The sequence below is a fragment of the Maribacter chungangensis genome, assembly GCF_042676845.1.
Taxonomy (GTDB): Bacteria; Bacteroidota; Bacteroidia; order Flavobacteriales; family Flavobacteriaceae; genus Maribacter; species Maribacter chungangensis.
Window position 1 is genome coordinate 1 of the sequence record NZ_JBHTHY010000008.1, and the last position, 57,671, is coordinate 57,671.

Consider the following 57,671-nt stretch of genomic DNA (forward strand, 5'->3'; position numbering starts at 1 on the left):
ATGCCGATGGCGACGGCTATGCGGTATCGCCTACAGTGGAAAGCTGCAACAGTCCCGGAACGGGCTATACAAAAACAGTACTCCCAACAACGGATTGCGACGATACCGATGCCGAAGTATTCGAAGTCTCCACATGGTACTTGGATGCGGATGGGGACGGCTATGCGGTATTGCCTACAGTGGAAAGCTGCAACAGTCCCGGAACGGGCTACACCAAAACAATACTCCCAACAACGGATTGCGACGATACCGATGCCGAAGTATTCGAAGTCTCCACATGGTACTTGGATGCGGATGGGGACGGCTATGCGGTATTGCCTACAGTGGAAAGCTGTAACAGTCCCGGAACGGGCTACACCAAAACAATACTCCCAACAACGGATTGCGACGACACCGATGCCGAAGTATTCGAAGTCTCCACATGGTACTTGGATGCGGATGGGGACGGCTATGCGGTATTGCCTACAGTGGAAAGCTGCAACAGTCCCGGAACGGGCTACACCAAAACAATACTCCCAACAACGGATTGCGACGACACCGATGCCGAAGTATTCGAAGTCTCCACATGGTACTTGGATGCGGATGGGGACGGCTATGCGGTATCGCCTACAGTGGAAAGTTGCAACAGTCCCGGAACGGGCTATACAAAAACAGTACTCCCAACAACGGATTGCGACGATACCGATGCCGCGATCTTTGAAATCTCCACATGGTACTTGGATGCCGATGGGGACGGCTATGCGGTATTGCCTACAGTGGAAAGCTGCAACAGTCCCGGAACAGGCTATACAAAAACAGTACTCCCAACAACGGATTGCGACGATACCGATGCTGAACTAAACCCAGAAACCTTATGGCACCTTGATGCCGATGAAGATGGTATGGAAGATTCTACTGAATTCATTATATCATGTGAAAACCCAGGTGAAGGCTATACTAACGCTACACTTCTACCTTTTTCTAATATTACGGAAATTAAAATGTACCCTAACCCTACCTCGGACCTGATAACCATCAATTTTGGCAAACTGCTTGATCAGATCAATATCAGTCTCGTCAACTCTTCAGGGCAGTTAATCAGAACAAAATCTTTTATAAACAGACAAACAATTCAACTTAATATCACCACCTTGGCCTCTGGCTTATATTACGTTGCCATTAGTAGCGAGGACAAAATCATCGGATATCAAAAAATCAGTAAAAACTGATAAAATTCTTTAGTTAATAAATTTTGATAACCGTTTATCGATTCCATTAATTAACTCACCCCAAAATTCTATTTTTACCTCTGTACTGTTATAAATTCTACTTTAGACTTGTAACCTTACCTTACACGCTTTTAATTAACCATAGGCGAAATTTTCATGAAACAATACCACGATCTACTAAAACATGTGTTGGCAGAAGGCAACCAAAAAGGTGACAGAACGGGAACGGGAACCAAAAGTGTTTTTGGCTACCAAATGCGATTTGACCTCAGCGAAGGTTTTCCTATGGTAACCACCAAAAAACTACATTTAAAGTCCATCATCCATGAACTGTTATGGTTTTTGAAAGGGGATACCAATATAGAATACCTTAAGGAAAACGGCGTACGCATCTGGAACGAATGGGCCGATGAAAACGGAGATCTTGGCCCTGTTTACGGAAAGCAATGGCGCAATTGGAACGATGACGAGATAGACCAGATCAAAGAGGTCATACATGCGCTGAAGACCAACCCGAACAGCAGAAGAATGTTGGTATCCGCGTGGAACCCAAGTGTATTGCCGGACACTTCCAAATCCTTTTCAGAAAATGTAGCGAACAATAAAGCGGCATTACCGCCATGCCATGCCTTTTTTCAGTTTTATGTGGCAGAAGGCAAATTAAGTTGTCAGCTGTACCAACGTAGTGCAGATATCTTTTTAGGCGTACCGTTCAACATTGCATCCTATGCCTTGTTTACCATGATGATGGCACAAGTTTGTGGTTATGGGGCCGGAGATTTTATACATACGTTCGGGGATGCACACATCTACAGCAACCACATGGAACAAGTAGAGCTTCAATTATCAAGGGATTTAAGGCCTTTGCCTAAAATGCACATTAATCCGGAGGTAAAAGATATTTTTGACTTTAAGTTTGAAGATTTCACCTTAACGGATTATAACCCACACCCTCATATTAAAGGAGCTGTGGCGGTTTAATCGACAAATAAACTATTCAGTTAGATAGATAAAAAAAGCCCAAACATGCGTTTGGGCCTTTTCCTCTTAAACTAAACTCACTAACAAATAAAATTCTTTTTCATAGCAATTCCTAGTCTCCCACCCGGGTAACCATGATGAAATTGGAAAGGTCAAAGAAACCACTTAGGCCACTTGTATTTTGTCCGGCGACCAAGCCAGTAATACCATCCTCATAGGTTAAGTGCCAGATATAGCAAACACCGATTCCGGCGCCATCAAAATCTACGCCTTCAACAGCCGCTAACGTAGGCGGAAGTCCTAAAATATTCCCGGCGTCATCCGTAATCACATAGGTTTGATTTGTACCGTTCAGATTTGCTTCATCCAATTGCACACCGCTAACCATATCTGGCGTACCATCCATTGTAAATGTATATGGACCTCCGGATAGGGTTCCTGCATCCAGGGCATTCCTTGTTACGGTTATGGAATTGGACAGGGCAAAAAATCCGTCAAGATTACCGGCATTGCCACCGGCCTCCAAGCCTACTATTCCGTCTTGGTAAGTGATGTGCCAAATTAAGCAAACACCAGCCCCGGCGCCATCAAAATCCACCCCTTTCGCAGCTTCTAAGGTTGGTGGAAGGCCAAGGATATTCAAATCCGCATCGGTAATGACGAAGCCGGTATTGCTTCCGTTGACCATACTATCGTCCAAGGCAAGTCCGCTTGCCATATCCGGCGTACCGTCTACCGTAAACTCATAAGGCCCTCCGGACAAGACACCTGCATTTAACCCATTTCTGGTAACGGTTATGGAATTGGACAGGGCAAAAAATCCGTCAAGATTACCGGCATTGCCACCGGCCTCCAAGCCTACTATTCCGTCTTGGTAAGTGATGTGCCAAATTAAGCAAACACCAGCCCCGGCGCCATCAAAATCCACCCCTTTCGCAGCTTCTAAGGTTGGCGGCAGGCCAAGGATATTCAAATCCGCATCGGTAATTACGAAACCGGTATTGCTTCCGTTGACCATACTATCGTCCAAGGCAAGTCCGCTTGCCATATCCGGAATACCGTCTACCGTAAACTCATAAGGCCCTCCGGATAAAAGACCGGCATTAAGTCCATTACGTTGTACTTCTACAGGATTGGATAAACTAAAACTTCCCATAAGGCCATCTAGATTGCCACCAGCCTCCAGACCATTTATATCTCCAGAATAGGTAAGGTGGTATATAAAAAAGGTGCCCACTCCTGCGCCATCAAAATCTACACCTTCCACGGCAGCCAAAGTTGGTGGCAAACCTAATATATTCCTAGCATCGTCCGTAATCACAAAAGACTGTGTTTCCCCGTTCAAGGCCGTATCGTCCAAGGTAATTCCCGTGACCATATCCGGGTTGCCATCTATCAAAAACTCGAAAGGACCACCTGCCAACGTACCGGCACTTAAGCCGTCCCGTACCACCACAATAAAGTTGGACAAGGCAAAAATACCTGCTAAATTATCCAAATTCGCTCCCGATTCCAGTCCGGCCAGCCCCTCCTCGTAGGTAATATGATAAATGTAGCAAGATCCGACACCTGCACCATCAAAGTCTACACCTTCCACTGCAGCCAAGGTAGGTGGTAAACCTAATATATTCTTGGCGTCATCCGTAATGACGTAGTTTTGGAAACTTCCGGTCAATGCACCGGCATTTAAACTAAGGCCGCTGACCATATCCGGTTGGCCATCTACCGCAAAGGAAAAAGGGCCACCGGAAAGTGTTCCTGCGTTAAGCGTCAAAGGAGTTGTATCCGTGTCATCGTCTTCACAACTCCAAAAAATTGCTGTTACCAGAAACAGCATCATAATTGTTTTTAAATTGTTCATTGTTCTATGTATTTTGATTCGATACAAAGAAACCATGAGGCTGTAACAGAAGTATCACGTAAAAATCATATTTTATAATTATCTCATTTTCAATTATTTATAAATTATTTTATTTTCTTAGTGTCAGAATTAGCACTTTTCTACGACTCTATCCTAACGGATGACCACCATCAATTCCCCAAACTGTGAACTTTCCGTGATAATTAACCCTTTATTTCGTAGTATATGAGAACAGTTTTGATAATTGAAGATGATCCGGAAATCGTTCACTTGCTGGAAATTCATCTTACGGACCTAGAATGCAAGGTGCATACCGCATTAAGAGGTGACGTTGGTCTTGCCAAAGCTATTGAATTAGTTCCCGACCTTATTATTTTGGACATTATGCTCCCGGGCATGGACGGCATTGCGGTTTGTCAGAAAATTAGGGCTCACAATATTAAGTCGCCCATTATCATGCTTACGGCAAAGGCCGAGGAAATTGATAAAGTTTTGGGACTGGAAGTAGGTGCAGACGATTACCTTACCAAACCGTTTAGCGTGCGAGAATTTATAGCCCGCGTAAAAGCCATATTTCGCAGGGAAGAAATGGCCAAGACAGCCAAAAAAGAACGCAGCGATAAAAATGCAAATCAATTCGGAGACCTATCCATAGATATAGACATGCGCAAGGTTTTGGTAAACGGGGCCAAGGTGGAACTCTCGCCAAAGGAATTTGAACTCTTGGTGCTACTCTCGTCCAATCCTGGAAAAAGTTACGACCGCGCCAAATTATTGAACCTCATTTGGGGCTATGAGTTCAAGGGCTACGAACATACCGTTAACTCCCATATCAACAGGCTTAGGGCAAAAATAGAACCCGACATGAGCCATCCTACCTATATTCTAACTACCTGGGGCGTTGGTTACAAATTCAATGAAGAACTATGAGAACAACAATACTATCCAACAAACTCATACGAAAATTAGTTCTCTCCTTTCTTGCTATTCTTGTGCTGGCGGGTTTAGGCTATACGATAGCTACCATATACCTTTCCAACAACTATTTTCAGGAAACCACCCAGAGGCTGCATGCCAACCTGGCACAAGACCTGATAGATGAAAAGTTTGTGGACCAAAGTCCCATAGATAGCACGGGGACCATTAACAAGGCATTATTTGGGGACATCATGCACGATATGATGGCCGTGAACAGGGCCATAGAAGTATATCTTTTGGATTTGAACGGCAGGGTGCAGTACTCCGTAGTCTTGGACCATGATGCACCGGAAACCAATGAGAAAATCATAAATACCGACCCTATTGAACGTTTTATAGCGGCCAAGGGCAGGGGTTACTTTCTTGGCGATGATCCAAAAAACGTTGAAAACCAACAAGTATTTTCGGTGGCCAAATTCAAAAAGGGTACTTCAGAAGGCTACATTTACATCATTTTGGCCGGACAGGATTATCTGAATACCCGTGATCTACTCTTTGGCAGCTACGCCCTAAAAATAGGCCTTGGCACCTTATTGGTCACCTTACTTTTTGCCGCTGTTCTAGGAATACTATCCGTTTGGTATTTAACAAAAAACTTAAGGGAATTGGTGTTTGCCGCAAAGCGCTTTGAACAAGGGGATTTAAATTACCGAATCGAAAATGCGGAAAAAAGTGACTTGGCCGGTGTAACGACCACCTTCAACCAAATGGCGGATACCATTCTTTCCGATATGCAAAAAATTAAATCGCTGGAAAAACTACGGCAGGAACTCATAGCCAACATCTCCCACGATTTACGAACACCCTTGGCCATTATTCAAGGCTATATAGAAACCTTACAGATGAAGGATGCCCAATTAACGGGAACACAACGGTCCGATTATCTTAAAACCATTAGTTCTAGCGGCGATAAACTTGCCAAGCTCATTGCTCAACTTTTTGAGTACTCCAAGTTGGAGGCCAATCAAATTGAGCCGCAAAAAGAACCTTTCCTCATTAGCGAGCTTGCCAATGACGTGCATAGAAACTACCAGGTACTGGCCAAACAGAAAAATATTTCATTAACGTTAGAAATGCAGCAGGGAGCCCCTTTGGTATTTGCCGATATTTCTTTAGTAGAACGTGCCGTACAAAACCTGATGGACAATGCCCTCAAGTTTACCCCGGAAAACGGCGAAGTTATTGTGCGCATCCTACCCAAAAAAGATAGTGTTGAAATTACGATAAAGGATTCAGGTCCAGGTATTCAATCGGAAAATCAGGCTTTGATCTTTGAGCGTTACCGACAAACGAAGACCGGACAACAAAAGGAAGGTGCAGGACTTGGATTGGCCATTGTCAAAAAAATTATGGAGCTACATAATTCTAGCATTAAAGTACTTAGCAAGCCCAATGAAGGAACCGCTTTTGTTTTTAACCTACCTATTTATAACGTAGCGTAGCACCCACATAAAAGCGAAGATTATTCCTTATCTTTAAAAGAAAATTGCGTTCATGACCCTTACCGATTCCCTTTTGGATTTCTTTATCGAAACCCGCGCACATACAGAGAACTTGTGCAAACCTTTAGAAATAGAGGATTATGTAGTGCAGCCGATAATAGATGTGTCCCCGCCTAAATGGCATTTAGGCCACACGACCTGGTTCTTTGAGGAATTCATCCTTAAAAAATACAAGCCGGACTATACGGTTTTTAATGAAGATTTCTCCTTTGTCTTCAATAGTTACTATGAGACCGTTGGCCAACGGGTTGTGCGTGCAGACCGGGGCAACTTATCCAGACCATCGGTAAGTGAGGTGTATGCATACAGACAACACGTTACCGAGGCCATAAAGGCATTGGTGGCATCCGTAGAAAACAAGGAATTGGATACAGTGTTGGAAATTGGCATTCACCATGAGAAACAACACCAGGAATTATTGTTAACGGATATCAAGTACATCTTGGGAAACAATCCGTTACTGCCCACGTATTCCAACAGCATCAAAGAGCACCAAGCTGCCACTACCCAGCAGGAATGGCTCACCGTACACGAGGGTGTTTACGACATAGGGCATAACAGTAGCGATTTCTGCTACGACAATGAATTGGGGCGCCATAAGTTCTATTTACATGACTACGCCATCTCCAACACCTTGGTCACCAATGCCGCTTTCTTTGCCTTCATAGCAGCTGGCGGCTACCAAACATTTGATTTATGGCATGCCGAGGGCTGGGATTGGGTAAAACGAGAGCAAATCTCAGCGCCCTTGTATTGGCATAAGGTTGATGGTGTTTGGCACCATTACACCCTAAACGGACTCCAAAAAATAGACCCGAACACCCCTGTAACGCATATTTCCTATTTTGAGGCCTTTGCCTTTGCGCAATGGAAAGGTAGCAGGCTACCCACGGAATTTGAATGGGAAGCCGCCCAACATTTATTTTCTTGGGGCCAACGTTGGGAATGGACGGAAAGTGCCTACCTGCCCTACCCCAACTACAAAAAGGCCGATGGTGCCCTGGGAGAGTATAACGGTAAATTTATGGTCAATCAAAAAGTACTGCGCGGGAGCTCGGTTGCGACCCCAAATAAACACGCACGGCCTACCTACCGCAACTTTTTTCAAACAAATTTAAGATGGCAGTTTACCGGACTACGGTTGGCCAAATAATTACGACTCATCCTATATGCCTAAAAATTTAGCTCAAAAGTTGGACACTCCGTTCCAAAGAGAAGTATATGAAGGCCTTACCGCCTATCCTAAGTACATATCTTCCAAGTATATCTATGATAAAGCTGGCGACAAGCTGTTTCAGGATATCATGAACATGCCAGAGTACTATCTGACCGATACGGAATTCGGCATCCTGGAAACCCATAAGGAGCAACTTGCCCGGCTATTTGCCAATGGCAAAAATCCTTTTCATTTGATAGAGATGGGGGCCGGTGATGGCAAAAAGACAAAGATTCTTTTGCGTCATTTTACGGACAAAAACCTCAACTTTACGTTCCGGCCGATCGACATAAGTCAGAATGCACTGGATTCTTTGCAATCAAATTTAAAACAGGAAATTCCCGACGTACAGACCGAGCCGCTACAGGGCACTTATTTTGAAACGCTTAGGAAATTGAATTTTTCTACGGACGAACATAAAGTAATCCTTTTCCTAGGTTCCAACATAGGCAATCTGTTGCATGAAAAAGCGATTGAATTCCTATCCCAAATACAGGAGTATATGCAGCCAAAGGATTTATTGTTCATTGGTTTTGACCAGAAAAAGAATCCACAGACTATCTTGGATGCCTACAACGACCCTAACGGAATTACAGAACGGTTCAATAAAAATCTACTCGTGCGCATCAATAGGGAACTTGAGGCTAATTTTAAGCTGGACAGTTTTACACATTGGGAGGTATATGATCCGGAGAGCGGTACCGCCAAAAGCTATTTGGTAGCCACCTCCCCACAGAAAGTCCGCATAGAAAAGCTAGATCTGGACATCACTTTTGAGGCATGGGAAACCATTCATACGGAAATATCGCAAAAATATGATGACAAAACCGTGCATTGGTTGGCGGAACAATCGGGCTTGAAAGTTTTGAAGGCCTTTAGCGACCAAGAGGACTATTACAAGAATTATCTATTTACAACATCAGTTTAAAAAACATCATCTATGAAAGCAATTTGGAACGATACGGTAATCGCGGAGAGCAATGAAACGGTAGTCGTAGAAAACAACCACTATTTTCCGGCGGAAAGTATTAAAAAAGAATATTTTAAATCGAGTGATACACACACCTCCTGCCCGTGGAAAGGCAAAGCGTCCTATTACTCTTTAGAGGTAGACGGAAAACAGAATCCGGATGCGGCCTGGTACTACCCGGAAGTAAGTGAACTGGCCAAAGGAATTAAAGGTCGTGTCGCTTTCTGGAAAGGGGTATCCGTAGTGGAGTAATACCAGTTCTCTTTTTAAGACCAGCCAAAGAAATTGAATTGTTTTTTGTCCTCCGAAAAAGAAAAACCGGGTTTAGCAGGGTTATGGCCGATTATTATTTTGAAGTAGGGCGTAAAAAGAAACAATGTATCGGATGATTTTCAATTGGGAAATGGTATAATACCAATTTAAGTTTTGAATGTCGTATTGAAAATTTGATTTTTTTTTCTCAGTTTAGGAATGAAATCTATGCATAGCATTAGCTATGGTCCTATTTTATGACGACAAATGAGTAAAAAAGAAACTTGTTTTATGCCACATCTAGAATTTAAATTGGTATTCAGCATTGAAAACACTAGAAAACAAAAGAGGCCTTTTAACTAATTAGAAGCGTCTTTGCGAGGTACAAAGCAATCCGTAATCGATAGGATTATCGACAAACAGATTACTTCTTCCGAATACTCGGAACCGTAATGACGTCTACTTGTATTTGTTAAAAAACCTCCTAGATTTATTAAAAGCTGACTACAGCTCTAGAACGGCGTTCTCAGAACCTGCATAGTCGTTCCATTGGTAACGATCCGCTTCTGTCTCGTTAACAAACTCTCCATCTACGATATATTTGAACTCGTAGCTATTTTCCTTAGGAAGATCAAAAGTTCCTTTGAACGTTCCGTTTTTTAATTTCTTCAGGGTACTGCCCTTAGGGTTCCAGTTGTTGAAATCTCCTACTACGGCTACTTTTTTTGCCTCTTGCGCAGGAACAGTAAAAGTTACCTTGCAAACTGGTTTTGTCTTTAAAAATTGTTTTGCGATTGCCATGATGCTTGTTTTTAGAATATACGGCAAAACTACCATATTAAGTTGCTCATTCACAATGATTAATATCAGTTTTATCAATTTATCAAAAATACCGTTCTATTTGCTAAAAGACTAAAAATTAGTCCTTTGAAAATTGCAGGAAATGGATTACTATCTTATTATTTCTAAGATTTTTACAATGGTATCTATCTCCTTTTGTGTGTTATAAAAATGAAAACTCAAACGAATACCGTTTCCCCGCTGCGCGCAGACCACATTGTGCTCCAGTAATCGGTGAAACAAAGCGTCATCACCCTTGATATTAAAGATGGTGCTATGGGTCTTGCGAGCCACAATATCCTGCCTCAAAAGTCCCCGTTCTCCAAACTCCTTCTTCGCTTTTTCGGATAGCATGCGATTGTGTTCCGTAATGGCATCCATTCCAATTCGGCTCAGGAAGTCCATGGAAAATTTTAAACTTCCAAAATTGAGACAGGAGAGATGCCCTGGCTCAAACCTTTTGGCAAAACGAATGCTATCCTTCTTGTCTAAATCGCCATCAGCGGCATTAAATCCCGTAGTACGTACAGAAAAACGCTCTTGCACGGTATCAGAAAACAGCATAAACCCATTGCCATAACCGGCCAACAACCATTTGTAGGCACTCGCACCAAGCACATCGATACCGGAAGCTTCAAAATCAAAGATCATGGTACCGCAGAACTGGGTTCCATCGGCTATGACTATCAGATTGGGATGCTTCTTTTTGAGTTCCTTTAGAAAATTAAGGTCAATTAAAAAGCCATCTAACCATTGTACCAAGCTCAGGGCCAATACTTCAATATTCTTCGCTACAATAGTTTCTTGAATGAGTTGCTCTATAGCTACGTCCCTTTTCAGATAAGAAATATCAAAATTCCTGTTTTCGAAAGACCAATTAAGCGAGGGGTAATCATGATCCAACAACAAGACTTTGGTTTTCGGAGCTAATCCTTCTAAAAGAAAATTGAGTCCGGTCGAAAAATTGGAGACCAGTGCAACATTTTCCCGTTTACAATTAAAAAATTGCCCCACGGTAGTTCGGGTATCCGATAAAACAGTAAGGCTCTCGGTACGCATTTCACTCCCGTGCAATAACATATCCAAATCATGTTCCTGTCGCCAATCCACGAGCGAATCGTACATAGGGCCATATACCGCGGTATTGGCATAAATCCCTTTTCTAGTTACCGGAAATTGCTTTCTGATCTTTTCCATCTGCTATTTATAGGTATAATGTCCAATTATTTTATATTGAAACAACACATCTTCCAGCACCTGTCCGGCACCAATATTATGTACGATAAGGTTGCGTTTTACGCCCCCTGTTTTTTTATCCGTTACGATGCCTATATGATAGAGTCCCCTGCCCAAATCCCAACACACGATATCCCCTGCCACATAATCGCTGGCACTCTCCGTTATCTTTTTTACCTCGCCGTGCCGCTCAAAAAAGGTCATTAGATTGGGTACCCTACGATGGTCTATGTTCCTATCGGTGCGGGACAGCGCCCAATTTTTGGGGTATAAATGAAAGTTGGCTCTCATATCCTCATGGACCTCTTTTTGTAGGTCGATATCCATTTTTCGGTACGCGCGAATAACCACATCCGTACAAACGCCCTTATCACTGGGCACATCGCCGTTCGGGTAAGGGATGGAAAAATAGCTGCCGTCATAGGTTACCTGTTGCTTGGTAAGCTCCAAGGCCGCATCCGATAACAAAACAGGAGTTGGCGTTTGGGCAAAACAGAAGGTGCTAAAAACCAAAAGAATACCATAAACCAAATGGCGTATTTCCTTTTTAAACTTCATTTTCTATTGTAAGATAAATCACCGTTCGGGAATAAATATCGCGCTTTAATTTAAAAGTAACGCCACCTAAAATCCCATTTAGCGTATCTTTAACCTAAGCATAAAAATAGCAAAATACCCGTGGCATCCTTTTTGCCGATGTATTTTGATAATTAAACATTATTCAAGTGAATACCATTACCATGATAGCCGCAGCGGCGCAAAACAATGCTCTAGGAAGAAACAATGACCTCTTATGGCACCTGCCGGACGATTTTAAGCGTTTTAAAAAATTGACCATTGGCCATAAAATCATTATGGGCCGCAAGACCTTTGAAAGTTTTCCAAAACCATTGCCAAAGCGCACCCATATCATCATCACTAGGGATACCGCCTATACCGTTCCCTATGATGATTGCGTTGTTGTACATTCCTTGGAAGATGCGTTGCAACTGGTTTCAGATGAGGATGCATTTATCATTGGCGGGGGAGAGATTTATAAGCAAGGTGAAGTTTTTGCCGATGTTATTGAACTTACTCGCGTACATGGCACTTTTGAGGCAGATACCTTTTTTCCCGAAATAGATTCCGATCGCTGGGCGCTGATTGCAGAGGAACACCACCCCAAGGACGAAAAACATCACTATGCGTTTACGTATTTGACCTATACGAGAATCGGAAAACCCCTAAAAATCTAAATAGTCAACCGTTTTTGTGGCGGCCACCTCCGACACAAAGTGCTGCAATAATGCTACATCCGTATTCGTTAAAAATTGATGTGACCCGTCTCCGTTATCCAAAGTGTTCAACAGTCCGTCCCTTTTCAGCACGGCCTTGGTCTGTCTTGCCACCGCCTCTCCGGAATCTATAATGGTAACCCCGGATGGCAATATTTCTTTCAACAAGGGAATTAAATAAGGGTAATGCGTACAGCCCAACACCAGGTAGTCTATTCCCTTTTCCAACATAGGCTTCAGATAGCCCTGCAATAGTTCCCGTGTTTCGGCCGTGTGCAATTTCCCGCTTTCTATCAATGCTACAAGCCCCTTTCCCTGCTGTTCTATAATTTCGCTATTTTTCGCATGATCTTTTGCCGTACTGTGGAACAGGCTACTGGTCAAGGTACCCTTTGTCGCCAATACCCCTATAGTCTTGGAAGCGGACTGCAAAGCAGCAGGTTTTATTGCGGGTTCGATCCCTATAAAAGGAACATCGTAGGTTTTTCGCAAATAGCCTATAGCGTTTGTGGTTGCTGTATTGCAGGCCACCACAATGAGCTTGCAATTTTGTTGCAACAGGTACTCCGTATTCTTTATGGATAGTTGAAGAATAGTTTCTTTGGTCTTCTCGCCATAAGGTGCGTTTTTACCATCGGCCAAATATATGGTGCGCTCTTGGGGCAATAATTCCTGGATTTCTTTCCAGATGGAAGTCCCTCCTACTCCGGAATCAAAAATACCTATTGGACGTGCGCTCATGCTTTGGTCTACTCTAACACTTCAGAAATTGGTGTTCCCGTGCTGCCACTTGGAAACGAAATACCCAACAAGGCAGAAATAGTAGGGGCGATATCCGGAATTTCTGTACGTTCTACCGTACTTCCTTTTTTAATTCCTTTTCCAAAGAACAACAAAGGTGCATGTGTATCATAAATCTGAGGCGACCCATGGGTGGAACCCGTTGTGCTATATCGTATAAAACCGGGTTTCAACACCAACAGCACATCACCGGAGCGTTTTTGATTGTAACCATTTTGAAGTATATAGGGAATTCCCCTGGTATATTCGTTTTGCCACATTTGATGGCCGGTATATACCCGGTCTATAAAGTCATACCCCAAATATTCCTTGGCGATCTCCTCCTGTACGCTTTTCACGTCCAGATCTAAGTTTTTAATAATCTTGTGGTCCAAGAAAATCTGTAGGTTGGAAAAATTCTTTACAATATCCTCCGTGCCGTATTTGTACTTTAAGAACTCGGAAAATTTGGTTTTAACGGTACCGTAATCTACATATCCCGCAGGTATTTTCATATCCTTTAGATACGTAGGAACCTCAATGGCCGCATGGTCCGCACTTAAGAACACCGTGTATTCCCCTTCGCCTACGTTCTTATCCAAGGCTTTAAACAATCGCTCTAAATCTACATCCAATCGCAGGTAGGTATCCTGTATTTCCTTGGAGTTTACTCCGAAGTTATGTCCCACATAATCGGTACTGGAGAAACTGATCGCCAAAAAATCGGTATCCTCGTCCTTTCCCAATTCTTCCTTAACCAAGGCTTCAATGGCAAAATCAGCGGTAATACTGTTTCCATAAGGTGTGCCCTTTATCATATCAAAATTACCGTTCTTATCCAGCAGGGCCGTTGTATTATGCGGAAATGTCGATGTTAGTTCGTCGTCCCATAAGCCTTCGTACTGGTTATCGTCTACACCACTTTCGGTGTAGGTATTGATATCCCTCAAGGTGGTCCAAGCCTTTTTATACGATTGCGCGGCACCTGAACTATTAAAATCATTTACCCAAGCAGGTAAGGCATCCATGTAATAGCTACTGGTGATCCAGTTTCCTTCATCGGCTCCATGAAACCAGTAAGCAGCGTTTGCAGTATGCCCACCGGGAAGTACCGCTCCCCTATCCTTTAGGGCAATGGCAATGGTCTTTCCTCTCATCTGTGTATGCAGGCGTAACTCGTCCGTTACGGTAGTCACCGTCATCCGGTGCGGCGACATTTGTCCGGCATCACTTTTCGTACCAACAGAGGCATAAGAATCGTCTCCGGCACAATAGACAGAGGTATCATTTTCCTTATCGTACCAATTATTACCGATTACACCATGGGTTTCGGGCGCAGCACCCGTATACACTGAGGCATGGCCAGGGCCAGTACTTGTTGGCGCATAGTTAAAATGGTTGTTCTTACAGTTAAAACCTTCATTGATCATACGTTTAAACCCGCCTTCACCATAATGGGAGTAAAAACGCGTGAGGTAATCGTAACGCATTTGGTCTACAACAATACCCACCACTAACTTTGGTTTCACTCTCACATGGGTTTCATCTTCGACTTTTGATTTTTTTTGTCCACTAAGGGTCAAAACAGAAAACAATCCTATAAAAAGGACGGGAAGGACTAAACAACGGTTATGGCTCATACTTTTTTGTTTAAAGGATAAAAATAAATAAAATATCCCTTAACAGAGGAAATAATATCTCCCTGAAGCTAAGTATTATCTCGGTACTTGGCGGTGTAATAGATTTATTTCATTTAGATGGGAAAAACCAAAGCCCTTACCCGAAAGCCAAGATTGGGTCGTACTTCATTGCCCCTACGGATCGGGCGCTAAAAACGATAGGCACGACCCATTACATTCCTTCCCTACCCTCGTCGGATGCAAGAGAAACTATTAATCGAAAAAACAAGCAGAGGAGTCTACAGGGAATTATTTGGATTCAAGGACAAATCCAAGCCATTATTGTTACTTTTACACCAAGAAATCTAATTTAGTACATGAACTATTTAGCGTCTATTGGCAGCTATGCCATTATGGTAAAGGAAGTTTTTAAAAAACCCACCAAATGGCGTATCATGAAATCCCTGATTTTAAAGGAGATAGACGAACTCGTCTATGGGTCTTTGGGTATTATTATTTTCATTTCCTTTTTCATTGGTGCGGTGGTCGCCATACAAACGGCCTTGAACCTTACCAGTCCTATCATCCCTAAAAATCTGATTGGTTTTGCCACTCGGCAATCTATTATTCTAGAATTTGCCCCAACCTTCGTCTCTGTCATCATGGCAGGAAAAGTAGGTTCGTACATCACGTCCAGTATAGGAACTATGCGGGTTACGGAACAAATAGACGCTTTGGAGGTTATGGGTGTCAATTCACTCAACTATCTGGTATTTCCAAAAATTATTGCCATGCTTTTTTATCCCTTTGCCATTGCCATAGCAATGTATGTGGGCATATTCGGCGGATGGTTTGCAGGTGTTTTTGGCGGGTTTCTTACCAGTGCCAATTTCGTAGAGGGCTTACAGATGGATTTTATTCCCTTCCACATTACTTATGCCTTTATAAAAACCTTGATTTTTGCCTTTATCATCGCTACCATTCCCTCCTATCACGGATTTTATATGAAAGGTGGTGCCTTGGAAGTAGGTAAGGCCAGTACTACTTCCTTTGTATGGACTAGCGTTGTTATTATCATATTAAACTATATATTAACACAACTCATGCTGGGCTAATGATAGAAGTTAACGACATACATAAATCATTTGGCGATGCACACGTTCTTAAAGGAGTAAGCACGGTATTTGAGAACGGGAAGACCAATCTCATCATTGGGCAAAGTGGATCGGGAAAGACCGTATTTTTAAAATGCCTCTTGGGATTGTTTTATCCTGAGGAAGGGGATATTATTTACGATGGAAATAGCTATGCCTCGCTGTCCGACAAGGAAAAACGAAACCTGCGTCAAGAAATGGGGATGGTTTTTCAAGGGAGCGCCCTATTTGATAGTATGACGGTTGCCGGAAACGTAATGTTTCCTTTGGAGATGTTCACAAAACAATCCGTATCTGAAATGACAGACCGGGTAAACGCCGTTCTTAAACGTGTGAACCTTATTGATGCCCATCATAAATTTCCTTCTGAAATCTCCGGTGGAATGCAAAAACGAGTCGCAATAGCACGCGCTATTGTAATGAATCCGAAATATCTTTTTTGTGATGAGCCAAATTCTGGACTAGATCCTAAAACGGCGATTTTAATAGACAATCTAATTAAGGAAATAACGGAGGAATACGACATTACCACCGTTATCAATACCCATGACATGAACTCGGTAATGCAGATCGGGGAAAAAATCCTCTTTCTAAAAGACGGACTCAAAGAATGGGAGGGCACCAAGAACGAAATTTTTAAGACCGATAACCAAGCGGTAACGGATTTTGTCTATTCTTCCGACCTCTTTAAAAAGGTACGCCAAATGTATATTGAAGAGCGAAATTGATGTCTTAAAAAGCTCTTTTTTATAGTTTTCTTTAATTTTTTCAAGCTCTCCCATTTGGACAAAGGGAAGAATGAATTTCACTTTACGGAAGAAAGAGGGTTAGATCTGCTAAGCTTGGTTGAAACACTCCGCGGAAAAGTTCTTCGCGGCAAAGCAGCCCCGAAACTTCGGGGGGCAAACTCTCCGACACCGATAAATCGGCGCCACCTCCCTTCGGCTGAAGGGAGGAGCTTTTTTTACTTGGTTTTATCTATAAACAAAAACAACCTAAAAATCCATTTACTTCCTTTCAATTAGCTCCCCTCTTCAGACGAGGAGGGGTGTCCGCTTGCGGACGGGGAGTTTGACCCGCAAACTTGCTAACACAAAGCTCGGTCTTTTCGCACGGTACGGCAAAGCAGCCCCGAAACTTCGGGGGTCAAACCCTCCGACACCGATGAATCGGCGCCACCTCCCTTCGGCTGAAGGGAGGAGCTTTTTTTACTTGGTTTTACTTTTAAAATTATCCCTGATTTCCATGATGACGGACGATAAATTATCAAAAACCATTTTGTTCTCGAACCTTACTACGTTGTAGTTCATCTCTTCAAAATAAGAAGTTCGTTTGGTATCGTACACGACCGCGCTCGGGTTTTGGTGTACCTCGCCGTCCAATTCTATAATAAGCCTTTCCGATGCACAGTAAAAATCTACAATATAATTTCCGATACTATGTTGTCTGGTAAATCTCTTACCGTCAAGATTTCGAGATTTTAAATGATTCCAAAGAAACGCCTCCGAAGGGGTCATACGCTGGCGAAGTTCCCTCCGTCGTTCTGAAAGCTCCTGCTTGGTATGGACTCTATTGTTTTGCTTTTTCATATAATCTCAGTTAATGAACCCTATCGAACGTATAACTCGGTGATGTATTAAAGATAAAAATTTTTGATTTCTTTTTAATTAGCTCCCCTCTTCAGACGAAGAGGGGTGTCCGCTTGCGGACGGGGAGTTTGACCCGCAAACTTGCTTACACAAAGCTCGGTCTTTTCGCACGGTACGGCAAAGCAGCCCCGAAACTTCGGGGGTCAAACCCTCCGACACCGATGAATCGGCGCCACCTCCCTTCGGCTGAAGGGAGGAGCTTTTTTTACTTGGTTTTATCTATAAACAAAAACAACCTAAAAATCCATTTACTTCCTTTCAATTTGCTCCCCTCTTCAGACGAAGAGGGGTGTCCGCTTGCGGACGGGGAGTTTGACCCGCAAACTTGCTTACACCAAGCTTGGTCTTTTCGCGCGGTACGGCAAAGCAGCCCCGAAACTTCGGGGGTCAAACCCTCCGACACCGATGAATCGGCGCCACCTCCCTTCGGCTGAAGGGAGGAGCTTTTTTTACTTGGTTTTATCTATAAACAAAAACAACCTAAAAATCCATTTACTTCCTTTCAATTAGCTCCCCTCTTCAGACGAAGAGGGGTGTCCGCTTGCGGACGGGGAGTTTGACCCGCAAACTTGCTTACACAAGGCTTCGTGTTTTCGCGCGGGACGGCAAAGAAGCCGCGAAACTTCGGGGTCAAACCCTCCGACACCGATGAATCGGCGCCACCTCCCTTCGGCTGAAGGGAGGAGCTTTTTTTACTTGGTTTTATCTACAAACAAAAACAACCTAAAAATCCATTGATTTCTTTTAAGGCAGATAAGCACGTGGCGCTTTGATACTAGTAAGTAACTTCAAAACAAAGGCAAGGTCAATCCAAAATCACCTCTTTTATTTGCAGGTCTTTGTTCTGCAGGCGTAGTTTTAACCATTCATGCAGTTTTACTACGTCTTTTTGTGTCTGTGAACGCCCTGCTTCCTTCTTCCACGAAACTTCAAAAACGGGTATGGTATCGGTTTTATCAAAATCCGTAGAGATCAGATAGGAATATCCCAAACGTGCCAAGTTTTCATAGTTTGCTTTGGCCTCCAGACTTATTTCAGAGAACGGAATCTGTCCTTGGGTACCTTTATTCAGTCGGATGAGCTCCGACTCCAAAAAGGCAATTTTCTCATCCTTGCTAGATAGCATATTTTTTTGGGATTCATACAGCTCGTTCACATATTTTAATTGGTCCGCGGCTTCGTTCTTGGAGCCCTGTACGACGTTAAGGGTTGCTCCCCGTAGTTTTGGATATTCCTTCATTTGTGCCTCCCAAGTTGCGATCACATTATCGGGAATGGTCTCGTTGCCCATAAACACCACCTCCAAAAACGGATCCTCGCCATCTTGAAACTCAATATCCGTAAAATCCTCTAAAAACCTGCCTTCACCTGAAAACTGGTAGGTAGCTATCTTTTCATCTACAAAGCTATTGGCGTCTTTACGGAACAGGGATTCCTGAAATACGTTATAAAAGGTAATACCGGCAGGAATCATGACCAAAACGGCTACCAAGGAAGCCATTCTGGATATAAACCTACGGCGTTGCGAATTTACGTAGCGCACCATAGGAAAACGCAATAGTTTTATCACCAAAAAGGTGGCCAAGGCTATGAATATGGTGTTTATGGTAAACAGGTACATGGCACCGGCAGCGTAATCCCAGTTACCGATCGCCAATCCAAAACCAACGGTACATAGCGGCGGCATTAAAGCGGTAGCGATCGCAACCCCAAAAATAACACTGGCTATAGTACCCTTTTTTGCCCTTGCGATCACCAAGGCCAGACCACCAAAAAAAGCGATCAATACATCCCGTATATCGGGTGCTACCCTTGCCAAGAGTTCGGAAGATTCGTCACGTAAGGGAAAAAACTTGAAAAACAAGAAAGCCGTTAAGACGCTCAGCACCACCATTACACCAAAGTTCTTCAAAGACCTTTTGAGCGTATCTATATCGTTGATGCCGATAGACATACCAATACCTAAAATAGGCCCCATAAGCGGCGAGATAAGCATCGCTCCGATCACCACGGCGGTAGAATTCGCGTTTAATCCGATCGAAGCTATAAAAATCGAACAGATCAAGATCCAAGACGTGTGTCCTTTAAAAGGAATATCGGCTATGATCGCCTCTTTTGTGGCTTGCTGGTCTGTATTGGTACGAATGTCCAAAAGTTCCCACAGAAACTTTTTTACACTTCCCAATAAACCTTGAAAGTCCTTCTTTACGTTCTCGCCGGTATCCTTGGAAGTATCCGGGGGCGTACTATTATCCTGTCCTAAATTTTCTTGCATAGTTATGCGTACTTATCACCGTATGCGTCTTTTACCTTGTTCAGCACTTGTTTAATATCCTGTTCCTTTGACCTGGGATAGATTAAAAGTACATCTTTTTTGTCTACAATTATAAAATCCTGCAAACCATCCACCACAACAATTTTATCTTTAGGGGAACGGATCATATTTCCGCTAGCATCCTCGGCAAGTACCCGAGCGTTCACCACAGCGTTTCCATGGGAATCCTTATCCAATTTATCGAACAAGGAACCCCAAGTGCCCAGGTCGTTCCAATCAAAGGTAGCGGCAAGAACGTATATGGCTCTGGACTGCTCCAAAATAGCATAATCGATGGATATATTTTCTGCTTTCGGGTAATTCTCGGCGATAAAACCAGCTTCCATAGGCGTGTTATAGGCATCCATACCTGCCTCAAACAGTTCGTATTGCCCAGGTTGGTAGGCCTTGAACGCATCTACTATGGTTTTTACGCTCCACATAAAGATACCGGCATTCCACAGAAAATTACCTTGTGCCAAAAAGTCTTTGGCCGTTTCATAATCCGGTTTTTCCCTAAATTGGTGCACTGGTTTTATTCGGGTATCGCTGTTCTTATCAAATTCGATATAGCCAAAACCGGTATTGGGAAATGTCGGTTTTATGCCCAAGGTGCACAACACGGCCTCCTGCTCGCATTTCTCAAAACATGCGGTTACGTCTTGTGCAAAAGCCGCCTCGTCCTCTATCCAGTGATCGCTTGGCGCTACGATCATTAGCCCGTTCGGGTTCATTTTTTTGATTTTTAGCGCTGCATACAGAATGCATGGGGCGGTATTTCGCATGGCAGGTTCCAGTACTACCTGGTCTTGTTTCACCAAGGGTAGTTGCTGCAATACCAAGTCGTTATAGCGCTCGTTCGTGAGGATTAGAATATTTTCCGTTGGCACGAATTTGTTGAGCCGTTGAAAGGTTTTTTGTATCAAGGTCGTCCCTGTTCCCAACATATCGTGGAACTGTTTTGGGTTTTCGGTAGTGCTTACAGGCCAAAATCTTGAGCCTACACCACCGGCCATTAATACCGCATAGTAATTTTTGTTCATCTTAACCGTTTATAAGTTCGACTTCTGCATTGGGCTGAAAAAGGTATGTTTTCCCTGTACTTACCTCAACGCACTCGTATCTTTTTGTTCGTTTATTTCCCTTTTTAAAGAGCTTTCCGTTGTATATGCGAAAAACACTCCCTACCTGTAGTTCAAAAACGTATGTTTTATCCGATTGTTGCTCGTCAAACTTTTTTAGGGCGATGGATAGCTGCGCATCCGTGCCGCTACTGGCCTTGGGGTTTTTAAAATGGCGTGCCAATAGCGGAAGCAGAACGGAAGGAAATATGGCTGGCCTAATAAACGGCAACATAAGTTGTTGGAAGGTGTGTTTCCACTCCAATCCATGTGGTTTTATGTGCCTACCGTATTTTTCAAAAGCTATCAAATGCGCGATTTCATGTACCAGGGTAATCAAAAAACGATATTTGTTCAGGGTGGCATTTACGGTAATCTGGTGCTGTCCGTTCGGGAGTCTCCTATAATCGCCGTGACGGGTCACGCGTTCGTTCACTATTTTTAGGTGTACCTGGTTTTCTTTGATCAGGGCCATACAGGGTGCAACGGCACGTTCGGGCAGGTAAGGAGTAAGGACGCTTTCCATCACTACAAAAATACCTGAAAAAATTAGGATTCAAGAGTCAAAAAATCAGTATTATCGTTAACTATAATAAGCTGTACTATGAAAAAGCACTTGTATTTCCTTGTTTTTGTAGGTATCCTTGGTTGTTCACCTAAGGTGTTCCAAAAAAAATGGACAAAAAAAATAGCGCCGGAAAGCTATACCGTTCAGTTTGAAACTTCTAAGGGAAATTTTGAGATAGACGTAACCAGAAGCCTTTCTCCTTACGCCGCGGACCGACTCTATCAACTTGTAACTAACCGATACTTCGATGGTCAACTTTTTTATAGGGTAAATCCAGGTTTCGTGGCCCAATTTGGGAGCAGCAACAAGGCCGCTTACGATAGCTGGAACAGCATACCCGTTCCGGATGAAGCTGTTGTTCAGGGCAATGAGAAAGGCACCTTGAGTTTTGCAAGGGGCGGACCGGAATCAAGAACAACGGACCTGTTCATTAATTTGGGAAACAACCAACGCTTGGATACTATATTTTACAACGATGTTCGTGGGTTCCCATCTTTTGGAAGGGTGGTTGAGGGCATGGAAGTCGTAACGGCACTGTATTCCGGCTATGCCGATACCACAATGAAGGATATGGAACTAATGTACACGGATAAGAAAGCATTTTTGCAAAAATTCCCAAAATTGGACAGCATATATCGGATAGGTATCAAACGGTGATGGTAAGCCGTGCCCTATATTACAATAGCGGACCAATTAAAGAGGGTACCAGAAATCGCACACTGCAACAAGACCACATATTAAGTTGACCGGCGTTACCGTATAAAAAATGGCATCCAGAGCGCTGGCAAAATACTACGCTTCTCTACTATGTAATCAAAACAAGATGTCGGTTGGCAAGAATTATTGTTTTGCTATTTGAAGAGTGCCATTTTACTGGTTAAAAAATAGCTCCCTTAACTCAATCGAAGGACTACCAAGCCTTATTTCATATTAATAACCATAGGTTGTTCCAGTACACGAAACAAAACCCTATTGGTATAGTAAGCTCCAATTTAGCAGCTAATACCACCTTTTGCCCGTTCTTCTTACTCTATTTTTTTGGGCCATATTGGTAATTGGTCTCAAGAAGTGATTTTGAGTCATTGAGCACTAAGGCCATATTTTTAAAATTCTCTACTTGCTTACTATTTCTTAATTTCTCTAAAATACTTTTATCGGTCAACCCTGCCCGTGCCACCAAGAGGGTAATATCTGCATATTCTGAGATTAAAGACGTATCGGTAACCAGTAGCATAGGTGCAGTATCCACAATAATATAGTCGAACTCTTTCTTTACCTCGGAAATGAACTTAGAAAAACCTTCGCTACTCAATAGCAGAGGTGCGTTTGGCGGTATTGGCCCACTTAGGCAAACCTTGTGCCCCTGCGCCATGTCTAAACCGGGGTAAATAAAGTCTCTGGGATTTTGATCGGAATTTTTAAGAAAGTTTGATAACCCCTTACTAGAAACACCCATTCCAAAAAAATCGTGTAAGCTTGGGTTACGTAAATCTGCACCTACCAACAATACTTTTTTATTTAAACTGGACAAAGCAACCGACAGGTTATAGGATAGTAAACTTTTACCTTCACCAGCAGTACAGGACGAAACATAAACCACACTACCTTTGGCAGCCTTTGGCAATAAGAACTTAAGATTAGTTGCAAGTATCCTGAACGACTCTGCCATTTGTGATCGATCATTGATATCCATAAAGGCTCTCTTATTCTTGATATGTGGAATTTCTGCCGCTATTGGAACGGTTGGAAATAATTTCTCAAGATCGAGACGATTAGCTATTTGTGTGTCAAAAACATTTCTAACGTAAAAAAAGGTAAATGGCAAAAATAATCCCAATAAGCCGGCTAGACCAAAAACCACCATTTTTTTTGGAGCTACCGGCAAACTACTTGTCTCAGCAAAATCGACCACTTTTACGGATGGTGCCGTTACTGCTAAATTAATGGCAGCTTCTTCACGTTTTTGTAGTAATAGCAGAAAGAGATTTTCTTTTATGCTTTGCTGTCGCTCAATAGAACGTAGCATTTTTTCTTTCTCAGGTAATCTGGCGAAAGCAGAACTAGCCTTTGAACGCTGTGTATTCAAACGTCTAAGAGAAGTTCTCATCTGCGTCTGATAGACATTTACCGTTTTGAGGATATTTACTTTAGCGCGTTCTAATTGTTCCGAAAGATTTACCAAAGTAGGATGTTCTTCTCCAACGGTCATTACTAGTTTCTCTCTTTCCAAAGCTATTTCATTATAGCTGGATACCAAGGTATTTAAGCTACTATTCGCCAAGCCAATATCTACTGGCAACAAGCTATAGGCAGATTGATTGATAACCGTTTTCTTTAATAATCCGGACAAGGAAATCTGAGTCTCCAAATTAGCTACCTGATTTTCGGTTTCCGACTTTCGTTCTAAGGAAATTCCAGCATCTGCCTCAATATAGGAGAGGTTATTCGTTCTTTTAAAATCTTCCTTTCCACCTTCAATGGAATCTAGTTCTGTAGACAGATATACAAAGCGCTCATCAATAAAATCAAGGGTGCGCTTGGATACCTGTTGACGATCAAGAACTCCGTCATTATTAAATACACGAACCAAGGTATTTAAAATAGCTTCTGATCGCTGATAACTTTCCCCTACTAAATTTAACGATATGATATCGCTGATTTTACTGGTAGGCTCGATCCTTATCGCTTTGCGCAAATCCGAGATAGTTGTTTTTCTAGGCTTCAAAACCAATTCATAGGTATTTCCTATATATTCGTCAATTCCGATATCCGGAGACAGAGACACTGCAAACGGCAAGGTGCTATTTACAGAATCCAAAGCACTATATTTTAAGGTCCAAGTTCTTTCAAATTCATCCGTCACCTCTAATTGGTCTCGCCTTAAAACCATTTCAAAAACCATAGTATTCCGAAGACTGTCCTCTAAAACGGTTTTAGTTAATATTACTGGTAGATTCCATACTTGCGTAGTCTTAATATTTCCCTTTGCATAAAAGGAAATATCAAGATTTAGCTCTGACGCCACCTGGTCCAATAAACGATAAGATTGCAAGACCTCAATCTCATTATCCATATTAATTTTAGACGAACCACCGCTAAGCATAGAAATAGCGTCCGCTGCCACATTCATTTCCGTAGTTTCATCGATTATCTTTATTTTGGCAGTAGATTTATAGGATAAAGGAGTATATCTAAGATAGCCAAGACCCAAAAGAAAACAGAGCAGTAAACTCAACAAAAACCAAGGCCAAAACTTCAGGTATTTGTTAATTAAGGGCTTTATGCTATAATACGAATCGTCATCGGCTATATCTAAGGTAAAAGAAGGATCTTTCATAATTATAACATCAGGTAAAATAAATGGACACAAATTTAAAGAAACAATTGGCAATCATTTGCCTGAAGTATGTTTATTCTGTTTAATTATGCCGTTTTCCTTCCATTACCTGTTATTAATGTTGACGAATTTCATATTTAAAGAACAATTAATTACTAAAATTCCACAACTCTAATTACGAACAGCAAACCGCAATGGAAGTAAACAGTTTAATTTCCAGGTTGTATTAATCATTTAAGCGAATCAAATGAATAGTATTAAAATTATCCGTCTAAATCATTAAGAAATTTTTATAACCTCAAAACAATTTTTTCGTGCCCATCTAAATCAAAAAGATTAGGCATACGGTATTTTCAACTTAATGGAATAAACTGCTTCAACTTAGAAAAGTTCTTGAAAAACAACGCCATTAGCGGTCTATTTAATTCATTTGTTTTCATGGCCCTTAAATCTTCCTGACTTTTAAGCATCATATTCGAAATACTTTTATTGCTCTTACCACCAACTCTCATTTTGGTTATAACTTCTGGCAGGAAACCAAATTTATATTTTGGCCTGAGCAAAACGCGCAACATAAAGTCATAGTCCGCCGCTATTTTATATGATCTATCAAAATTGCCACATTCCCGATACACCTCCCTTTTTAAAAAAAGGGTTGGATGCGCAGGCATCCAACCACGCTGTAACAACCCTACATGGAAGTTTTTACTGTACCAGTTTCTAACTACTTTATTGGTGTTTTGGCGTTCAACATATAACAAATTTCCATAAACACCAGCATAATCCCCTTCTTTAAAGCGACTTACAATCGCAGAGATAATTCCTGGGTTAGCTAAAAAATCATCTGAATGGACAAATCCTATAACATCACCCGTAGCTAGATCGAGTCCTTTGTTTATGGCGTCATAGATACCTTCATCAGGGGCGGAAACATACGTAATCCCTTTATTTTTTGAGCTAAACTCTTTAATTATTTTTAAGGTATTATCTGTTGAGGCTCCGTCTACAATAACATGTTCGATATTTTTATAATCCTGTTCCCAAACAGAACTTAGGGAGGCTGACAAGGTTTCCTCGCTATTGAAGGTTGCTGTTATGATCGTAACTTTCATTTAAGTTTTCCCGTTAGTGTTCTTAAAATAACATGTAAAGCTTTTATCACTATGTACGAGTCCTTTACTTTTATAGATTTTCAACAGTCCATAATTTTTAAACCAAAAGGCGAAATACCAATAATCGAATTAAACCCATTTTAGTATCACAAACAGGAAGTTCGTAAAACCGTTGGTCAAACCTAGGTTCAACTTAGCATCAAATAAGTTAAAGCAAATTACGCACTATGATAAAAACGATTGAAATTTTGGCACAATAGTTCTAAAAAACATATCAACATCCTTGTAGTATTTGAGCAAGTCCTTTACCTCATCGCAAACCGCAATGACCAAAAGATGGTAGGAAAAATCCAGTTTACATGACAATACCTGAACTTGCTTCAAAAATGAAATGCAGCGCAAACATTTCTATTACTCATTAAGGTCAATTCCAGGGTCTCGGTGAGCATTTGATATTTTGTAATTTCCCCCCGACGTTCGCAATTCCTTTATCTTCATGGCTATCATCCATTCATAGGTTTTCCTTAATCTACAATAGTTGTAACCTGCTCTTCCATTCAAAAAACCTCCTTTTAAAATATAAAAGGCAAAAAAGACGAACAGCGGGCGAAATGGAATTCTATAACTTAAACGTTTTTGCGCTTTTCGCCTTACCACCGGGTCTTTTGCAAAAAGATTACCGTAGGAAATCCTTTCATCTATCTCCACGGCTATTTTTGACGCTTCCATAGTAGAGTATCTATTATGCTTATCGAACCACCAGGCTAAACCTTTATTAAACGGAAAATGAATCAAATGAGCATTAAGGGCGCCTATTTTACCTGTGGTAATATACTCTTCGTTTATCTCACGCTCCACACTGACCCTACCATTTTTAAACAACCTTGGAAACCAAGTAGGGTACCCACTGCTTTGCTTGATCCATTTGTTTTGATACATATCCTTACGCCTAACTCGGTACATAGTAACAGCATTGGCTATTTTTGTTTTTTCAAGGATTTCGGTTTTAAGTTCCGGGGTTACGATTTCATCTGCATCCACCATAAGTATCCAATCGAATTCTTTACCAACGGCGCTTAAAGCAGCATTTCTTTGACTTGCATAATTATCAAAATCGCGCTGTATAACCCTTGCTTTATAGGATTTGGCGATGTCCAACGTTGTGTCCGTACTAAATGAATCAAAAACTATAATTTCATCAACAAAATGTAGTGCTTTTAGGCAACTACCTAGTATGGTTTCCTCATTATACGTTAATACGACGGCACTTATCATCATTTAAATTTATTCGAAAGGAGTTTTACTATTTATTTTTTGTCCTTAAACCATAGACAATAATTTTTACCATATACTATCTTTAGGCAACAAGACCAACTTTTGATTTGCAAACATAACAATTTGAACATACAGTAATTAGTCTCCTTTTTTATCTAGCATTTTTATTAGGGACCAATTAACGGATCAACCCCTTGGTTATATTCTAGATCTAAGTTTTAAAAAAATCAGATATACAACAGGTATTCTTTCTCTTATGAGATTTAAGGTAAAATGCAAACTTGACAGTACTAAACATTTAAATCTGTTCCAAGCCAATTCGTCCCGTCTTATCTTATATTGCTCCCTAATACCTTGAATGTACTTGCTTGAAACCCCTCCTAATTCAAAAACGGCAAAGGGCATATTAAGATATTTTATTTCTTCGTTTTTTAAATTCTTAATAAATTTTAATACAAAATCCCAATCTGCCGCCAATTCATAATTCAAATTATAAAACAGTTTTTCCTTAATTAATGTATCCTTGGCAAAAACCATTGATTGGTGGTGGGCAAACATACCATACCATGCCAGCGTATGGTTTTTTGCTTTTTTGTAGTGCTTCATGTCTCCATGGGCTTCCTTTTCAAAGGTATCTCCATAGATAAATTTTAATTTAGTATGATGCCCATTTAATACGGCATGTATTCGACCAAGAACAAATGAACCTGAGAAGCAATCACCTGAATTCATAAAAATTATATAGGCCCCAGTTGCATTTCTAATTCCTTTGTTCATTGCATCATATATACCATTATCATTTTCGGATATAATCTTTAAATTGGGAGTTTTAACCTTACTTAAAAAATCCATTGAACCATCTTGAGAATTACCATCAACAATAATAAACTCAAAATCTTTAAAGTCCTGCTCGCTAACACTTTTAAAGGTGCTCTCCAAACCAGCTCTATTATTATAATTTATAGTTATAACACTGAATAAGAAGCTATCAGATGTGTGATTTAATTCTTTCATGGCATTTAAAAATTTCACAAATAGCAAGTATAACTTGTTATTTATGAACAAATAATTTAAGCATATTCACCTTTTCTAGATGATATCAAATCGTTTATTTAGTAAACTACCTCCGGGCAAGCCCGCGAGGCATTCGAAGGAAACGAACCTTTAATTTCGAGGCAAGCCTCGGGGCATTATACCCTTTGGCGGTGCCAATAAAGCTGCTATTTATCAGGCTAGAAAAAACACCGCACTTTAGTGCTTACATAACACTTTAACAAAAAAACCGTATCTGTCCAAAAAAATCTACACCCTTGCATAAATCAATAAGGAAAGCTAACTCGTTAAATAAATAGGCTCTTTATTAATAATGCAAACATGCCGATATCTTTAGTCTTTTAAAACGCGTTTTTTAAGGAATTTGGCAGGATTCCCACCAACAACGGTCCATGGCTCAACATCCTTAAAAACAGATGCCGTTGCGCCTACAACCGCCCCCTCGTGTATGGTGACCCCCATTCCAATGTAAGCACCAGCGGCAACCCAAGCTTGACTCTCAATAACTATTGGTGCCACAACAAGGTTATGCCGGGAAGATTCGATATTATGTGATGCCGAACATAAAAATACTCTTTGGGACACAATGGAGTTTGACTTCAAAATTACCTTCCCTGGATTGTAACAATCTACATAGGCACCAAGAACAGTATGCTTTTCCATAATCAAGTTCCAGGGCGCCCATATCCGAACACTTGAAAAAACAAGAGAGGTAGCGTGCACCTTGGCTCCAAAAAGGTTTAGTACGAAAACCCTGTAGCTTCTAAAAATAGGATTGGAAAAAGGTCTAAAAAATAGCAGGGATATTATATTCCAAATAAGCCTGCCCATCTTATTTTTTAAGCTTAACTTATTTTCATAATTGGAATAATCAACTCTTGATGTATTCATTTCTTATTATTTAATGTAGAAAACAAAGCTTCCCATTTTGTCAATACCATTTCTAGACTAAAGTCTTGCGACTTGCGTAAAGCTTCTTTTGCCATGGCATCCAGTTTGTTTTCATCACTCATTAATTCCCGTAATTTATTGATTGTTTCTTCCTCCGAATAAGGCATTGAAGTTATAAAGCCAGATTTACCATCTGTCACAATATCGTAAACAGCAGTATAACTACCGTACACCACAGGCACCATTCCATAACTCATTGCCTCGGTCAACACAAGACCAAAACTCTCCAAATCTGAAGTTAAGATCAATATAGAAGATTTTTTATAATAGGCCGTAGGGGGCTTGTTCGTAAAGCCTTCAAAATGGACCCCTGTAATTTTGTTCTGTTCAACGTAGGTTTCAAGATTTGACTTTTCCGGACCATCACCGACTATAACTAATTTCCAATCTGGGTAGTTTCCATACATTTTCTCCCAGACTTCAATAATTCTATGTACCCGTTTATGCGTATAATCTATACGACCAACATATAAGATAATTTTTTCTTTTGAACTTGAATCATGTCCGAACTCCTGATCGGAAATTGTCAAAGGATTACCAATTGTAATGAGTTTAGACGTGTTTTTTAACCCACTAAAGCGCACAAATGTATTAATGAAGCTTTTTGACAGAACGACATATGCTGAACTATTGTCGTAAACATATCTTGAATTATAAGATGTAAAAACTAACATTGCTCTTCGCAACACTTCATAAACTTTTATTAACAACCTATTTTTAGAAGATTTCATCTTGTTTTCAAAATACATAGTACGTTTGTTCTTATCGGGGACACCATGCATCACGGAAATAAGTTTACAGTTTGTTTTCCCAATTGCCATGTTGCACAATACGGTTACATAAAAAGGCAAACACCATTGATTCAAAATAAAATCTATCTCGTTATCAAGGATAATCTTTTTGAGAACCTTAATGTTCTTTGGTGTAATTACTGGATAAGAAAGCTTACGCAATACAATGGACGGATCTAGTTCTGAACTTAATTCGGGGACTGTCTGTTCAAAAGAAGCAATAGTTACGGCATATCCTTTTTTCACAAAGGAATTGGCAAGCACCGTGGTAACAACTTCAGTGCCTCCATAGTTTGGATACTTCCCTATTACTATTAAAATTTTCAATGTCTTATAGTTTATTTTTAGTTCCTATACTTAGGAAAGATAGGATTATTGATGCATACATGTAGCTCAGTCTGATTGTTTTATATAGTTCTTGGTTTACTAAAAAACAAATTATCAAGTATACCTAGTTGCGCTAATCTAATCGAACAAAATCCGGTCTGTCATTTTTAAGTAAAATCCATTCGTATAAACTGTGCATTTTTCTCGCAACAGCTTCCATACTGTACTTTTCTTCGATTAATTTACGCCCATTCACACCCATTTGCATTATGTGTTGACTAGGCATTTGAATCGCCTCTTCAAGTGCAGTCTTTAACGCCTCAACTCCAATATTGATCCATAACCCGCATTCATAACTTTGCAGATCTTGCCACGGCGCACCCTTGGTCGTAATCACAGGAGTGCCGCAGGCCAAGGCCTCGGCAACGACTATTCCAAAATTCTCACTATGGGTAGGCAATACAAAAAATGTGGCTTCTTGATAGGCAAGCACTTTATCCTTGCCATCTAAAGGTGCTTTTATCTTCATAATTTCCGATAGTCCTTGCTCGGCAATATTTTTTTTCAGATTTTCAATATAAGCAGATGCTCCATTTCCAATGATATCTACACTCCATCCTTGTACAAGTGCAGGAGACAATTGGCTCCATGCCGTTATTAAATTCTCAATACCTTTTTTTGGATGGATACGCGAAAGGAATAAAATTTTCTTCGTTACTCTCTCACTTTCAAAATCCTTTACCACGAAGTCTTCCACAGGCACTCCGTTAGGAATCAATGCAATGGGGTTTTTAAGTCCCAAAGCGCGAATACTATCTACCTCCATTTGAGCTGTGGCATGTAAGCAAGCAGCTAATCGCAAGTCCTTAAATTGATATAGTTTAAGTGCCAACTGTTTTTTTACTCTTTTTTGTTGTAACGACCATGGCTCCAACATCCCCCTTGGAGTAATTATATAGGGAACTTTTAACCTACGTGCCATCTTGGCCATTTGATGCACTGGTAAATCCCAGATTGCATGTCCATGAAGCAAGTCTAAATTATCTTCTGCCAACTGCTTCTCTAAACCATCAAGTTTTCCAAGTTTCTTAAACTCGTAAAATCTCAAATTAATGTTGGAAGCTATAAACTGAAATAGAATTGGATTTTGAGTTTTTCCAGTATATAGAGCTAAAGACAAAGAAGAAAAATTACCACCCATATTACGTAAAAGATGGGTAACACTGCGCGAAGGGCCTCCACCTGCTGTATCTATGGATGATATTACATGAGCTATTTTCACAGATTTTTGGTTTAAAACTACTGTAAAGGATACTTATAATTTAATGAAACAAGAGGCGTTTAATAATGCTTCGAAATAAGTCGACTTACTAACTTTATACGATAATACACACTTATTGTTATTTAAACTTTATTTCTTTTTTAAATGGCTCTGAAGACTTACCCTTTTTGAAGGCTTACCTATTTTTGAAGTCTTCACCTTTAGTTATCCTTTTCCCAAGGCGGAATAGGAACTTTTTGAGAGCTTAACACATCAGAAAAATAGCTGGAAATGGACTCAGGCGCAATGCATTTACTCCATTCTTTTATTTTATTTCTCTTTGCCCTAATTATATCTATATTATTCCTACAATAAGTTAATGCCGTTAAAAGGTTATTCTTTCTCTCATTTGAAAATACAATACCATTCCATTTATTTATCAAATCCTTTGCGCCACATTGATCACTACAAATCACAAACAACCCAGCCATTAATCCTTCGTTAACTACGGCTCCCCAACCGTCATATAAGGAAGGTAAGACTAAACAATCGTAATTATGCATTAGACTTCTAGTTTCATAATTAGTTTTAACCCCTATAAAACTTACTTTATTTTGAATATTATTTTCGTTGACTATTTCTTTTAAATTATCCAGTTCATTACCACCACCAATAATATCTAAATGTATATCAGTCTTCAAAAATGAAAGTTTCTTTAATAAATTATTAATTCCCTTTAACTTAATAAGACTACCAACAAATAATAATTTTAAAGTTGGCTCATTATTCCTGTTGTTTAATTCAATTGAATTGTGGTTCTCAACACAATATACGAATGGAATTATAGTATTTGGTTTAAAACCCCATAAACGATACCATTCTCGGGCATCCTCACCAATAGCGAATACTTTATCTATGTACTTAAAATACTTTTTGTCTTGAAAGATAGTTCTAATTAAGTGTAGAAATTTTGGGCGTAAATAAAAGGTAGGTCCTTCGGTAATTAAATGGCGTTTCACATCATAATTAAGGCTATGTTTAAAAGAGTAAAAAACAGTTGGATTGGCCCTTAAACCAGAAAAAAAATGCTGTGCATTTGGGTATTTTTTATAAATAAGTTTTATGGTTTCATTTCTAGGTGAAACTATAATTTCTACTGTATTGATATTTGATATTTTCTCTACACCCCATCCCATTCGTTTACGAGCTGCGGACATTTCTTCAGCAGCAACTAAAATAACTTGTAATTTATTGTTAACCCTTGCTATATTTTGAATATATGGCAACTGATGTGGTGAAACAATGTTTTGCCAAAAAATTAGTATCATCTTCGCAAGTTTTTTGAACAAATAATTCTATAATCTAATTGATTATTATAATTAAGCGACCTAGAGAATTCTTTAACTTGTCATTAGTTAGAAACAATTATATTTCGGCTAGCCGTGGACGCCTTTGACACACCCTAAATAGATATCCCAAAATTAACCATAATAGAAAATTTTTTGATCCAGGACCGAAAGGGGACTGCTCCTCAAATAAGCCATTAAAATAATAGGTTACTACTAATAATAAGAACACCAAATGAAGTGGGTTATAAAAACGTAAACGCTTACGTAAAAATAAAATTGGCAACAAAAGAAAAATAAATATAAACAATGATCCAATCGCACCAAATCCTAATAGTATCGACAAAGGAAAACTGTCAATAAAATAATACCCTCTTCCAAACCAAATATTTTCACTGAATAACTCAGGGAATTCGTACAAAAATTCTACTCTACCGGATGAAACTTCGTTTAAATCATTTATATCCCTTCCGCCGAACAATATATTTTCGATTAATATATTACGAATATCTTCAAAAAAAAGAACAATAGACCCTGATATTAAAGTAAATACCAGCGTTAGTTTCTTTATTATTTTATTTGACGTGTATCTATATGTTAAAATTATGACAAATATCAACCCCAGTATCGTAGCTCTGCTTTTTAGCATTAGTATTAAATACAAAGTAAATAGCAAAAAAACTACCTTAAAAAGTCGTGTTACTTTTACCTTTGATTGAAATAGCAGTAGAACAAAAATCTGACAACTTAACAAAATTTGTGAAGCTGAGTTCTTAGCTTTATAAGCATATGTAATATCCTTAACATCAAATTCAGTAGCAAAGGAAGCCCAATAGATAGATATTGCCAAAATTGTTCCGCCAATTAACCCAATTCTCCCTAACCATTTTGCAAAATCTGTATCAGTAAAATAAGGTGCTGAATTATATGCGATTATAAATATTAGTAAACTTTTAGCAATATTACCTATGTGTGCGGATTCAAAATAGTCATTCCCAGAAACTATCTGCATTAGGAGCGCATAAATAATTAAGAAAATAAACAATAAAGCTATAAAAGTTACAGCTTCACCTATAAAGATACTTCTGTTAACAATTAATAATACTAACGTTACCAACCAAGACGACTGCAAATAAACACTAATTTGCATTTCAAGAACTTGAGGAACCTGAGATATTAGTGTCAAGAAGACACTTAAAAAAAAAACACTTCTAACAATGATAAAAGACTGCATTGTATTTTTTTAGTTATAACTCAAAACTACTGATAAAAGTCTGAGCATTCATATAATTCATTTTAAATACTAAGTCTTAAATTATTCTACATTGCCGCTAATTAAAAATATTAGACCTTAATCGGATTGTTTTTTAAACCCATTTTTTTTAGAATTTTTGCTGGCACACCGCCAACTATTGTCAATCCTTCAACATCTTCAACAACGGTTGCACCAGCTGAAATAATTGCTTTATCTCCTATATTGACACCTCCCAATATTATTGCCCCAGCGCCTATCCAAACCCCATTTCCAATAACAATATCTTGGCTATAACCCTTACCAGCTATTCTGTGTGCATTTGGAGTTATTTCATGGGTTCCACTAATAATGAGCACATTAGATGAAATGTCGCAAAAATCTCCGATTACTACAGTCGATTTACCACCAGTAATTAATGTGTTGGTGCCAATAAAAGTATCTTTACCTATAGAAACTTTAACTTCCCCTAAAACTTTAACTGATGAAAATAATCTAGCATCTTTAGCAACATCAAATTTCATTAATCGAAATAAATAAACCTTAGTTTTAAAAAAACGGGATTCTGGAATAAAATACATTAATCTTTGTATGAAGTATTTAAAAATTTTAAACATGACCTAATTTGATATTGTTATAAATAAACATAATAATGACCAAAAAACAAATTTGAATTATCAAATTGCTAACAACCAACGAAAGAGCTCCAGAATATATGTTATTAATTAAAAAGAGGTAAGTCCCGGTTATGATTAAAACGTCGCGAGTAAATCGTAATCCAAACATGTACCAATTTTTATCTATTGACATAAAGGCCTGAGCATATACATTTGAAATACTTATAAATATGGTCGAAAATAGAGAAATAGCTAAAATATAATCCAATTCATCTTTATAACTTTCTCCATAAAAACCAACAATCCAGTGCCTTAACAAATAAATCCCTATAAATGGTATAACAGTTGTTACTAAATTTATAAGTATTGTTTTTCTTATTATTTCGGTATGTTTTAACAAATCTTTATTGTTCTCAGACAAATGGGTTAAAATAACGTTTCTTAATATACCAGGTATAAATAGTATTATAGCACTCCATTGAGCGGCAGCACTATATAAACCTACTTCTCCATAATCACTGAACTTTAAAAGTAATATAATGGTTAACCAAGAAGTCAACGCATACAGCCCTTCTTGCATTGCAACTGGTGTAGAAAATTTTAGTATCTTTTTGCTTAAAGCTTTAAATTCTGCAGATCCAACGAGATTGGCCGCTGGAATAAACTTTTGAACTTCCATATAATTTAAATAACAGTTAAAAATTTGGGTACAAAGCAGGGCAATTAATGCACCATTTAAATCAAAAAAATAGGTTAATATAAAACTATTGGTAAACGCCAAAATACCTACGTACGTATTAATTCTAGCCATCGACTTAAAAGCATTAAAACCGGAAAGTATCCCAATTTGTGCAGTTGTAAGAGCGCTGAAGATAACCCAAAATGAAACTAATCTTACTGGAGTAACTAAATGCGGGGCTTCAAAAATAACATCTGAAACATACTTTGCAAAAACAAATAATAGAATTGCAAGTATACCGCTCAGGACTAACGATATTCCCATGGTTAAAATAGCTATTCCCTTAATTAAGTTTGGGTTTCTATCTTTACTCTCCGCAATAAATTTAGTCGCAGTATAGCCTAGCCCAAAAGTTGAAAACATTGCAACACTAATTAGCGTTGAACGAATAGTACCAAATTCACCAAAAATCTCCTTACCTAACAGACGCGCAACTATGATTGCCCCTAATAACGACATAGCTTTTGCTAATACATTTCCAAATAATGCCCAAAACGAGTCCTGAGCAAACTTGCTTTGCCTAACTTTTGTATAAAAAGCTTTAAATCTAGATTTCATTCAGAAATATCATATTCATATAAAATCAAGCTGTGATAGGGTTATACAATTGGGATGATAGCTTCAAAAAGAACCGTATCTAAATCTTTGATACAAACTAAGTAACCTCAATTTTCCAAAAACCAAGCATAAGTTTCCCGAATTCCTTCCTCCAGGCCAATAGAAGATTCCCATCCCAACTTTTTTAACTTAGACACGTCCATCAACTTACGTGGTGTACCATCGGGTTTATCCCTATCCCAGATAATTTCACCCTCATGCCCCACCGTTTTTTGAATCAGCAATGCCAAATCCTTAATGGTTAAATCCTTACCGGTACCTACATTGTATAAATGTCCGGGCAGTTCATTTTCCAAGGTAAAGACAACGGCCTTGGCCAAATCGTCTACATGTAAAAATTCCCTTAGGGGCGTACCGCTGCCCCATAAGGTAACGGGCGCGTTATCGTTTTCCCTGGCTTCATGGAACTTGCGCATCATGGCCGGCATTACGTGAGAGCTTTGCAAATCAAAATTATCGTTGGGGCCGTATAAATTGGTGGGCATCAAACTCACAAAATACCTGTCCTGTTGTTCCCGTAAGGCCTGGCATAGTTTTACCCCGGAAATTTTAGCGATCGCATAACCTTCATTAGTAGGTTCCAAGGGGCCCGTAAGCAAATAGTCCTCCTTTAAAGGTTGTGGCGCTAGTTTAGGGTAAATACAGGAACTGCCCAAAAAAATGAATTTTTCCACTTCGGCAGTAACAGATTGCTGAATAAGGTTGTTCTGTATCTGCATGTTTTCCATCAAAAAACCATACTGGTCCTTTAGATTGGCGAGAATCCCCCCTACTCTAGCAGCGGCATCTACCACTATATCCGGCTGTTCTGTGTTAAAAAAATGGGTGACAGCTTCTTGGTTCCGTAAATCGAGCTCGGTACTGGTCTTTCCAATAAGGTTGGTATAGCCTAATTTTTTTAAGGCCCGCCATACCGCAGATCCTACCATGCCATTATGCCCTGCTATATATATTCTACTATCCCTATTCATAGTAATTGAGGGTATTGAATCCACCCTTTTTCAAATGACGGTCTTTTTCCATCAATTTTAAATCGCTCTCCATCATTTCCTTCACCAAAGAAGCTACATCACATTGGGCTTCCCAACCTAGTTTCTGCTTTGCTTTGGTGGCATCCCCTATTAAAAGATCTACCTCCGTTGGTCTAAAGTAATTAGGATCTATGCTCAGCACCTCAGTTCCGAGAGGGAGCTGATACTCTTCATGGTGGCAGGCTAGTACATAACCTTTTTCGTGTCTTCCACTTCCTTTAAATTCCAAGACCATTCCTACTTCGGCAAACGCCATGCGAACAAAATCTCGCACTTTTGTGGTCTTACCTGTAGCAATTACCCAATCCTCAGCTTCTTCGGCCTGTAGAATCATCCACATTACTTTTACATAATCCTTCGCATGGCCCCAATCGCGCTGGGCATCCAGATTACCTAAAAAGAGTTTATCCTGCAATCCTAATGCAATACGGGAAACTGCCCTGGTAATCTTACGGGAAACAAAGGTTTCCCCTCTTAATGGCGACTCGTGATTGAACAGTATCCCGTTACAGGCAAACATACCGTAGGCTTCCCTATAGTTAACGGTGATCCAATATGCATACATCTTTGCCACACCATACGGGCTTCTTGGGTAAAAAGGTGTTTTTTCGGTCTGTGGTACTTCCTGCACCTTGCCATATAGCTCAGAAGTGGAAGCTTGATAGATCTTTGTTTTCTTTTCAAGCCCCAAGAGGCGAACAGCGTCCAATAAACGTAATGTCCCAAGTCCATCCGCATTACCTGTATATTCGGGTATTTCAAACGAGACATGTACATGGCTCATCGCTGCCAAGTTGTAGATTTCGTCCGGCTGTATTTCTTGGATCAACCGAATTAGATTTGTGCTATCCGTCATATCACCATAATGCAAAATAAACCTACGTCTTTCCTCGTGGGGGTCTTGGTACAAATGATCTACGCGTTCCGTATTAAAAAGGGAGGACCTGCGCTTTAATCCATGAACTATATATCCTTTTTCCAGTAAAAATTCACTTAGATAGGAACCGTCCTGTCCCGTAACCCCTGTGATAAATGCAACTTTTGCCATACGCTTCATTTTCATTTTTAAGGCTTGCAAGATGATGCCTGCTGACGCTGCCTCTATAGTTATTCTATTTTTCCACTTTCTCCTACAGTTGCTATTACAACTAGAGCACTTTATGTTTACGGTTACAATTTAACGCATTAAGCGAATAGCAACAGCAATTACAATTTGTTTTGATACTGCTCTCCCTCCGCGCTTTCTTTACCTTTAATGGAAGTACCACCCGCCCGTAAACGCTTTCCAAAAAAACTCTCCCGTTTCGCCATACGAACCGCTTCCTGTTGTACTTTTATCAACCTAGCGATTTCCTCATCAAATACCTCAGGCGCTTTTGCATTCCTAGACTTGATACTTTCATCATCCTTTATACCGGTATAATTTTGCACAACCTTACCTAAACGAACCTCCGTTTTTTTGCCTTTTACATAAAACGGGGACAAATACAAGGACACCCCAACCACCAAGCAAGCGAACAGCTGCAGGTGAATGTTTATATCCTGCAAGGCCAAGGCTACAAGAACTACGGCCAAATTTAGACCTACAATACACATACTGGACTTCTTATGGCTAAAACCTAAACTTAAAAAACGGTGGTGGATGTGGTTCTTATCCGCACTAAAAGGGCTTCTGCCCGCCCGTATGCGTATGGTGAAGACACGCAGCGTATCCATCATGGGATAGGACAGGACGGCAATGGCCAAAATAGGTGCATTGGCAATGGGGAGGGCAAAGGCGGTTGCATCTGCACTCTTATTCAAAAAAGCAATCGTGAGGTAGGCCAACAGAAAACCGGTGAACAAGGAACCGGAGTCCCCCATAAACAGTTTTTGCCGTTTGGAAAGATTGTGCTGTAGAAAGCCGATCAGCGCCCCGATCAATATAACCGAGGCCAGTGCTAAATACAGCTGCCCGTTAACAAAAAAGAACAAACCGAATACCGTAGCCGAGAGGATTGCCAAGCCACCGGCCAAACCGTCGATACCATCGATAAGGTTAAAGGCGTTTATGACCAACAAGAAGACAAAAACCGTAAAGACCACAGAAACCCAATAAGGCAGTTCCCCAAATCCAAAAATGCCCTCCATGCTTACAATACGAATATCGGAGGCAAATACCACCAAGGCAGCGGCAATGAGCTGACCGCTAAATTTCTTTTTTGGAGAAACCAGTACCAAGTCGTCCTTTACGCCCAAAAACAACAAGAGCATCGTAGCGCCCACAAGAGCGAGTACATTAATGACATCCTGCGGTGGCAAAGGGGCAAAAACACCTATGAGCACCATACCTATGGCAAAAGTGAGGAATAGTCCAATACCGCCCAAGGTGGGGGTTTTACCCTGGTGCATACTACGCTCGCAAGGCTCGTCCATTAAATCCTTGGAATGGCTAAGGTAAATGATAGCAGGGTAGATACGGATCGATATCACATAGGCCGATATCAAGGCTACAAAGGCCAAAACGTATGGACTAGAAAAGATCTGAGTAATCACGGTCATTGATTGGGACTATTTTTTCAAAACGATACCATACACCAAACAACCAATAGTAAATCCGAGCCACTAGATCATAGGCTTTTTGAGCCTGCCAAGTGTTTTATGTACGTCTCCGGGGGAATGAGGTAAATACAAACGAATTTCAATTTTCTTCACTATAAACCTAGGTAAAATTACACCTTGATCTGGTTTCATTTCCGAAGCTACAGTATGCTTAGTGTTCATCGACAAAACTAATATATCAAAGCTTAGAAATGGAATTCTAGCACGGCTTATTACCGAATACGATCAAAAATTCGATGAACTGCACACCTAAACTATAAATATTGGAATAAACTTATATTCTTTTTCATGTACCTAGGTGAAAACTGTGTTTTTGGCAAGTATGGATTGGGTGTATTGGTTATGGGGTTAATGAGTTATTAGGTTATGGGGTTAATGAGTTATGAGGTTACTGAGTTATTAGGTTACTGGGTTATTAGGTTATGGGGTTTGGCCAAAGCTTTTATTGAATAACTATCGTCTTTACGAGGAGGCACCACAAAGCCTGCCCGTTCCGTTCAGGCGGTTGATCTATTGCCTTGGAACAAAGGTTCGGCAGATTGCTTCAGCGCGAAAATGCGCTTCGCAATCGCATGGGTTGGGAAATGCGCTCGCAATGCCGGCAGGGGAGCGTATTTGTACTTGAGCTTGATACTTGAATTTTTTTACGGGGTACTGCTACTTACCTGCAAAAGTTTGCCATTGTAGAGTTGTTGCCCTGTCAAGGAAAAATCCATGATATAACGTGCCATCTGTGTTGCAGTAACCGGGGCTTGGTATCCGGGAAAGGCCTCTTCTAGCATCTCGGTCTGTACGGCACCTAAGGCCAATACATTGAAAGAAGGTCCGGTCTCCTTGAATTCCTCTGCCCACAGCTCGGTCATGGTAATTACCGCGCCCTTGCTTGAACTGTAGGCCGATAATCCCGGAAATTTAGCACTGCCCTGCACCCCGCCCATAGAACTTACGGTGACGACATGGGCCGCTTTGTTCATAAACGGCAGTACCACCTTGGTAACCGCGGCCACGCCAAAGACGTTTACATCGTACACGGCCTTGAACTCCGCCATGGTGGTTTCCAAAAATGGCTTGTTTACCAATTTTCCGGCGTTATTGATAAGGATATCGACTTCTTTCCAACCGGTCCTTAAAAAGTGTTCCAGTTTATCTATGTCGGTGGGTTGGGCCAAATCAAAAGAAAAAGATTCAATATTCTTATGGCCCACTTCCGCAATAGGGGCAACATTTCTGGACAAGGCCAAGACGCTATGTCCGGCATCGGCAAAAAGCTTCGCCATTTCAAATCCAATTCCCCTGCTTGCGCCCGTAATGATGACCTTTGCCATTATTTATATGTTATTTCTTTGACGGGAGCGTTGGCTATGCCTTCTACTACCGGAATCATTTTATTGATGACTAGTGCGATATGTGCGTAATCCATCTCCTCGTTTTCGTCCCCTACCTTATGATAATGGTCAAAATTGGTAAAATCGAAAGTACAATAGGTCTGTGAGGGCACCTTGAAAATTTCATGGAAGGGATAATTGTCCGACCGCTTAAACAAATTGAACTCCTTTGCCTTGGGCAAAAACCCGACCAAGTTCTCATCGGCATACCCATTACTCACCTGAGCAAGATTTGACAGCTCATATCCCGTTAAGTACAGCAGGTAATCCTTATCTACCATTGGCACTCCCACCATTTCAAAATTGAGCATTGCGTAAAGGTTTAAATTCTCGGCCTTTAGTTTATTGGCCAAATGCTTGGCACCCATAAGTCCCTTTTCCTCCGCAGTAAAAAGGGCGAAGATAATACTGCGCTTGTTGGCTTTTTCTTTTCCAAAATACTTTGCAAGCTCCATAACGGTGGTTGTACCCGATGCATTGTCATTTGCCCCGTTGGCAATGGCATCACCGTTCTCGGGCGTGAGCAGACCTATATGATCGTAATGGGCACCAACGATAATAAATTCTTTTTTTAGCTTAGGGTCGGAACCTTCCAAGATTCCCACAACGTTAAAAGCGGGCAGATCAAAATTACCCAGGGTGTCCCTGTAGGTTTCAAAATACGGGGCAACGCCATTGGATTCAAAGCTATTTATAATAAACTCGGCGGCCTTGGCAATACCCTCGCTCCCCGAATCCCTTCCCTGCAATTCGTCCGAGGCTAGGAATTCCATTGATTTTGCCACATCTTGCACGGTAGTATGCTCCATGACACGGGCCATGACCTTAGTAGCTGCTATCGTTTCCTCCACTACATTTTCCCTTGCTTTATTTTCATCTGCCGCAACAACACGTGCTTTTAGTCCGTCTGGGCCAGATACATCTTGGGAACCAGTGGTGGTGGTTCCCTTACCCGCTCCACAAGAAAGTAACAAGCCCAAACAAAAAAGAAAAACAATATGTCTCATCCGAATAATTTTTTAGAAAGTTTAAAGATAGAAAAAAGGATGGTTTCAAGAGGTTTAATACCCCCTAGGTTTTGTGTTTGCCCACTATTTTTGCGGGATAGCAGCCCCGAAGTTCCTGGTCAAACCCTCCGCACACCATAGACGTACACCTCCCTTCGGCTGAAGGGAGGAGCTTTTCTTTTTTTACTTTTTTACTTTCTAAACTAAACCACCCTGCACTACAAGTGCAGGGGTTTGTTTGACCAAGGACCGAAAGTCCTTATTTTTTGAAAAATAGAATATGAAAGGATTGATATCAATTGCTGTCCTATCCGGATATTCAGATTTTTTCGCATTACTAAAGTTCTGCAATAAAATTGCAGGGTTTTAAACCCTAATTTGAGACCAATAAAGAGCTCTCCCCTTGGGACCAAGGGGAGAATGAATTCCGCCCCGAGGAAGAAAGAGGGGTTCGAAGTTGTTAGATTGGTTAAAAAAAGGAGTACAGTTGTTCCTTACCGCAAAGCAGCCCCGAAGTTTAGGGGGTCAAACCCTCCGCACACCAAGCGTACACCTCCCTTCGGCCGAAGGGAGGAGCTTCTTCTTGTTTCCCTTGTTTCTTTTCTTTTTCTCTACGGAAGTAAGAGGGGTTGGAAGAAACCTATTAAAACAAAAAAGCACCGCTATTTACGGTGCTTTTTGTATCTATTCCAAAATTGACTTAAGCTAGCATCGTAACCGGATTCTCAACAAAATATCGTAAGGTCTGTAAAAACTGGGCTCCGGCGGCTCCGTCTACCGTTCTATGATCACAGGCCAAGGTCAGTTTCATGGTATTGCCAACGACAATTTCACCGTTCTTAACCACAGGCTTTTCCACTATGGCCCCTACGGAAAGTATGGCGGAATTGGGTTGGTTAATAATGGAGGTAAATTCCTGTATTCCGAACATACCCAAGTTGGACACCGTAAAAGTACTGCCTTCCATTTCCTGAGGTGTTATTTTCTTGGCACGTGCCTTCCCTGCCAAATCTTTAACGGTAGCCCCTATCTGCATAAGACCTAATTGATCGGCAAACTTTACTACGGGCACCACTAACCCTTCATCTACGGCAACGGCAACCCCCATGTGAATATGCTTATTGTACCTTGTAGTAGCACCGTTCCACGAGGTATTTACCTGTGGATGTTTTTTCAAGGCCATGGCACAAGCCTTCAGTACCATATCGTTAAAGGACACCTTGGTATCTGGCAAACTGTTTATCTGTACCCTAGAAGCCATAGCATTATCCATATCTACCTCTATAGTTAGATAGAAATGTGGTGCGGTAAACTTAGAATTACCCAATGCCTTGGCAATTGCCTTACGCATATTGGAATTCTTCACTTCTTCCGAACCTTCTTCCCCTACCGGCAAGCTAATAGGCATCGCAACCGGTGCGGCACTTTCGGTTACCTTGGTATCCGTACTCACCGTAGCTGCCTTAGAGGGCGTAAAGCTCTCGACATCCTTTTTTATAATCCTACCATTATCGCCTGTACCGGAGACCGCTGCTAAATCTATACCCTTATCCTCTGCTATTTTGCGCGCCAATGGCGATGCGAAAATACGTTTGCCATCTTGTACCGGGGCGGTAGTTTCTTCCTTAACAGGGGCACTTTTTTTCTCTTCGGTGCTCCCCTGCTCAGCGCTGGCAACCGCGCCACCAGAAGGTTTTGCATTTAGTATGGCATCCACATCCGTGCCCTCTGGTCCAATAACGGCCAAAACAGCATCAACCGGAGAGGATTCCCCTTCTTTAATGCCAATATATAATAAGGTACCCGAATAGAAAGACTCAAACTCCATCGTAGCCTTATCCGTTTCGATTTCAGCCAAAATATCACCTTCTTCAACCTTGTCACCCACCTGTTTTAACCAAGTGGCTACGGTACCTTCTTCCATGGTATCGCTTAAACGCGGCATTTTAACGATTTCTACATCATCAGGAATTTCAGCAGTTGGTGTATCGGCTTCGGTACTCTCCGTAACCGTAGTATCCGCTGCGGGTTCGGGCTGCGCTTCCTCTTTTACTTCAGAGGTAGTGCCACCACCCAACAAAGCAGAAATATCCTCCCCTTCATCGCCAATAATGGCCAATAACGAGTCTACGGGAGCCGTATCGCCTTCCGGTATACCAATATGTAACAGCACTCCTTCGTTAAAGGACTCAAATTCCATCGTAGCCTTGTCGGTTTCGATTTCAGCTAGAATATCTCCTTCTTCAACTTTGTCTCCTACTTTTTTCAACCATGCGGCAACGGTACCCTCTTCCATGGTATCGCTTAAACGGGGCATATTTACTACTATCGCCATCTATCTTATAATTTATGTTGAACGAATGGAAAATCTTCTTGCTCGTAAACCATGTCGTATAATTGATTTACCGGCGGGTAATCGGATTCTTCTGCAAATTTCTCACATTCGGAAACCAGTTTTTTAACCCTTTTATCTATCGCTTTGATTTCCTCTTCTGTCGCATATTTATTTTCCTGGATTACATCCAATACCTGGGTAATCGGGTCTATTTTCTTGTACTCCGCCACCTCGTCCTTGGTTCTATAGTGCTGTGCATCCGACATAGAGTGGCCTCTGTATCTGTAGGTCTTCATTTCAAGAAACGTTGGCCCGCCACCAGATCTTGCGCGATCGATCGCTTTGTGCATTTCTTGCGCTACGGTAACGGGATTCATACCGTCTACGGGTCCGCATGGCATTTCATAGCCCAGACCTAGTTTCCATATCTCGGTAGAATACGATGTTCTTTCTACAGATGTACCCATAGCATAGCCATTGTTCTCACAGACAAACACGACCGGTAACTGCCAAAGCATGGCCAAATTAAACGTCTCGTGCAAGGCACCTTGCCGCACCGCACCGTCTCCCATATAACATAGGGTTACCGCATCACTACCGTTGTACTTGTCCCCAAAAGCCATCCCGGCCCCTAATGGAATTTGTCCACCAACGATACCGTGGCCTCCATGAAAGCGGTGTTCCTTGGAAAAAATATGCATAGAACCACCCATTCCCTTGGATGTTCCCGTGACCTTACCATAAAGCTCGGCCATTACTTTTCTTGGATCCACACCCATACCTATAGGCTGAACATGGTTTCTATAGGCGGTTATCATCCTGTCCTTTGACAAATCCATCGCATGCAAGGCTCCGGCCAAAACAGCTTCCTGTCCGTTATAAAGGTGTAAAAAACCTCGCACTTTTTGTTGTATATAAACAGCTGCAAGCTTATCCTCGAATTTTCGCCAGAAAAGCATGTCCTCATACCATTTCAAATACGTTTCTTTGGTGATTTTTTCCATTGCTATTATGAATTTAGTACAAATTTAACGGACAAAAAAAGCGAGTGCAAATTTCAACCGCAAAAAGAAATCAAAAATACACATATAAATCAATGCATAAAAAAAATAGAAGTAAAAGCAGCAAGAAAATACGTCTTGACACAAAAAAACCCTAAACTGTTTTTAAAAATTAACTTAAAAATGTACTGTTAAAACCCAATGGCAATAGATCGGCAATGGAATTACAGGCCACCACATTGCCTTTTTCGCCCATCAACAAGATTCTGATAGGTTGTTTTTGTTTGAATTCATATTCGAAAATAGCCTGCCTACAATTGCCACATGGAGCAGCTGGCACACTAACCTGATAGGTATCCGAGGTGGCACTGATCGCTATTGTCTTGACGGAGACCCCTGGAAATTTGGCGCCTGCATGAAAAATGGCGACACGTTCCGCACAGAGTCCGGAGGGATAGGAAGCGTTTTCCTGATTACTACCTATGACTACCTCGGCATTCTCCATTTCTACGGCGGCACCTACCCTAAACTTGGAATAGGGTGCATAAGCGTTTTTTCTAGCTGCCACGGCCTGCCGCATAAGGGCTTGGTCTTCTTGCGAAAGCTCATCGAAACTATCGTAAATACGAATATCAAAACTAATTTTTTTCTGTACTGCCATAACTTTATCGGAATGAAACTGTTGCCAAAGGTAAATTCTTTCCTTCACATAGCGACACACCCATGGGTTGCTTTTAAAACAAAAAATCCCACCTTGCAGCGGGATTTTTTTATTTTATATAGCAGCCTGTACTTAATCGTTATAGAATTCTTCTCCAAGGTTAAATGTTAATCCAAACCGTAAGGTGTTCTCCAATGGATTTCTAACCTGTGATGTAGAGAACAGATAGGATAGGTCTATTTGGGCCGATTTGAACTTAAACCCTGCCCCTAAGGTAAAGAATTTTCGGGCGCCTTTATTTTCGTTTTCATTAAAGTAACCAGTTCTAAACATGAAGGCATTTTGGTAGGTATACTCTGCCCCTAAAGACCATGTGAATTCCTGTAATTCTTCCCCAAAACCATCGGGAGCATCATTAAAGGAACCTAAAATACCGCTCAATCCACTTTCGTTCTGATAAATCTCATTATCATCTGCATCTATATCCCCGTCGTTGTCAAAATCCTGAGGTGTAGGCACCAACAGCTTACTAAATTCCGTTGTGATACCTATTACATTGTCCTGATCTAAAATAAAATCGAAACCTACACCTGCTCTTAGGTTACTTGGCAAAAAGTTCTCCTGACCGCCTTCGTCGTATTGAATCTTACCTCCAATATTGGAAAAGTTGAACCCACCTCTCCAACGGCCATCAAAACTATTATAGGCTATTTCCCTAGACCGATAATAACCTGCTACATCAACAGCAAAAGAGCTTGCTGCCTGCGAATCTTCGGTGCCGTTCTGTGGCAGCCTTAAGTTTGATCGTATAAACCTACCCGCAACGGCCATAGAAAAAGTTGGACTTAATTTAAGGGAGTATGAACCGTCCAAGGACAGTTCGTTAGGCTTTGCCAAGGTTCCGGGATCTCCGGCAAACTGTCTTAATTCTATTTCACCAAGGGTAAAATAGCGCAAACTGACCGCAAAAGCGCCGTTATCGTTAATCTTATTGTAAAAACTGGCATTCAACAATGAAATATCCGTAATAATACTTTCTAAATAAGGCGTGTAACTTACCCCAATCCCCATGCTTCGTTCGGCAAATGCAAATTTGGCCGGGTTCCATTGTTGAGAAAAAGCATCTGTAGAGGTGGCTACCCCCATATCTCCCATTCCCGCAGAACGCGCATCTGCCGCAATCGTCAAAAACGGTACCGCAGTGGTAATAACTCTTTGGTCTTCTTGAGCCCACACAGTAACACCTGCTAGCATGAGACAAACAAATACTATTGAATTCTTTTTCATTTAAAAATTAATTAGTTCTAAAAGTGTAAAATTAAGGCCTTAGCCTTTCTTTCTCCAAAATAATCGACATATTACGGTAAAAACGGGCTTTTGGACAAAATCTTGTGCAAGCTTCCAAATATTTTAGATTAAACCCGGTAGGTAGTGCCACCCAGTTTTACAAACTGTAAAGTCAAAAGAACAGTCTTGGGCATACTACAAGCCCATTAAACTCGTTATAACGGTGAACGTCCGCAATTTCTGGTCTACACTTTATGATAAACAAGTATTGTGAAAATAATTTATAAGACATGAAATATTCTGATGAAAACACCGTTTTAATCTGCGAAAGTGGCGTAATATATGTTGACAAATAAAGAGACGTCAGAATTTTAGATTAAAAAGATTGAACTCAAGTCCTAGATTTATGAAAAACAAGTTTATTAAAGTTGTACTCTCATGCACTGTTATAGCGGGAGGTTTAACAGTCACAAGCTGTTCAAAATCCACCTCTTCCAAGAATGTTTCCAGGGCTACAGGATGGAATATCAACGCTAAAGAAGGAGGGTTCCAATACAATACCGATTTTAAAGAGCAGGAAACTGCCCCAGGACTGGTATTCGTAGAAGGCGGAACGTTTACCAAAGGTAAAGTGCAGGATGATGTTATGCACGATTGGAACAATACACCGACCTCCCAGCATGTACAGTCTTTCTACATGGATGAAACCGAGGTTACCAATGTCATGTACCTAGAGTATTTAGATTATTTAAAGAGTGTTTATCCACCTGAAAATCCAAAATACGCCAACATTTATAAAGGGGCTTTACCGGATACCTTGGTTTGGAGAAACCGCTTGGGCTTTAACGAAACAATGACCAACAACTACCTAAGACATCCTGCTTATGCGGAATATCCTGTAGTTGGAGTAAATTGGATCCAAGCTACACAATTTGCAAAATGGAGAACGGACCGTGTAAACGAAGTAATGTTAGAGCGTGAAGGGTATCTGTCCAAAGACGCAAAATACCAAGCGGCAAGCGGTGAGGTTGCGGGAACTTTCAGCACAGAAGCGTACCTAAATAGACCTGAGTCTGTCTACAACGGGCAAATAGATTCCTTACAAGGAAAAATGAAAAAGGACAGTACGTCTACTTTTGCCAAAAGAAGTAGTGGTGTTATTATGCCAGAATACAGGCTTCCTACAGAAACAGAATGGGAATATGCAGCACAAGCCCAAGTAGGTTCTAGAGAATACAACAATTACAGAGGAAGAAAGAAATATCCATGGGACGGTGATTACACAAGAAATGGACAACGTGTTGGAAGAGGCGATCAATTGGCAAACTTCAAACAAGGAAAAGGAGATTATGGCGGAATTGCGGGTTGGTCCGACGATGGCGCGGATATTACCGCAGAAGTTATGTCGTACAAACCAAACGACCTAGGTCTATATGATATGGCAGGAAACGTTTCCGAATGGGTTGCAGACGTATATAGGCCCATCGTAGATGACGAAGTAAGCGATTTCAACTACTTTAGAGGTAATATTTATATGAAAAGCGCTATTGGCGAAGATGGCAAGGTAAATATTCTAAGGGACTCTATTGTGTACGACACCCTACCTAACGGCAAACTTGTTGCGGTAAACCTACCTGGCGAAATAAAAATGGTTCCTGTAGATGAGGATGAAACATATTTAAGAACCAACTTCTCTACCAGCGATAACATTGGCTACAGGGACGGTGATGCAGGTTCCTCTAGATTTTACAACAGATTTAGCGATGAAGAAGATAGCGATAAAGCTAAGATGTACAATTCTCCCAAGCATCGTATAGATAGGGATTCTATTGGAAATATTACAAGACAATATGATGAATCCAATTCAAGAACCTCGCTTATCAACGACGAAGTACGCGTTTACAAAGGTGGCTCATGGAGAGATAGGGCTTATTGGTTAGATCCGGCCCAAAGAAGATACCTACCTCAGTATATGGCCACGGACGACATCGGTTTCAGATGTGCCATGTCCAGAGTTGGTTCCAAATCCAAAACAAAGAACAAGACGGTAAGAGGTAAGAAAGCAAAATAATCTCTTCCATTATTTACACAACAAGAAAGCCCTTTTTTTAAAGGGCTTTTTTTTATCTTCGATTTTATGAAAATAGCCGAACTTCACAACATATTCCTTCAAAACCCTAGCGTTAGCACCGACACGCGAAAAATAAACGAAAATGACCTTTTCTTTGCACTTAAAGGCGATAATTTCAATGGAAACCAATACGCCCTTAACGCCATTGATAAAGGAGCGGCCTACGCTATTATAGATGAAGAGGAATTTGCGGTACACGAGAAGACCATCCTTGTTGACGATGTATTAAGCACCTTACAAAAATTGGCAAACTTTCATAGACATTATTGTAGCGCAAAAGTGATTTCACTTACGGGAAGTAATGGAAAGACGACCACCAAAGAGCTTATTTATGCGGTATTGTCAAAAGAATATAGGACCATTGCGACCAAAGGAAACCTGAACAACCATATAGGCGTCCCCTTAAGCCTGCTAAACATAACGCCGGATACAGAGATTGCCATTATAGAAATGGGCGCAAACCATCAAAAGGAAATCGAATTTCTGAGCAGTATCGCCGAACCTGATTTTGGCTACATCACAAATTTTGGAAAGGCGCACCTAGAAGGCTTTGGTGGTGTAGAAGGCGTAATAAAAGGAAAAAGCGAGCTATACGATTACTTACTAAAGAACAACAAAGTAATCTTTATGAACGCGGACGACCCAATACAGAAGGAAAAACTGGGACAGTACGTGCTCAAGTACGGTTTTAGCACCGTGGATTCAAAGTTCTATACCATTACAATGACCACCGCTGATCCCTTTGTAAGGATTAAGGTGGAAAACATCGATATCAAAACCCAATTGATAGGGGCTTATAATTTTACCAATTGCTGTGCTGCAATCGTAATGGGCAAGTATTTTAATGTTGCCCTGGAACAAATAAAAGAAGGACTGGAAAACTATCTACCGGACAACAACAGATCTCAGGTATTGGAGAAAAATGGAGTTAGGATTATACTGGACGCTTACAATGCCAATCCGAGCAGTATGACGGCAGCGCTCGAAAATTTTGCCAATCTTAGGGCCACGACCAAATTATTGTTCTTAGGAGATATGTTCGAACTAGGAGATACGGCACCGGAGGAACACCAAGCAATTGCCGACCTAGCGAAACAACTTGGATTTGAAAACACTTATTTAATAGGAGAAAATTTCTTTACGGTAGATACCGACTGTCAAAAGTTTAAAACATTTGAGACATTGTCCGAATTTTTGAAGAAATACACCATCCCTGCGGATGCAACCTTATTCATAAAAGGTTCTAGAGGCATGGCCTTGGAACGTATAGTAACACATATTTAAGGGTGGGCTACCAAAATTATTGACCCAAATACAAGCATTTGGAATATGGTGGGATATACTGGATTCGAACCGGTGACCTCTGCCCTGTCAAGGCAGCGCTCTAAACCAACTGAGCTAATATCCCTTTTAAATCTACCTTAAACCTAAAAACAACATGGATTGAGTTTAAGATACAAAAAAAGGCTCTCGGAAATCGAAAGCCTTTTAACAACCTGTGGGCCCTACTGGATTCGAACCAGTGACCCCCTGCTTGTAAGGCAGGTGCTCTGAACCAACTGAGCTAAGAGCCCCAAAAGGAGTGCAAATATAGAATAGTTTTATATACTCCAAAAGAAAAATCAATAAAATTTAAAGAACTTCTGCTACGGTAAAAGTACTACCGCCAACAAAAATAAGATCGGCTTTTGAAGCCTCCTGATTTACAGCTTCATACGCTTCACGAACCCCGGTATAAACCTTTCCGTGCAAATCATGTTTTTTTGCCTTTGCCTGTAAAACCATTGCATCTAAACCTCTTGGAATATTTGGCCTGCAAAAGTAATAGCTTGCATTTTTAGGGAACATGGGCAAAATTGCGTCCAAGTCCTTTTCCTTTACAAATCCCAATACCAAATGCAATGCTTTGTATGGCTGCTTTAAAAGCTGCGCTACCACCAAGGACAATCCCTCTTCGTTATGCGCCGTATCACATATAATCTTCGGATGCTCTACCAACACCTGCCACCTCCCTTGAAGTCCGGTGTTCCCAGTTACCTTCTTTAAGCCGTTCGCTATATGAGCTGGATCCACCTTAAAGTTTTTCAATTTATCCAAGGCAACCAATACTCCCTTGATGTTTTTCGTTTGATAATCCCCCATCAAGGATGTTGTATAGGCTGGCAACTCTAACTGGCTTGCAAAAGTGAGCTCTGCCGATTTTTCGTATGCTTTACCTTCAAAAACCCAAGCAATATCGGGTTGAAACTCACTAACCACCACAGGAACATCCTGTTTTATAATACCTGCCTTCTCTGCCGCTATTTTGTCCAAGGTGTCCCCCAATATGTCCGTATGGTCATATCCGATATTGGTAATGAGCGAAACTTCCGGCGTAATAATATTTGTAGAATCCAACCTACCGCCCAAGCCTACTTCAACAACAGCAATATCTACCTTTTCCCGTGCGAAATAATCAAAGGCCATACCAACGGTCATTTCAAAAAAAGAAAAATGGTGTTGCTCGATAAAAGACTTATGGGTATCTATAAAATCGACAACATAGGTTGCACTAACAGGAATACCGTTTATACGGATACGCTCCCTAAAATCCTTTAGATGTGGCGATGTATACAAACCCACGGTGTAACCCGCCTCTTGTAAAATAGAGGCCAACATGTGACTACTGGAACCTTTACCGTTGGTTCCGGCTACATGTATACTTTTAAAACGATGATGTGGATAATCTAGATGTTCCGTCAAGGTCAAAATCCCGTTTAGTTTGTCCTTAAACGCTTTCTTACCTTTTTGCTGGTACATAGGAAGCTGGGCAAAAAGCCAATCCAAAGTTTCCGAATAGGTCACTCCCCCAATTTAAAGTTTACGACAACAAAACCAACTTGCTCGTTGGGCGCATTGGAATCCAAATTCCAGCGATGCATAAATGCCGTTTTCCTGGCAGGCTCCAATAAACATGGGTTGTTATTGGTAGTTCCACGAACTCCGGGCTCAGCGGATATTACCCTTCCGTTTTTATCAACTACAATTTTTACCACTACCCTTCCAGACTCGTTACACTCTTGCGGCACCTTTCCCTGGTTGACCAATGACCTACCATTGAGGCCATAACCGCCAGTACCACTGCCCGATCCCGGGCTACCGTAGTAGCTTGTGGCATAAGGATCCCCATCGGGGCTTCCCTTGTCTCCCGTTCTATTGTCATCTCCTTCACTACCTGTTGCTGTTCCGTCGGATTTGCTCACCCCACCTATCAAGGCATCCAATTTGTCTTTTTTAGCCTGTTGTTCTTTTTGCGCCCGTTCTTCGGCATCACGCTTCTCTTTTGCTATCCGAGCGGCTTCGGCCTTTGCTTTCTTTACTTCGTTTTCGGCCTTTTCTTTGGCCTTGGCAGCAGCATTGTCCGCCTTTCTCTTTGCTTCTTCTGCCTGCTTTATCCGAATGGATTCCTCGCTTTCCTGGGCAAGTATTTTTTCGGCAGGCACTTCCTTAACCGCCGGTTCTTCTACCAGCTCCTCCTCTTTTTCTTCTACCTGTTGCGCAACCTCTTGTTGGGTCGGTTCTACCGGAGGAGTATCCAAAGGTTCGGACCGAACCTTTTCCATAGGCTGAACGGTTCCACTACCAAACTCGGTAGTACCAAAGTTCACCGAAATTCCATTCTCGATCGGTGGGTCCATATAGGTTAGCCCAATATAAAAAAGCACCAACAACAAAATGCTCAAAAGCAATGTTGTTAGCGTAAAGGATTTCTTTTTATGTGTCGTATCTAGAAACGCCATTAGTTGGGCCTCACTGCCAAAATAACCTTGTAATTGTTTCTATTGGCTATGGCCATAACGTTTACCGCCTCCTTGATGGCGACGCTTTCCTCTGCCCTTAGAATAATCGTAGGTTTATCTTGACCTTCGAGTGCTTTTTTTAATTCAATTTCAATATATTCTCCGTTTATACGCTCATTGTTTACGTAATATTGCAAATTCTTATCGATACTTACAGAAACATTTTGGGTGTTGGTCGACTTTCCTTTGGCCTTTGGCAGTAATAGATCCAATGCGTTTGGCGAGTTTGCCGTTAACATAAAGAATATCAACAAAAGAAACACAATATCCGTCATAGACGACATACTGAAATCCGGACTCACTTTATTCCTTCCTTTTAATTTCATAGCGAAATATTAAAGCGGTTCGTTCAAAAGATCTAGAAATTCTACGGCATTGGCTTCCATTTTATGCACAACCTTGTCCGTTCTGTTCACCAAGTGGTTATACCCTATGTACGCAATAATACCAACGATCAATCCTGCAACTGTTGTTGTCATGGCCGTATAAATACCAGAGGCCAAGGAGCCCATTTCTGCCTGACCACCACTACTGGCCATTTCATGAAAGGCCAAAATCATACCGATCACCGTTCCCAAAAACCCTATCATAGGTGCGGCACCTGCCACCGTGGCAAGAACACTTACGTTCTTCTCCAGTTTATAGACCTCTAACGTACCTGCATTCTCAATGGCCGTATTAATATCGTCCAACGGCTTTCCAATTCTTGAAATACCTTTTTCCGTTAATCGCGCAACAGGGGAATCTGTTTGGGCACATAAGAGTTTTGCAGCTTCCAATTTACCACCAGAGACATGGTCCCGTATCTGGTTCATAAAATTCTTGTCGATTTTTGAAGCGGCGTTCACTGCCAAAAGACGTTCAAAATAGATATAAAGGGCAACACCGAGCATTAAAAAAAGGACCGTGATAATGACCACACTTCCTGTACCGCCATTGAAGACCAAGTCTATTACGGATAAGGTCTTTTCCTCGGAAAGTACTTCTTCGGCACCGTCTTGTGCCAAATCCTGAAATAACATCATAAGATTCTTAAATTATTGAATTTGCCATTATAACGGTGTTTTAGTATTTAAATTATCCATGGATCACATAATCTCTCAGTACTATAAAAACAACGGCACCACAAACAAAACCTACAAGGGCCAGCCATGCTATTTTTTTCAGATACCAAAAGAAATCTATCTTCTCCATACCCATGGCCACAACCCCGGCGGCAGAACCGATTACGAGCATACTACCACCCGTACCAGCCGAATAGGCTATAAAATGCCAAAGCGGACTATCCATGGGCTCACTGAACATTCCCATACTGGCAGCTACCAAAGGCACGTTATCTATGACAGCAGATCCAACTCCAAATAACATTACCACAATATCCGTATTCGGGATTGCCTCATTGAGAGCCCCGGCGGCATTAAATAAGATACCAAGGGATTCCATAGCCGCAACCGCCAATAAAATTCCCAAAAAGAAAAGTATACTGGGCAACTCTATTTTTGACAAGGAATGGTGCACTGGACTATGATGCCCTCCAGCATCATGACCACCATCGTCTACAGAGGAAATACTGAATTTTTTGTTACTGTAAATTTCAGCGAATGTGGCCACTACCGCTAAAGATAACATCATACCAACATAGGGAGGCAAATGCGTAACCGTTTTAAAAAAAGGAACAAATAAAATAGCCCCTAGGCCTAAGTACAACATGGTTGAACCATATTTGGATTTTGGCACTTCGCCATCCAAATCACCATCAATAAGACCTTTGAACACCTTAAATCTTCCGGCAATCAATACCGGAACCAACATACACGCGACCGAAGGCAACAAAACATGAATTACCAACTGAAAGGCGCTAACCTTGTTGGCGATCCATAACATGGTGGTTGTAACATCACCGATAGGAGACCATGCTCCACCGGCATTTGCGGTGATGACGATCATACCCGCGAACCAAAGTTTGGTCTCCCTGTCCTTGATCACTTTTTGCAAAATTGTAATCAACACTATTGTTGCGGTTAAATTATCGATAATCGCGGATAGTATAAATGCCAAAATAGAAAACAACCACAACAACTTTCCTTTTTCCCTGGTCTTAATAAAGCCCTTAATCGTTGCAAAGCCATCAAAATAATCTATGATCTCTACAATGGTCATGGCACCTAACAAGAAAAACAAGATCTCTGCCGTCTTTCCTAGGTGATGCAATAACGACTCCTCTACTAAATGCATCCTGCCCTCGTGATCCATAGTTCCAAACCCATCGACCAAACCTTGCTTTACCGAGTCGAACCAGTTGGGAAAACTGTCTATGCCCAAAGCGATCAGTGCCCAAAGAATGGCCATCATAGCCAGTGCGGGAATCAACTTGTCGATTTTTAAATTGTGCTCAAGAGTAATAGCCAGATAACCGGCTAAAAAAATAATAATAATAATGGTTTCCATCATCAGTTGGTTTTAGTTTAATTCAGTTTTGGAATGGTAAATACACAAGACTTAAATACCTTGAAATAAAATTGAACCAAGGGATTTAAATCGGTTTTTTTTACCGGCCTAATATAGATTAAAAATGATTGAATTGAAAGTCTAAGGATTAAAATTAAACAATTCGTTTATCATAATAAATTGCTGAAAACACATTCACACACGGCCAAACCTTCTCTTTAGGGCTGTAGCGACAAATAAGAAGGCTTCGGGCGATCAACCCATTTGAAACTTACTAAACTACCATCGGCGAAAAACCGATGGGTTTTATTTCGCCTAAAGGCGACTAAAGAACCGAAACGCCAAATTTTACGACCTAATAACAAATAACTATTAACCAATAACTATTCTGGGGGCTACTAAAGTCGTCGCATGAAGGCGAGGGACCCCCCCCAGAATGATACATTAAAAATTAGAACCTATCATCAAATTGAACAAGCAAACTGTTTCTCCCATAGTAAGATGTAATCGTTTACCAGTCTTTATTTCCATTGGGCAAGTTAGAAAAAAGTGAATGAAGAATCCACAACAAAACCTCTTGCAATACCCAAGATTAACGAATTATTACAAGGGATAACCTTATATTTGCAAGGCGACAGTTTAATAATACACTTATGGATTTTACACTTACAGAAGAGCAAAGATTAATACAAGAAGCCGCACGCGATTTTGCACAAAACGATTTGCTTCCAGGAGTGATCGAGCGCGATGAAGCCCAAAAATTCCCGACAGAGGAAGTCAGAAAAATGGGGGAACTAGGATTTCTTGGGATGATGGTAGATCCTAAGTATGGCGGAAGTGGACTGGATACACTGTCGTACGTCCTGGTAATGGAAGAACTTTCAAAAGTGGATGCGTCCTCTTCTGTTATTGTATCCGTAAATAATAGCCTGGTGTGTTGGGGGCTTGAAACTTTTGGAACAGAGGCTCAGAAAGAAAAATACTTGACCCGTTTAACTACAGGAGAAATCATTGGTGCTTTTTGCCTATCGGAACCGGAAGCAGGCAGCGACGCAACATCCCAAAAAACCACCGCGCTTGACAAAGGAGACCACTACATATTGAACGGAACAAAAAACTGGATTACCAATGGCAGTTCCGCAGAAATCTATTTGGTCATCGCACAGACCGATAAGGATAAAAAACACAAAGGAATTAATGCCCTAATAGTAGAAAAAGGTGCAGATGGTTTCGAAATAGGGCCTAAAGAAAACAAATTAGGGATTAGAGGAAGCGATACCCACTCCTTGATTTTCAACGATGTTAAAGTTCCTAAAGAAAATAGGATAGGTGAAGATGGTTTCGGATTCAAGTTTGCCATGAAAACCCTGGCAGGAGGTAGAATAGGTATTGCGGCACAGGCATTAGGCATTGCGGCCGGTGCTTATGAACTAGCATTAAAATACTCAAAAGAAAGAAAAGCGTTCGGAACCGAAATAAGCAACCACCAAGCCATCGCCTTTAAACTAGCGGATATGCACACACAAATAGAAGCTGCAAGAAACCTAGTCTACAAAGCTGCGTATGACAAAGACAATAACCAAGATTACGACCTTTCCGGAGCCATGGCCAAACTCTATGCTTCTCAGGTTGCTATGGACACAACCGTGGAGGCCGTACAGATTCATGGAGGAAACGGTTTTGTAAAAGAGTATCACGTAGAACGTTTAATGCGAGATGCAAAAATCACACAGATATACGAGG

Annotated in this window: 49 protein-coding genes and 2 tRNA genes (1 of these 51 running past the window's edge); 14 read left to right on the top strand and 37 right to left on the bottom strand. The window is 40.9% G+C overall.

What is annotated here, in order from left to right:
• Together ACFQZJ_RS11940 and ACFQZJ_RS11945 are read left to right on the top strand one after the other, a co-directional pair.
• The coding region (locus tag ACFQZJ_RS11940; protein ID WP_379934812.1) for a T9SS type A sorting domain-containing protein at nucleotides 1-1,208 on the top strand (1,208 nt) is incomplete at its 5' end.
• A gap of 156 nt (nucleotides 1,209-1,364) precedes the next feature.
• Nucleotides 1,365-2,189, top strand: coding sequence for a thymidylate synthase (locus tag ACFQZJ_RS11945; RefSeq protein ID WP_379934813.1), 825 nt, complete (start codon nucleotides 1,365-1,367; stop codon nucleotides 2,187-2,189).
• Between the two features lie 112 nt (nucleotides 2,190-2,301).
• On the opposite strand, the gene ACFQZJ_RS11950 is transcribed toward ACFQZJ_RS11945, so the two are convergent.
• The gene (locus ACFQZJ_RS11950; RefSeq protein WP_379934814.1) at nucleotides 2,302-4,050 is read right to left on the bottom strand and encodes a hypothetical protein; all 1,749 of its coding nucleotides are present in this window, start codon (nucleotides 4,048-4,050) and stop codon (nucleotides 2,302-2,304) included.
• A 225-nt stretch (nucleotides 4,051-4,275) separates the two neighbouring features.
• Between ACFQZJ_RS11950 and ACFQZJ_RS11955 the strand changes: the two genes are divergently transcribed.
• Genes ACFQZJ_RS11955 through ACFQZJ_RS11975 form a run of 5 tightly spaced genes read left to right on the top strand, consistent with a single transcriptional unit; the run spans nucleotide 4,276 to nucleotide 8,968 of the window.
• Nucleotides 4,276-4,980: a response regulator transcription factor gene (locus ACFQZJ_RS11955; protein ID WP_379934815.1), complete on the top strand. Its 705-nt coding sequence runs from the start codon at nucleotides 4,276-4,278 to the stop codon at nucleotides 4,978-4,980.
• Nucleotides 4,977-6,470: a sensor histidine kinase gene (locus ACFQZJ_RS11960; RefSeq protein ID WP_379934816.1), complete on the top strand. Its 1,494-nt coding sequence runs from the start codon at nucleotides 4,977-4,979 to the stop codon at nucleotides 6,468-6,470. The genes ACFQZJ_RS11955 and ACFQZJ_RS11960 overlap by 4 nt, the downstream gene beginning before the upstream one ends.
• 52 nt (nucleotides 6,471-6,522) lie before the next feature.
• Entirely contained in the window at nucleotides 6,523-7,683 is a 1,161-nt protein-coding gene (gene egtB / locus ACFQZJ_RS11965; protein ID WP_379934817.1) for an ergothioneine biosynthesis protein EgtB, read from the top strand.
• A 16-nt stretch (nucleotides 7,684-7,699) separates the two neighbouring features.
• Nucleotides 7,700-8,674: an L-histidine N(alpha)-methyltransferase gene (gene egtD, locus ACFQZJ_RS11970; RefSeq protein ID WP_379934818.1), complete on the top strand. Its 975-nt coding sequence runs from the start codon at nucleotides 7,700-7,702 to the stop codon at nucleotides 8,672-8,674.
• Nucleotides 8,675-8,686: 12 nt separating this feature from the next.
• A complete protein-coding gene (locus tag ACFQZJ_RS11975) occupies nucleotides 8,687-8,968 on the top strand; it encodes a DUF427 domain-containing protein (protein WP_379934819.1) in 282 nt (93 codons plus the stop codon).
• A gap of 504 nt (nucleotides 8,969-9,472) precedes the next feature.
• On the opposite strand, the gene ACFQZJ_RS11980 is transcribed toward ACFQZJ_RS11975, so the two are convergent.
• From ACFQZJ_RS11980 to ACFQZJ_RS11990, 3 genes are all read right to left on the bottom strand, one after another.
• Nucleotides 9,473-9,769 carry an isoamylase early set domain-containing protein gene (locus tag ACFQZJ_RS11980; RefSeq protein ID WP_379934821.1) on the bottom strand — a complete coding sequence of 99 codons (297 nt, stop codon included), beginning with the start codon at nucleotides 9,767-9,769 and terminating at the stop codon, nucleotides 9,473-9,475.
• Nucleotides 9,770-9,919: 150 nt separating this feature from the next.
• Nucleotides 9,920-11,005, bottom strand: a complete 1,086-nt coding sequence (locus ACFQZJ_RS11985) for an aminotransferase class V-fold PLP-dependent enzyme (protein ID WP_379934822.1) — start codon at nucleotides 11,003-11,005, stop codon at nucleotides 9,920-9,922.
• A gap of 3 nt (nucleotides 11,006-11,008) precedes the next feature.
• Entirely contained in the window at nucleotides 11,009-11,602 is a 594-nt protein-coding gene (locus ACFQZJ_RS11990) for a DUF1287 domain-containing protein (protein ID WP_379934823.1), read from the bottom strand.
• 167 nt (nucleotides 11,603-11,769) lie between these two features.
• Here ACFQZJ_RS11990 and ACFQZJ_RS11995 point away from each other — a divergent pair, with 167 nt between their 5' ends.
• Nucleotides 11,770-12,279: a dihydrofolate reductase gene (locus tag ACFQZJ_RS11995; protein ID WP_379934825.1), complete on the top strand. Its 510-nt coding sequence runs from the start codon at nucleotides 11,770-11,772 to the stop codon at nucleotides 12,277-12,279.
• Here ACFQZJ_RS11995 and murI read toward each other — a convergent pair.
• The gene (murI, locus tag ACFQZJ_RS12000; RefSeq protein ID WP_379934827.1) at nucleotides 12,268-13,059 is read right to left on the bottom strand and encodes a glutamate racemase; all 792 of its coding nucleotides are present in this window, start codon (nucleotides 13,057-13,059) and stop codon (nucleotides 12,268-12,270) included. The genes ACFQZJ_RS11995 and murI overlap by 12 nt on opposite strands.
• Before the next feature lie 8 nt (nucleotides 13,060-13,067).
• Nucleotides 13,068-14,738, bottom strand: coding sequence for an alkaline phosphatase PafA (gene pafA / locus ACFQZJ_RS12005; protein ID WP_379934828.1), 1,671 nt, complete (start codon nucleotides 14,736-14,738; stop codon nucleotides 13,068-13,070).
• A gap of 356 nt (nucleotides 14,739-15,094) precedes the next feature.
• Here pafA and ACFQZJ_RS12010 point away from each other — a divergent pair, with 356 nt between their 5' ends.
• Nucleotides 15,095-15,832: an MlaE family ABC transporter permease gene (locus ACFQZJ_RS12010; RefSeq protein ID WP_379934830.1), complete on the top strand. Its 738-nt coding sequence runs from the start codon at nucleotides 15,095-15,097 to the stop codon at nucleotides 15,830-15,832.
• Nucleotides 15,832-16,599: an ABC transporter ATP-binding protein gene (locus tag ACFQZJ_RS12015; protein WP_379934832.1), complete on the top strand. Its 768-nt coding sequence runs from the start codon at nucleotides 15,832-15,834 to the stop codon at nucleotides 16,597-16,599. The genes ACFQZJ_RS12010 and ACFQZJ_RS12015 overlap by 1 nt, the downstream gene beginning before the upstream one ends.
• 480 nt (nucleotides 16,600-17,079) lie before the next feature.
• On the opposite strand, the gene ACFQZJ_RS12020 is transcribed toward ACFQZJ_RS12015, so the two are convergent.
• From ACFQZJ_RS12020 to ACFQZJ_RS12035, 4 genes are all read right to left on the bottom strand, one after another.
• The gene (locus ACFQZJ_RS12020; protein WP_379934834.1) at nucleotides 17,080-17,460 is read right to left on the bottom strand and encodes an endonuclease domain-containing protein; all 381 of its coding nucleotides are present in this window, start codon (nucleotides 17,458-17,460) and stop codon (nucleotides 17,080-17,082) included.
• A gap of 865 nt (nucleotides 17,461-18,325) precedes the next feature.
• Nucleotides 18,326-19,795: a DUF389 domain-containing protein gene (locus ACFQZJ_RS12025; protein WP_379934836.1), complete on the bottom strand. Its 1,470-nt coding sequence runs from the start codon at nucleotides 19,793-19,795 to the stop codon at nucleotides 18,326-18,328.
• Nucleotides 19,796-19,797: 2 nt separating this feature from the next.
• Nucleotides 19,798-20,877 (bottom strand): mannose-1-phosphate guanylyltransferase, encoded by a 1,080-nt coding sequence (locus ACFQZJ_RS12030; protein ID WP_379934838.1) that lies wholly within the window; start codon nucleotides 20,875-20,877, stop codon nucleotides 19,798-19,800.
• Nucleotide 20,878: 1 nt separating this feature from the next.
• On the bottom strand, nucleotides 20,879-21,481 hold the full coding sequence (locus tag ACFQZJ_RS12035) for a SprT-like domain-containing protein (RefSeq protein WP_379934840.1): 603 nt from the start codon (nucleotides 21,479-21,481) through the stop codon (nucleotides 20,879-20,881).
• A 78-nt stretch (nucleotides 21,482-21,559) separates the two neighbouring features.
• On the opposite strand from ACFQZJ_RS12035, the gene ACFQZJ_RS12040 reads away from it, so the two are divergent.
• Nucleotides 21,560-22,180, top strand: coding sequence for a peptidylprolyl isomerase (locus ACFQZJ_RS12040; RefSeq protein WP_379934842.1), 621 nt, complete (start codon nucleotides 21,560-21,562; stop codon nucleotides 22,178-22,180).
• A gap of 373 nt (nucleotides 22,181-22,553) precedes the next feature.
• On the opposite strand, the gene ACFQZJ_RS12045 is transcribed toward ACFQZJ_RS12040, so the two are convergent.
• The 20 genes from ACFQZJ_RS12045 to porV all read right to left on the bottom strand — a co-directional run bounded on the left by ACFQZJ_RS12045 (nucleotide 22,554) and on the right by porV (nucleotide 47,510).
• On the bottom strand, nucleotides 22,554-24,860 hold the full coding sequence (locus ACFQZJ_RS12045) for a GumC family protein (protein WP_379934843.1): 2,307 nt from the start codon (nucleotides 24,858-24,860) through the stop codon (nucleotides 22,554-22,556).
• 353 nt (nucleotides 24,861-25,213) lie between these two features.
• A complete protein-coding gene (locus ACFQZJ_RS12050) occupies nucleotides 25,214-25,972 on the bottom strand; it encodes a glycosyltransferase family 2 protein (RefSeq protein WP_379934845.1) in 759 nt (252 codons plus the stop codon).
• A gap of 411 nt (nucleotides 25,973-26,383) precedes the next feature.
• Nucleotides 26,384-27,250, bottom strand: coding sequence for a glycosyltransferase family 2 protein (locus ACFQZJ_RS12055; RefSeq protein ID WP_379934847.1), 867 nt, complete (start codon nucleotides 27,248-27,250; stop codon nucleotides 26,384-26,386).
• Nucleotides 27,251-27,445: 195 nt separating this feature from the next.
• Nucleotides 27,446-28,261, bottom strand: a complete 816-nt coding sequence (locus tag ACFQZJ_RS12060; protein ID WP_379934848.1) for a glycosyltransferase family 2 protein — start codon at nucleotides 28,259-28,261, stop codon at nucleotides 27,446-27,448.
• A 372-nt stretch (nucleotides 28,262-28,633) separates the two neighbouring features.
• The gene (locus ACFQZJ_RS12065) at nucleotides 28,634-29,191 is read right to left on the bottom strand and encodes a putative colanic acid biosynthesis acetyltransferase (RefSeq protein WP_379934849.1); all 558 of its coding nucleotides are present in this window, start codon (nucleotides 29,189-29,191) and stop codon (nucleotides 28,634-28,636) included.
• Nucleotides 29,188-30,369 carry a glycosyltransferase gene (locus ACFQZJ_RS12070; protein ID WP_379934851.1) on the bottom strand — a complete coding sequence of 394 codons (1,182 nt, stop codon included), beginning with the start codon at nucleotides 30,367-30,369 and terminating at the stop codon, nucleotides 29,188-29,190. The genes ACFQZJ_RS12065 and ACFQZJ_RS12070 overlap by 4 nt, the downstream gene beginning before the upstream one ends.
• A gap of 133 nt (nucleotides 30,370-30,502) precedes the next feature.
• Complete coding sequence (locus ACFQZJ_RS12075; protein WP_379934853.1) at nucleotides 30,503-31,651, bottom strand: glycosyltransferase; 1,149 nt, start codon at nucleotides 31,649-31,651, stop codon at nucleotides 30,503-30,505.
• Between the two features lie 200 nt (nucleotides 31,652-31,851).
• A complete protein-coding gene (locus ACFQZJ_RS12080; RefSeq protein ID WP_379934854.1) occupies nucleotides 31,852-32,958 on the bottom strand; it encodes a glycosyltransferase family 4 protein in 1,107 nt (368 codons plus the stop codon).
• A 97-nt stretch (nucleotides 32,959-33,055) separates the two neighbouring features.
• On the bottom strand, nucleotides 33,056-34,210 hold the full coding sequence (locus ACFQZJ_RS12085; protein WP_379934856.1) for a hypothetical protein: 1,155 nt from the start codon (nucleotides 34,208-34,210) through the stop codon (nucleotides 33,056-33,058).
• Between the two features lie 110 nt (nucleotides 34,211-34,320).
• Nucleotides 34,321-34,845: an acyltransferase gene (locus ACFQZJ_RS12090; protein WP_379934857.1), complete on the bottom strand. Its 525-nt coding sequence runs from the start codon at nucleotides 34,843-34,845 to the stop codon at nucleotides 34,321-34,323.
• Entirely contained in the window at nucleotides 34,838-36,142 is a 1,305-nt protein-coding gene (locus ACFQZJ_RS12095) for an oligosaccharide flippase family protein (protein ID WP_379934858.1), read from the bottom strand. Before ACFQZJ_RS12095 ends, ACFQZJ_RS12090 begins: the two co-directional genes overlap by 8 nt.
• Before the next feature lie 107 nt (nucleotides 36,143-36,249).
• Entirely contained in the window at nucleotides 36,250-37,173 is a 924-nt protein-coding gene (locus tag ACFQZJ_RS12100) for a GDP-L-fucose synthase family protein (RefSeq protein ID WP_379934859.1), read from the bottom strand.
• Nucleotides 37,166-38,281: a GDP-mannose 4,6-dehydratase gene (gmd, locus tag ACFQZJ_RS12105; protein WP_379934860.1), complete on the bottom strand. Its 1,116-nt coding sequence runs from the start codon at nucleotides 38,279-38,281 to the stop codon at nucleotides 37,166-37,168. The genes ACFQZJ_RS12100 and gmd overlap by 8 nt, the downstream gene beginning before the upstream one ends.
• A gap of 158 nt (nucleotides 38,282-38,439) precedes the next feature.
• Nucleotides 38,440-39,774, bottom strand: a complete 1,335-nt coding sequence (locus ACFQZJ_RS12110) for an MraY family glycosyltransferase (RefSeq protein ID WP_379934861.1) — start codon at nucleotides 39,772-39,774, stop codon at nucleotides 38,440-38,442.
• A gap of 704 nt (nucleotides 39,775-40,478) precedes the next feature.
• The gene (locus ACFQZJ_RS12115) at nucleotides 40,479-41,159 is read right to left on the bottom strand and encodes an SDR family NAD(P)-dependent oxidoreductase (RefSeq protein WP_379934863.1); all 681 of its coding nucleotides are present in this window, start codon (nucleotides 41,157-41,159) and stop codon (nucleotides 40,479-40,481) included.
• Complete coding sequence (locus ACFQZJ_RS12120) at nucleotides 41,159-42,226, bottom strand: M28 family metallopeptidase (RefSeq protein WP_379934864.1); 1,068 nt, start codon at nucleotides 42,224-42,226, stop codon at nucleotides 41,159-41,161. The genes ACFQZJ_RS12115 and ACFQZJ_RS12120 overlap by 1 nt, the downstream gene beginning before the upstream one ends.
• A 700-nt stretch (nucleotides 42,227-42,926) precedes the next feature.
• On the bottom strand, nucleotides 42,927-44,561 hold the full coding sequence (locus ACFQZJ_RS12125) for a pyruvate dehydrogenase complex dihydrolipoamide acetyltransferase (RefSeq protein WP_379934865.1): 1,635 nt from the start codon (nucleotides 44,559-44,561) through the stop codon (nucleotides 42,927-42,929).
• Nucleotides 44,562-44,566: 5 nt separating this feature from the next.
• Nucleotides 44,567-45,565, bottom strand: a complete 999-nt coding sequence (gene pdhA, locus ACFQZJ_RS12130; RefSeq protein WP_379934867.1) for a pyruvate dehydrogenase (acetyl-transferring) E1 component subunit alpha — start codon at nucleotides 45,563-45,565, stop codon at nucleotides 44,567-44,569.
• A 169-nt stretch (nucleotides 45,566-45,734) separates the two neighbouring features.
• Nucleotides 45,735-46,223: a cytidine deaminase gene (gene cdd, locus ACFQZJ_RS12135; RefSeq protein WP_379934868.1), complete on the bottom strand. Its 489-nt coding sequence runs from the start codon at nucleotides 46,221-46,223 to the stop codon at nucleotides 45,735-45,737.
• Nucleotides 46,224-46,355: 132 nt separating this feature from the next.
• Complete coding sequence (gene porV / locus ACFQZJ_RS12140; protein ID WP_379934870.1) at nucleotides 46,356-47,510, bottom strand: type IX secretion system outer membrane channel protein PorV; 1,155 nt, start codon at nucleotides 47,508-47,510, stop codon at nucleotides 46,356-46,358.
• A gap of 406 nt (nucleotides 47,511-47,916) precedes the next feature.
• Between porV and gldJ the strand changes: the two genes are divergently transcribed.
• Together gldJ and ACFQZJ_RS12150 are read left to right on the top strand one after the other, a co-directional pair.
• Nucleotides 47,917-49,581: a gliding motility lipoprotein GldJ gene (gene gldJ, locus ACFQZJ_RS12145; protein ID WP_379934871.1), complete on the top strand. Its 1,665-nt coding sequence runs from the start codon at nucleotides 47,917-47,919 to the stop codon at nucleotides 49,579-49,581.
• A 66-nt stretch (nucleotides 49,582-49,647) separates the two neighbouring features.
• A complete protein-coding gene (locus tag ACFQZJ_RS12150) occupies nucleotides 49,648-50,925 on the top strand; it encodes a UDP-N-acetylmuramoyl-tripeptide--D-alanyl-D-alanine ligase (protein ID WP_379934872.1) in 1,278 nt (425 codons plus the stop codon).
• A 46-nt stretch (nucleotides 50,926-50,971) separates the two neighbouring features.
• Here ACFQZJ_RS12150 and ACFQZJ_RS12155 read toward each other — a convergent pair.
• From ACFQZJ_RS12155 to nhaD, 7 genes are all read right to left on the bottom strand, one after another.
• Nucleotides 50,972-51,049: transfer RNA gene (locus ACFQZJ_RS12155), tRNA-Val, on the bottom strand.
• 91 nt (nucleotides 51,050-51,140) lie between these two features.
• A tRNA-Val gene (locus ACFQZJ_RS12160) sits at nucleotides 51,141-51,215 on the bottom strand.
• A 58-nt stretch (nucleotides 51,216-51,273) separates the two neighbouring features.
• Complete coding sequence (locus ACFQZJ_RS12165; RefSeq protein ID WP_379934873.1) at nucleotides 51,274-52,485, bottom strand: bifunctional folylpolyglutamate synthase/dihydrofolate synthase; 1,212 nt, start codon at nucleotides 52,483-52,485, stop codon at nucleotides 51,274-51,276.
• Nucleotides 52,482-53,420 carry an energy transducer TonB gene (locus tag ACFQZJ_RS12170; protein ID WP_379934874.1) on the bottom strand — a complete coding sequence of 313 codons (939 nt, stop codon included), beginning with the start codon at nucleotides 53,418-53,420 and terminating at the stop codon, nucleotides 52,482-52,484. The genes ACFQZJ_RS12165 and ACFQZJ_RS12170 overlap by 4 nt, the downstream gene beginning before the upstream one ends.
• The gene (locus ACFQZJ_RS12175; RefSeq protein ID WP_379934875.1) at nucleotides 53,420-53,806 is read right to left on the bottom strand and encodes an ExbD/TolR family protein; all 387 of its coding nucleotides are present in this window, start codon (nucleotides 53,804-53,806) and stop codon (nucleotides 53,420-53,422) included. Before ACFQZJ_RS12175 ends, ACFQZJ_RS12170 begins: the two co-directional genes overlap by 1 nt.
• A gap of 9 nt (nucleotides 53,807-53,815) precedes the next feature.
• Nucleotides 53,816-54,505, bottom strand: coding sequence for a MotA/TolQ/ExbB proton channel family protein (locus tag ACFQZJ_RS12180; protein ID WP_379934876.1), 690 nt, complete (start codon nucleotides 54,503-54,505; stop codon nucleotides 53,816-53,818).
• A 52-nt stretch (nucleotides 54,506-54,557) separates the two neighbouring features.
• Nucleotides 54,558-55,928, bottom strand: coding sequence for a sodium:proton antiporter NhaD (gene nhaD, locus ACFQZJ_RS12185; RefSeq protein WP_379934883.1), 1,371 nt, complete (start codon nucleotides 55,926-55,928; stop codon nucleotides 54,558-54,560).
• Between the two features lie 653 nt (nucleotides 55,929-56,581).
• On the opposite strand from nhaD, the gene ACFQZJ_RS12190 reads away from it, so the two are divergent.
• Nucleotides 56,582-57,671: the 5' portion of an acyl-CoA dehydrogenase gene (locus tag ACFQZJ_RS12190; protein WP_379934878.1), read on the top strand. 53 nt of this gene lie beyond the right edge of the window; only the first 1,090 of its 1,143 coding nucleotides appear in the window; the start codon lies at nucleotides 56,582-56,584; its stop codon lies beyond the right edge, outside the window.

Excerpts from the sequence above, each read along its gene's own strand:
- ACFQZJ_RS11945 (WP_379934813.1), top strand. The coding sequence starts at position 1,365 with ATGAAACAATACCACGATCTACTAAAACATGTGTTGGCAGAAGGCAAC.
- ACFQZJ_RS11950 (WP_379934814.1), bottom strand. The coding sequence starts at position 4,050 with ATGAACAATTTAAAAACAATTATGATGCTGTTTCTGGTAACAGCAATT.
- ACFQZJ_RS11955 (WP_379934815.1), top strand. The coding sequence starts at position 4,276 with ATGAGAACAGTTTTGATAATTGAAGATGATCCGGAAATCGTTCACTTG.
- ACFQZJ_RS11960 (WP_379934816.1), top strand. The coding sequence starts at position 4,977 with ATGAGAACAACAATACTATCCAACAAACTCATACGAAAATTAGTTCTC.
- egtB (WP_379934817.1), top strand. The coding sequence starts at position 6,523 with ATGACCCTTACCGATTCCCTTTTGGATTTCTTTATCGAAACCCGCGCA.
- egtD (WP_379934818.1), top strand. The coding sequence starts at position 7,700 with ATGCCTAAAAATTTAGCTCAAAAGTTGGACACTCCGTTCCAAAGAGAA.
- ACFQZJ_RS11975 (WP_379934819.1), top strand. The coding sequence starts at position 8,687 with ATGAAAGCAATTTGGAACGATACGGTAATCGCGGAGAGCAATGAAACG.
- ACFQZJ_RS11980 (WP_379934821.1), bottom strand. The coding sequence starts at position 9,769 with ATGGCAATCGCAAAACAATTTTTAAAGACAAAACCAGTTTGCAAGGTA.
- ACFQZJ_RS11985 (WP_379934822.1), bottom strand. The coding sequence starts at position 11,005 with ATGGAAAAGATCAGAAAGCAATTTCCGGTAACTAGAAAAGGGATTTAT.
- ACFQZJ_RS11990 (WP_379934823.1), bottom strand. The coding sequence starts at position 11,602 with ATGAAGTTTAAAAAGGAAATACGCCATTTGGTTTATGGTATTCTTTTG.
- murI (WP_379934827.1), bottom strand. The coding sequence starts at position 13,059 with ATGAGCGCACGTCCAATAGGTATTTTTGATTCCGGAGTAGGAGGGACT.
- pafA (WP_379934828.1), bottom strand. The coding sequence starts at position 14,738 with ATGAGCCATAACCGTTGTTTAGTCCTTCCCGTCCTTTTTATAGGATTG.
- ACFQZJ_RS12010 (WP_379934830.1), top strand. The coding sequence starts at position 15,095 with ATGAACTATTTAGCGTCTATTGGCAGCTATGCCATTATGGTAAAGGAA.
- ACFQZJ_RS12015 (WP_379934832.1), top strand. The coding sequence starts at position 15,832 with ATGATAGAAGTTAACGACATACATAAATCATTTGGCGATGCACACGTT.
- ACFQZJ_RS12020 (WP_379934834.1), bottom strand. The coding sequence starts at position 17,460 with ATGAAAAAGCAAAACAATAGAGTCCATACCAAGCAGGAGCTTTCAGAA.
- ACFQZJ_RS12025 (WP_379934836.1), bottom strand. The coding sequence starts at position 19,795 with ATGCAAGAAAATTTAGGACAGGATAATAGTACGCCCCCGGATACTTCC.
- ACFQZJ_RS12030 (WP_379934838.1), bottom strand. The coding sequence starts at position 20,877 with ATGAACAAAAATTACTATGCGGTATTAATGGCCGGTGGTGTAGGCTCA.
- ACFQZJ_RS12035 (WP_379934840.1), bottom strand. The coding sequence starts at position 21,481 with ATGGAAAGCGTCCTTACTCCTTACCTGCCCGAACGTGCCGTTGCACCC.
- ACFQZJ_RS12040 (WP_379934842.1), top strand. The coding sequence starts at position 21,560 with ATGAAAAAGCACTTGTATTTCCTTGTTTTTGTAGGTATCCTTGGTTGT.
- ACFQZJ_RS12045 (WP_379934843.1), bottom strand. The coding sequence starts at position 24,860 with ATGAAAGATCCTTCTTTTACCTTAGATATAGCCGATGACGATTCGTAT.
- ACFQZJ_RS12050 (WP_379934845.1), bottom strand. The coding sequence starts at position 25,972 with ATGAAAGTTACGATCATAACAGCAACCTTCAATAGCGAGGAAACCTTG.
- ACFQZJ_RS12055 (WP_379934847.1), bottom strand. The coding sequence starts at position 27,250 with ATGATGATAAGTGCCGTCGTATTAACGTATAATGAGGAAACCATACTA.
- ACFQZJ_RS12060 (WP_379934848.1), bottom strand. The coding sequence starts at position 28,261 with ATGAAAGAATTAAATCACACATCTGATAGCTTCTTATTCAGTGTTATA.
- ACFQZJ_RS12065 (WP_379934849.1), bottom strand. The coding sequence starts at position 29,191 with ATGAATACATCAAGAGTTGATTATTCCAATTATGAAAATAAGTTAAGC.
- ACFQZJ_RS12080 (WP_379934854.1), bottom strand. The coding sequence starts at position 32,958 with ATGATACTAATTTTTTGGCAAAACATTGTTTCACCACATCAGTTGCCA.
- ACFQZJ_RS12085 (WP_379934856.1), bottom strand. The coding sequence starts at position 34,210 with ATGCAGTCTTTTATCATTGTTAGAAGTGTTTTTTTTTTAAGTGTCTTC.
- ACFQZJ_RS12090 (WP_379934857.1), bottom strand. The coding sequence starts at position 34,845 with ATGTTTAAAATTTTTAAATACTTCATACAAAGATTAATGTATTTTATT.
- ACFQZJ_RS12095 (WP_379934858.1), bottom strand. The coding sequence starts at position 36,142 with ATGAAATCTAGATTTAAAGCTTTTTATACAAAAGTTAGGCAAAGCAAG.
- ACFQZJ_RS12100 (WP_379934859.1), bottom strand. The coding sequence starts at position 37,173 with ATGAATAGGGATAGTAGAATATATATAGCAGGGCATAATGGCATGGTA.
- gmd (WP_379934860.1), bottom strand. The coding sequence starts at position 38,281 with ATGGCAAAAGTTGCATTTATCACAGGGGTTACGGGACAGGACGGTTCC.
- ACFQZJ_RS12110 (WP_379934861.1), bottom strand. The coding sequence starts at position 39,774 with ATGACCGTGATTACTCAGATCTTTTCTAGTCCATACGTTTTGGCCTTT.
- ACFQZJ_RS12115 (WP_379934863.1), bottom strand. The coding sequence starts at position 41,159 with ATGGCAAAGGTCATCATTACGGGCGCAAGCAGGGGAATTGGATTTGAA.
- ACFQZJ_RS12120 (WP_379934864.1), bottom strand. The coding sequence starts at position 42,226 with ATGAGACATATTGTTTTTCTTTTTTGTTTGGGCTTGTTACTTTCTTGT.
- ACFQZJ_RS12125 (WP_379934865.1), bottom strand. The coding sequence starts at position 44,561 with ATGGCGATAGTAGTAAATATGCCCCGTTTAAGCGATACCATGGAAGAG.
- pdhA (WP_379934867.1), bottom strand. The coding sequence starts at position 45,565 with ATGGAAAAAATCACCAAAGAAACGTATTTGAAATGGTATGAGGACATG.
- cdd (WP_379934868.1), bottom strand. The coding sequence starts at position 46,223 with ATGGCAGTACAGAAAAAAATTAGTTTTGATATTCGTATTTACGATAGT.
- porV (WP_379934870.1), bottom strand. The coding sequence starts at position 47,510 with ATGAAAAAGAATTCAATAGTATTTGTTTGTCTCATGCTAGCAGGTGTT.
- gldJ (WP_379934871.1), top strand. The coding sequence starts at position 47,917 with ATGAAAAACAAGTTTATTAAAGTTGTACTCTCATGCACTGTTATAGCG.
- ACFQZJ_RS12150 (WP_379934872.1), top strand. The coding sequence starts at position 49,648 with ATGAAAATAGCCGAACTTCACAACATATTCCTTCAAAACCCTAGCGTT.
- ACFQZJ_RS12170 (WP_379934874.1), bottom strand. The coding sequence starts at position 53,420 with ATGGCGTTTCTAGATACGACACATAAAAAGAAATCCTTTACGCTAACA.
- ACFQZJ_RS12175 (WP_379934875.1), bottom strand. The coding sequence starts at position 53,806 with ATGAAATTAAAAGGAAGGAATAAAGTGAGTCCGGATTTCAGTATGTCG.
- ACFQZJ_RS12180 (WP_379934876.1), bottom strand. The coding sequence starts at position 54,505 with ATGATGTTATTTCAGGATTTGGCACAAGACGGTGCCGAAGAAGTACTT.
- nhaD (WP_379934883.1), bottom strand. The coding sequence starts at position 55,928 with ATGGAAACCATTATTATTATTATTTTTTTAGCCGGTTATCTGGCTATT.